Below are 55,452 nucleotides of genomic sequence, written 5' to 3' on the forward strand. Positions count from 1 at the left end.
ATCCACGGATCCAGGCTGAGGCGCGAGGAGCGATAGCGCCGAGCCCTCTGCACCCTGAGGTGCGAGGAGCGATAGCGCCGAACCCCCTGCCCCCTGAGGTGCGAGGAGCGCAAGCGACGAGCCTCGAAGGGTCCGCCCACCCGCAACCGATAATCCGTTGCGCCGCAGCGCTCGACGCTGGCATAGTTCCCGATCGGCACGAGGACCAGCAGGCCGGAGCGGGGTACCGCGATGTGTTTCTGCGCGTCGGAATCCTCGTCCGCCTTCAGATGGCAAGGGATACCACCCGAGCAGGTTCGAGTCCTGACGCGGCACCGCTCCCGGGAGCACGGGCCCGGTTGGTTCTGCGGGCGTCGTCCGGGTCGTTCGCGGCTCCGCGTCGTTCCCCACCGACCGGCCCGCCCGCGAGCGGTGTCGCCATCCGAACTCACCCGCCCCGACAAGCATTGCGACGCAACGGAAAGGAGGATCGCCATGCTGTTCCACAATCGAATGACCGTCCCACCGGGCCACACCGTGCTGGCCTACCGGGGCGCCGAGGTCCAGACGCTCCCCACCGGTCGTCATCGTGTGCGCAAGCCCGACGCGACGCTGAGCGTCGACATGCGCGAGCGCCTGGTCCAGGTCGCACCGCAGGAGGTGCTCACCGCCGACTCCATGGCGGTCCGGATCTCGATGACGTTGCGCGCCCGCGTGATCGACGCCGTCGCCTTCGTCGAGCGGTCCTCCGACCCGATCGGCACGGTGTACCTGACCGCTCAGATCGCGTTGCGTGAGTTCTGTGCCGGCGTGGCCGCGGACGACCTCATCCGCCGCGGCGACACCGTCGACGTCGCACCGATCCGCGCCTCGGCGGCCGAGGCCGCAGGCGCCGTGGGCATGGAAGTGCTCGAGGTCGTCATCCGCGACGTCATCATCCCGGCCGAGGTACGCAGCGCGGCCCTCGATGTGATCACCGCCAAGACCCGCGGTCTGGCAAAGCTGGAGGCGGCTCGGGCGGAGACCGCCGCCCTGCGCGCGCTGGCAAACGCCGGCCGGTTGCTCGACGCCCACCCGGCGCTGGCGCAGCTGCGCCTCGTCGAGGCGGTGCCCTACGGCGCGCGCGTCGTCCTCAGCGTCGGCGGTGCCGAGGTCCCGTCGGACGACTGAGTTCCCGCGGTCGCATTTCCGTCCCGCTTTTCGGATCCGATAAGCGGGACGGAAACCGCGACGCGAGAACGGAATCGGTGAGCGCAGACAGGAGCCCCGGCCGGAACGAATCCGGCCGGGGCCCTTGTTGTCTGCCGGTCACCCGGCGAAAACCCTACTTCGCAGCGAGGTTCTCGTCGGTCAGCTTGGTGACACCCTGCTCGGCCTTCTCGACCAGCGAGGCGGGCGGCTCGAAGTGCTTGCCGTACTTGCCGGCGAGGTCCTTGGCACGCGCGACGAAGCCGGGCACGCCACCCTCGTAACCGTTGATGTACTGGATGACACCACCGGTCCACGCGGGGAAGCCGATACCGAAGATCGAACCGATGTTGGCGTCCGGCACGGAGGTCAGGACACCTTCGTCGAAGCACTTGACGGTCTCGAGGGCCTCGGCGAAGAGCATGCGCTCCTTCATGTCCTCGAGCGGGATCTCCGTGGTGCCCGACTTGAAGTGGTCGCGCAGGCCCGGCCAGAGCTGAGTGCGCTTGCCGTTCTCGTCGTAGTCGTAGAAGCCCTTGCCGTCCTTGCGGGCGGTGCGGCCGTTCTCGACCATCCAGTCGACGACGGCGTTCGAGCCGTGCTGCGGAACTTCCTTGCCCTCGGCCTTGAGCGCTGCCTCGGTCTCCTTGCGGATCTTCTGCGGCAGGGTCAGGGTCAGCTCGTCCATGAGCTGCAGCGGCGCGGCCGGGTAACCGGCCTGGGTGCCCGCATGCTCGATGAACGCCGGTTCGACGCCCTCGCCGACGGCGGCGACGGCCTCGTTGATGAAGGTGCCGATGACACGGCTGGTGAAGAAGCCGCGGCTGTCGTTGACCACGATCGGCGTCTTGCGGATCTGCAGCGTGTAGTCGATGACCTTGGCCAGCACCGCATCCGAGGTCTTCTCACCCTTGATGATCTCCACCAGCGGCATCTTGTCGACCGGCGAGAAGAAGTGGATTCCGATGAAGTCCTCGGACCGCTTCACGCCCTCGGCGAGGATGGTGATCGGCAGGGTCGAGGTGTTGGAGCCCAGGACGGCGTCGGGCTCGACGATGTCCTCGATCTCCTGGAACACCTTGTGCTTGACCTCGACCGACTCGAAGGCGGCCTCGATGACGAGGTCGACGCCCTTGAAGTCGGCGGCGTCGACGGTCGGGTGGATGCGGGCGAGCAGAGCGTCGCTCTTCTCCTGCGTGGTCTTGCCCTTGGCGAGAGCCTTCTCCTCGAGCTTCTCCGAGTAGCCCTTACCGCGCTTGGCAGCATCGAGGTCGATGTCCTTGAGGACCACCTCGATGCCGGCCTTCGCCGACACGTAAGCGATTGCCGCGCCCATCATTCCGGCGCCGATGACGCCGACCTTCTTGGCGGTGAACTTGTCGTAACCCTCGGGGCGCGAGCCGCCGCCGTTGATGTGCTGCAGGTCGAAGAAGAACGCCTTGATCATGTTCTGCGCGACCTGGCCGGTGACCAGCGAGACGAAGTAGCGGGTCTCGATGATGTCGGCGGTGTCGACGTCGACGTACGCGCCCTCGACGGCAGCGGCCAGGATGGCACGCGGAGCCGGCATGTTGGCGCCCTTGATCTGCTTGCGCAGCAGCGCCGGCAGGGCCGGGAGGTTGGCGGCGAACGCCGGGTTGGTGGGGGCACCGCCCGGGATCTTGTAGCCCTTGACGTCGAACGGCTGCTGGGCCTCGGGGTTCTCCTTGATCCATGCCTTGGCGGCGGGGATCAGTTCCTCGATGGAGCCGACGACCTCGTTGACCAGGCCGGTCTCCTTGGCCTTGGTCGGGTTGAAGCGCTGACCCTGGAGCAGGACACCCATGAGGGCGTTCTGGATACCGAGCAAACGGACGGTACGGACGACGCCACCGCCACCGGGCAGCAGGCCGAGGGTGGCCTCGGGCAGACCGATCTGGACACCCTTGACGTCCGCGGCGATGCGGTAGTGGGTGTGCAGCGCGATCTCCAGGCCACCGCCGAGGGCGGCACCGTTGATGGCGGCGACGACCGGCTTGCCCAGGGTCTCGAGACGACGCAGCACCTTCTTCATGCCGTTGGTCGACTCGGTGATCTGCGTGGCGAGCTCCTCCTTGGAGACACCGCTGCGATCGCTGGTCATGTCCTTGAGGTCGCCGCCGGCGAAGAAGGTCTTCTTCGCCGAGGTGAGCACGACACCGGTGATGTCGTCCTTCTCGGCCTCCAGGCGATCGACCGTCGCCGCCATCGACTCCTGATAGAGCGCGTTCATCGTGTTGGCGCCCTGGTTGGGGTCGTCCATGGTCAGGATGACGACGCCGTCGGCGTCTTTCTCCCAGTTGATCATGTTGTCACTCATGGTGATTCGCAGAGTTCTTTCTCGTGAAGTGGCAGGGCCGGGAGAGTCAGAGACGCTCGATGATGGTCGCGACGCCCATGCCGCCACCGATACAGAGGGTGATCAGGCCGTAGCGGCCGCCGGTGCGCTCGAGCTCGTCGAGGCAGGTGCCGTAGATCATGGCGCCGGTGGCACCGAGCGGGTGACCCATGGCGATCGCGCCGCCGTTCACGTTGACCTTCTCGTGCGGGATCTTCAGATCCTTCATCCACTTCATGACGACCGAGGCGAAGGCCTCGTTCAGCTCGAACACGTCGATGTCGTCGACGGTCAGGCCGGCCTTCTTCAGGGCCAGCTCGGTGGCCGGGGTGGGGCCGGTGAGCATGATGGTGGGCTCGCTGCCGATCTCGGCGAAGGAGACGACGCGGGCACGCGGGGTGAGGCCGTTGCGCTTGCCTGCCTCTTCGCTGCCGATGAGCACGAGGCCCGAACCGTCGACGATGCCGGAGCTGTTGCCACCGGTGTGGACGTGGTTGATCTTCTCGACGCTCGGGTACTTCTGCAGGGCGACGTCGTCGAAGCCGGCCATGTCGGCGAGGGCGGCGAAGGCGGCCTTCAGCTTGCCGAGGCTCTCGACGGTCGAACCCGGGCGACGGTGCTCGTCGTGATCGAGGATCGTGACGCCGTTGATGTCCTTGACCGGAACCACGGACTTGGTGAAGTAGCCGCTGTTCCATGCCTTTTCGGCGCGAGCCTGCGACTCGGCGGCGTAGGCGTCGACGTCCTCGCGCGAGAAGCCCTCGATGGTGGCGATCAGGTCGGCACCGATGCCCTGCGGGACGATGTAGTGGTCGTATGCGGTGGCCGGGTCGGTGAAGAGTGCACCGCCGTCGCTGCCCATCGGGACGCGCGACATCGACTCGACGCCACCGGCGAGAACCAGGTCGTCGAAGCCGGACGCGACCTTGGCCGCGGCGAGGTTGGTGGCTTCCAGGCCGGAGGCGCAGAAGCGGTTGATCTGGGTGCCGGGGACGGTCTCCGGGAGGCCGCTGTTGAGGGCGGCGGTGCGCGAGATGACCGCACCCTGCTCGCCGACCGGGGAGACGACACCGAGGATGACGTCGTTGACGTCTGCCGGATCGAGGCCGCCGTGACGCGACAGGACCTCGTTGATGAGACCGGAGACCAGGTCGACCGGCTTCACGCTGTGCAGCGAGCCGCCGCGCTGCTTGCCACGAGGCGTACGGATCGCCTCGTAGATGAATGCTTGATCAGGCACGAAAGTGTTCCTTTCACACGAACCACTGGTTGGTTACCCACCGAGGCTAACGCGGAATAACTTATTTGGCTATACCCGGTGGTCAAGAGGTCTGGTGTTCTGTCGAATGTGCGCTATGGTCTGTTCACCATGCCTGACCGCAAACCCACCTCTCGCACCCGGGGCGCCGACCGCAAGCGACAACTCGTCGACTCCGCGGCCGCGCTCTTCCTGCAGCGTGGGTACGCGCAGGTGTCGCTCGCCGACATCGCGCGCTCGGCAGGCGTCACCGCGCCGTCGGTGTATCGGCACTTCGATGACAAGCAGTCCCTGCTCGCCGCCGCGGTCCTGGCCGGCGTCGACGACCTCGAGTCCTGTACGGATCGGGCCCTCACCGGCAGCGGGGACACGAGCTCGCTGATCTCGACGGTCTGCGACCTGGCCGTGCAGCGCCCGCAGGCGGCGTCGCTGTGGCGGTGGACCAGCAACTACCTGACCACCGAGCAGAACAAGCAGGTGGCGATCCGCACCCGCGAGGTGATCGGTCACTGGGCGACCGCGCTCGCCGCCCGGCGCACGGATCTTTCCGAGCGCGAGGCCGTGCAGCTGGCGTGGGCGATCCTGAGCGTCAGCGGCAGCCTCACCGTGCACCACACGCGCATGTCCGGGGCGCGTGCGCGTGACGAGATCGAGAAGCTCATCCGTCGGATCCTCGCCCTGAGCCCCGCTGCGGCTCCACCGTTCGCGACCTCGCCGACGGTCACCTCGGTGCCGGGCTCGCGTCGCGACGAGATCCTCGACGCGGCGGCCGAGCTCTTCGCCGACCGCGGGTACACCGACGTCGGCGTCGACGAGATCGGCGGCGCCGTCGGCATCGCCGGCCCCAGTGTCTACAAACACTTCCCGTCGAAGCTCGCCATCCTCGTCGCCATCGGTCAGCGCAGCGGGGCACGACTGGAGGCCGGGGTGATGGCCGTGTACGGCGCGACCTCTGATCCCGCGAAACTCCTTGCCGGTCTGGTCGATTCCTACGTCGAGACCATCACCAGCACTCCGGATCTGTCGGTGAGCTTCAACAACTCCCCCGCACTCGCCGGCCAGGCCAGCGCCACCGACCTCGTCGATGTCCAGCGACGCTACGTGGCGCGCTGGGTGGATCTGCTCATGCAGGTCGACCCGGAGATCAAGCGCGATCAGGGCGCGGTCGCCGTGCACGCCGCGCTCTCGATCGTCAACGACGCCGTGCGCATGCGGCGCGGCTCGGACAGTCCGCAGTTCGCCGCCCGAATGGCCTATCTCATGAAAGGCGTACTCGCGCTCTGATCCGCGCAGACCGGGGACTGTGCAGCGAAGGGGCACTCGAACTCAGCTCGGTCGACGTATATCCTCCGTCGAAACGAGGGGAGACGTGCCGGTGGTTGCAGAAGTACACGAGGACGGCCCCCGTTCCAAGCGCACGCGAATCCTCACCGTCGCGATCGAACGATTCGGACGCGACGGCTACGAGACCACCAAGTGGGCTTCTGTCGCAAGCGAGGTCGGCATAGGCCAGACGGCGCTGTACCACTACTTCGAGTCCAAGGCACACTGTCTGCTGACGATCATGCGCCTCGAGCTCACCGACTCGCTCGAGCGTTTCCACACGGGTGTCACCGGGATACCGAATCCCGCCGAGGCCGCCCGCTCGGCGATCGATGCCCACCTCCGCGGTGGACCGACTGACGCTTTACAACGTCGAATTCTGCAGAGTCACATGCACATCCTGAGCGCGCCGCGCCAGTCGGACAAGGAGGAGGCCGAGCGCCTCCGATCGCGAGAACTGGTCGCCGAGATCGAGAACGAGTGGACCGAACTGCTCCGACGCGGAATGGACGAGGGGTACTTCGTGCAAGGAGACCCAGGTGTCCATTCCCGTCTCCTACTCGGTGCCCTCGCGAGCGTGTGGCGTTGGTATCGCCCCGGCGGCGCGCTGACACTCGACGACCTCATCCGCCCCGTGTCCGACACGGCACTCCGGATGGTGACCGCGCCGTCACCCTGACATGTCGCCGCCCGTTGCGCTTCTCTGAGTGGCACCGACCACGTCCGGATGCCGGTATGCTGAGCCGACGCCGGTGAGGGGACGCAAGTCGAATGCACGAAGAGTCGGTTGATCGGGATCAACCTCGTCACACACGCGACGAATTGGTCGCCGAACTCGGATTGTCACCGGAGTTCGCCGAGAAAGCCTGGAATGCCTTCGGATTCGTCCGACGCCCCTCGTCGGACAAGGTCTTCTCCGACCGCGACGTCACAGCTCTGAAGGTCTTCGCCAGCTCGTCGTCGGCGATGCCGGAGACCACGCAGATCGCGATGGCACGGGCCATCGGCCAGACCATGGCGCGGTTGGCCGAGTGGCAGGCCGACCTTCTCCGCGACATCGCCGACGATCCGGCTGTCCCGTGGGACATGGAGCAGATGAGCGTCGCCCTCGGTCAGATCCAGCAGCTCATCTGGCGTCGGCACATGGCCCAGGCCATCGAGCGGCACGCCGACCACTCCGCCGACGAGGAGATCGACCTCATCGTCGGTTTCGCCGACATCGTCGGTTACACAAGCCTTTCCCGTCGTATCGACCTGAACGACCTGGAAACCCTCCTCGGCTCGTTCGAGGACGACACCTTCGATGTGGTCGTCGATCACGGTGGCCGCGTGGTGAAAACGCTCGGTGATGCCGTGATGTTCACCTTCGACGATGCGGGGGCGGCAGCAAGCGCCGCCCTCGTGATCCATCAGTTGTCCGACCACGACAACCTCCCTCCGCTACGTCTGGGCATGGCACGCGGCGCGGTGCTCACCCGACTCGGCGACGTCTTCGGGGAACCGGTCAACATCGCCTCCCGTCTCACCAGTTCGGCAAGGCCGGGAACCACCCTCGTCGACGACACGATCGCCGATGCACTGCGAGACGACGACCGATTCTTCCTCAAATCGATTCCGACGCTCCGTGTTCGCGGATACAAGCACCTCAAGGCACGCGTTCTCGAGCCGCACCGCGACGGCCCGCTCAACGACTGACCCACCGCCATCAACTCGAGCCCGGACCGACCGCGCTGATCCGCACCTCGCTCGCCTTGATGACGAGGTGCACGGCGAGACCGGCGGCGAGACCGAGGTCCGCTATCGCCGCCCAGGTGACCTCGGCGGCGACGATCTGGCCGCCGACGTCGGTACTGATGACGGCGTGATCCCCGCGGGGCACGACGTCTCGGACCGTCGCGGGCAGGACGGTGCGTGGACTGCCGTGCGGGGCGTCGAGGTAGACCGCGACAGCCCGCGGCGAGAACGTGGCCGCGACGGGTGCGCCGGGAGCGGGCACATCCGCAGGACCGTCCCCCACCGAGCCGACCACTCGGTGGCCGTCGGCGTCGACGACGGTGTCGGGACCGGCCATGCTGCCGACGAAGAGATTGAGGCCTGACAGCGACGCCGCGAACCGACTGGACGGACGGGTGAGAACGTCACGTGTGGCGCCGGTTTCGACGATGCGACCGGAGTCGAGGACGATGATCTCGTCGGCGAGCCCGAGAGCGTCCACCGGATCGTGGGTCACCATCACGGTGATCCGACCCCGGTCGGCCAGCAGGTTCCGCAACAAGGTCCGCAACCGGCTCGCGACGTCGACGTCCAAGGCGCGGAAGGGTTCGTCCAACAACAGGATTCGCGGCTCTGCGGCGAGCGCACGGGCGATCGCGACCCGCTGGGCCTGTCCGCCGGAGAGCTGGTGTGGTTCACGGTCGGCCAGATCGGCGACCTCGGCGGCACCGAGCCATCGATCCACACGCGCACCGACCTCCTCCCTCGACAACCGCTGCGCCGACGGCGCGAAGGCGACGTTCTCCGCAACGGTCAGGTGCGGGAACAGACGCGCGTCCTGCGAGAGCAGTGCGACCCCGCGACGATGCGGCGGCACCGATCGTCGACGATCACGGAACACTGTCTCGCCGAGCATGATCCGACTGGGCTCGTCCGGACGCAGCAATCCGGAGATCGTTCGCAGCATCGTCGATTTGCCGGCACCGTTGGGCCCGACGACGGCAGTCGTGCCACCGGCGGCGAACCGATGCGCGATCTGCAGGAACGGCACCGCGTTGTCGATGGACACCAGCAGATCGTCGTTCACACCGCACCCGCCCAACCACGACGCCGGCGACTGTGCACTCCCACGACGACGACCAGCGACACGGCGACGAGGATGAGCGACAACGGGATCGCCGCCTGCGGGTCGTCGATGGCCGACACGTAGATCGCCAGCGGCGCGGTCTGGGTCACCCCGGGCGCGTTCCCGGCGAACGTGATCGTCGCACCGAACTCCCCCAGCGCCCGCGCGAAAGAGAGCACCAGGCCCGCGACGAGCGAGGGCATGACCAACGGCAGCGTCACCCGCCACAGCGTGCGGGTCGGGCCGGCACCCAGGGTCGCGGCGACCTCCTCATATCGCGTGCCGACGACACGCACCGCACCTTCCACGCTGATCACGAGGAACGGCAGCGCCACGAAGCTCTGCGCGAGCACGACCGCCGTTGTCGTGAAGGCGATGTCGACACCGGCCGCGTGCAGATGGCCGCCGACGATCCCGAGCCGGCCGAAGGTGTACAGCAGTGCGAGCCCGCCGACCACCGGCGGTAACACCAAGGGCAGCAGCACGAGCGCGCGGAGCACCCGGATGAGCGGACCGTCGTGTCGCGCGAAGATCAGCGCCATCGGCACCCCGACCACCAGGCAGATGACGGTGCTGCACGTGGCGGTGATCAGCGACAGTCGCAACGCATCGAGCGACGAGGACGACGAGATCTGCTCGACGAAGGTGCCCCACGGCGCCCGGAGGACCAGCGCCACAGGAGGCAGGACGATCAGCCCGACGCCGATCAGTGCCGGACCGTACATCCAACCGGGCAGACCCGCGGGGTCTCGTCGTGACCGGAGCGACGAACGGACGGTCACGGCGCGCCGAAACCGTCATCGCGCAGAATGCGCTGACCGTCCACGCCCAGGACGAGCTCGACGAACCGCGTGCCGAGTTCGACGTCCCCGGCGCCGGTGAGAGTCGCGATCGGATACGAGTTGACCACTGCCGCGAAGGCGGGGTCGGTCACGGTGGCCACCTTGTCACCGGCGCCGCGCGCATCGGTCACGTACACCACGCCCGCGTCCGCCTGCCCGGTCGTCACCTTCGTCAGCACGGCACTCACCGACTGTTCCTCCGAGGCGGCGTCGACGGTGATCCCGGTGTTGCGTTCGACGGTCTCGGTTGCCGCCCCGCACGGCTGGGCCGACTGGCAGACGACGGTCGTCACGTCGGGTTTGTTCAGATCGGCGAAGGATCTGATGCCGCGGGGATTGCCGGGCGCCGTGACGATCACGAGTGTGTTCGTGGCGAAGACCTCGGGGGCGATGGCGAGGTCACCGAGTTTGTCCATGTTCTTCTCGTCGGCACTGGCGAACACGTCGGCGGGCGCACCTTGCCGGATCTGGTTGGCCAGGGTCGACGAGCCGTCGAACGACAGCCGCACCGTGACACCGTCGTGCTGCTCCTCGAACTCGTCGGCGATCGCGGTGAACGTCTTCTTCAGCGACGCCGCGGCCGAGACGTCGAGAGTCGTTGCAGCGGAGTCGCCGGAGCCGGCACCCACGCCGCCGGAGGCGGAACACCCAGCCGTGAGCAGCAGACAGGTGGCAGCAACCGCGACCGCGACGGCACACCTCCTCATCCGTTCTCCCGGTTGGTCTCGACGATCACGGTCGTCGCCTTGACGACGGCAGTGGCCACGACGCCCGGTCGCAGGTCGAGTTCACGGACCGCGTCCGCACTCATCAGCGACGTCACCTCGAAGGGCCCGCACTGCAGGGTCACCTGAGCCATGACCGCATCCGTGCGGACGTCGGTGACGAGACCGGTGAACCGATTGCGCGCCGAACGCCCCACCGACGCGCCGTCGTCCGGTGCCACCGCACGCTCGCGGGCGAGGGCGGCGAGTCGTGCCCCGTCGACGGAGGCGACCGGTCCGTCATCGGAGGGTTCGAGGACGCCGGTGGCGACCCACCGCCGAACCGTGTCGTCACTGACGCCGAGCAGCACGGCGGCGTCTTTGATTCGAATAGCAGTCACCGCGACACCCTACCCGCATACGCGGCGATAAACGCTCAGTATCTCCGCATCATCGGACTCTGGAAGTGCTGACCTCAAGTGAACTTGAGGTTCTACGCTCGAATGCGATCCGGCCGTCGGATTCGTCGTCGAAGAACCGATGAATTCGCTGCGGGCGGACGGTCTGACCTCTCGAAGAAGATCACCACACCCCGAAGGTGCCCTGAATTGTTCCCCGACGTCACCCGGACGCCACGAAATTCAGTCGCGGCTGTCACACCCCATAGATACCGTGGAGAATCATGAGCTCAATCACAGTTCCCGCCACCGCGCCGGGAGAAGTCGCGACGTCCGACGTCGCCATCGAGGCCATCGACCTCGTGAAACGCTTCGGCGATTTCACCGCGGTCGACGGCGTCAGTTTCACCGTGCCGCGGGGCTCGGTACTCGGACTGCTCGGCCCCAACGGCGCGGGCAAGACCACCACCGTCCGCATGATGACCACCCTCTCACCACCCACGAGCGGAACCGCGCGCATCGCCGGCTACGACGTCCGCGAGCAACCCGGGATGGTCCGCCAGAACATGGGCCTCACCGGACAGGCGGCCACGGTCGACGAGATCCTGACCGGCCGCGAGAACCTGCGAATGATCGGTGGCCTCTACGGCATCGGACGCAAGACCCTGACTCGCCGATCGGAAGAACTCCTCGAACAGTTCTCCCTCGCCGAGGCCGGTGACAAACAGGTCAAGTCGTACTCCGGCGGCATGCGTCGCCGACTCGACCTCGCGGTCAGTCTGCTGGCCACGCCCCCGGTGCTGTTCCTCGATGAGCCGACCACCGGCCTCGACCCGCGCAGCCGTTCCGAACTCTGGGAGGTCCTGCGCGAGCTCGTCGCCGACGGGACCACGTTGCTGCTCACCACGCAGTATCTCGAGGAGGCCGACCAGCTCGCCGACGACATCGTCGTCATCGACAAGGGCAGGATCATCGCGCACGGCACCTCACTGCAGCTCAAGGAACAGGCCGGTTCGGCCAGCCTGGTGCTGACCGTCTCGCACGCAGCCGACCTGCCCGCCGCGGAGGCCCTGCTCCGCAAGAACGGTGCGGAGGTGTTCGTCGACGTGGCGGCCCGCCGGCTGACGACCGCCGCCGGCGGCCTGGGCGACCTTCCGCGGGTCGCCGCCTGGTTCGACGAGAGCGGCATCGCCGTCGACGACTTCGGGCTCTCCCGTCCGAGCCTCGACGACGTCTTCCTCTCCCTCACCGGCCACCGCGCCGAGGAGTCCAGCAATGCCGAGGACACCGACAACACCACCGACGAGGAGCGTTCCTGATGACCACCACGGCACACACCCACGCGGTGGTCGCGGACAAGCCGCGGGTCCACCCGACCACGATCTGGCAACAGGCCTGGATCATGGTCAAGCGGAACATGATCCACACCAAGCGGATGCCGGAGATGCTCTCCGACGTCACCATTCAGCCGATCATGTTCGTGCTGCTGTTCGCGTACGTGTTCGGCGCGTCGATCCAGACCGACTCGGCCTCCTACAAGGAGTTCCTGCTCCCGGGCATCATGGGCCAGACGATCGTGTTCACCGCGTTCATCGTCTCCACCGGCATCACGGCCGATCTCGAGAAAGGCATCATCGACCGATTCCGGTCGCTGCCCATCCAGCGGTCGTCGGTGTTGATCGGACGCAGTATCGCCAGTCTGCTCCACAGTTCGATCGGCATCGTCGTGATGGCGGTGACCGGCCTGGCCATCGGCTGGCGGATCCGGGGTTCGTTCGGTGAGGCGGTCCTCGCCTTCGCGCTGCTCCTGCTCTTCGGCTTCGCGATGATCTGGTTCGGCATCCTGATCGGTTCGTGGCTGCGGACGGTCGAGGCCGTCAACGGCTTCATGTTCTCGGTCCTGTTCCCGATCACGTTCCTGTCCAACGCGTTCGTCCCGACCGAACCGATGCCCACCTGGCTGCAGACGATCGCCGAATGGAATCCGATGTCGTCTCTGGTGCAGGCGTTGCGTGTGCTGTGGGGCAACGGACCGGCTTTCGGATCGGATGCGGCTCTGCCCATGCAGTATCCGGTCCTCGCCACCTTGATCTGGACGGTCGCGCTGACGCTCGTCTTCGCCCCGTTCGCGCTGCGCGCCTACAACAAGCGAACCTCGGACTAGACCACCACCCGACCGAGGTTCGTCGACGCGACCCGCTCAGGCAGTCAATGTGATCGCCTGCAGCGGGTCGCTGTATATGGCGTCGAGTGAGACGGCGCCCGCTGCCTGCTGCTGCACGGTTGCACCCGAATGGGAGACGCGCACATCGCGTTTGGGCACGATCGAGGTGTCCCGCACGGCGCGAGCCACCGTGGGCAGGCCGGCCGCATAGTCGGTGAAGGCCTGACCGCCCAGGATGATGTGGTCCGGATTGAAGATGTCGGCGATGAGCCCGACCGTGCGTCCGAGCACCTCCGCCCGCTCTTCGAGCAGACGGCGGGCCGTCACGTCACCGCTGCGGGCGAGAGCATGGACATCCTCGACATCGGTCACCGAGAGGCCAAGCGCCCGAGCCGCTTCCACGACGCCGGTGTCGCTCACCGCGGGTTCGAGGCGACCGGTCCGGTTCGGGTCCAGAAGAGTGGTCGAACCCGTCGGGAAGTGCCCGATCACCGGCGGGCCCGCGGTCGGCGTGTGCACCGTCCCGCCGACACTGAACGCGATGCCGAGCATCTCGCGCGCGTAGAAGTAGAGGAAGCTCGACTGCTGGTCGTCGGGGTTGAGCACGAGTTCGGCGGCCGCCATGGCCTCGACGTGGGATGCCACCGACACCGGCAGTCCGACGGCCTCGGCGATCGTCCGGCCGACCGGCGCACCCTCCCAGCCGAGCCGGGGATGGTCGACGACACCGCCGTCGGTCACGCGCCCACCGAGCGCGACGCCCACCCACAGCACCCGCCGGCCCGTCCACCGCTCGGCGAAACGCCGTGCGCTGACACCGATCGCGGTGAGCGCTTCTTCCGGTGTGTCCGCGTGCGGAGTCGGGATCTGGATGGCGCCCACGACGCGATGCAGCAGGTCGTGCGTGGTGATCGCGGTGACCTTGTAACCGATGTGGATGCCGAGGGTCAGGAACTCGGAGATGTTGACCTCGAACGGCAGCCGCGGACGTCCGATGGCGCCCGAGGGCGCGAGGTCGGCCCGCTCACGGATCAGTCCCGCCTTCAGCAGCGCGCTGACCTGGCGGTTGACCGTGGAGATGCTGAGCCCGGTGCGCTCGGCCGCGTCGTCGCGGAACAGCGGTCCCGACAGTCGGGCAGCCCTCAGGACGAGTGCCGCGGGTTTGGTCGACAACTCCAGACGCGGCGTTGCGACGTGCACCCGCTGGTCCCCCTTCACTGGTCCGCGACGGTCGACGACCGGACCCGGGGTCCGAGTCGACGGTACGGAAGTCAACGGTACGGGCTGGCGAACGCCCTGCGGAGCACGACGCACCGTGCGGGTGACCGGTTGACGCCGGACAGGAGAGGCGGGGGCGTTGCGCAGGGTACGGGTGGAGAGTTCGGGCAGTGTGGTGGTCATGATCGTCCTCGTCGAAAGACCCCGCGGATCGCGGGGCGGAAGCCGGAAGCTGGTGCTCTGAGAAGAGACTCGAGAAACGACGCCCCGGGGAGGAGATTGACTCGGCGGGGGTCGGTCAGCGCATTCGACGACAACAACAGAGAACGCGTGCAAGCGGCAGACGACAGCCCAGCGCGGTGGTCACATAGGTGACCTCCGTGAGCTTGTGGTCGGCACTTGTCATGCGGATCAAGCTAGCAACGCGACCCCGCACCGGCAAGCCCGTGTGGCCCCCGTTCGACGGCGTCGGGGACCGGCGGCACACGCGTCCACCGGCGAGAATAGGCTCGCGGCCACCCGCAGACAGGGGTTGCACTCACCCTGATCCGAACTCGCCCGGCGGCCGGCGTCCCGACCTGCGGACCGAGGGCGAAGCGGACCGTGGTCGGCTTGGCCACTCGAGTCGAGGCTGTCGGTGCACCCCGGTAGATTGTGAGCATGACCACAACGAGCCCAGCGGCTGAGTCCAGCGCCGTGACCGACGCCGAGTTCCTCGACGTCAGCGAGCCTTTCCGCCGCGAGATCATCGCGCACTGCTACCGGATGACGGGGTCCCACCACGACGCCGAGGATCTCGCCCAGGAGACCTTCCTGCGGGCATGGCGTGGCTACGGGAAGTTCGACCACCGGGCATCCGTGCGTACCTGGCTGCACAAGATCGCGACCAACACCTGTCTGACGGCGCTGCAGAGTTCCCAGCGCAGACCCCTCCCCTCCGGTCTCGGCGGCGACGCCTTCGACCCGACCGATGACCTGTTGCAGAACCACGAGGTGCCCTGGCTCGAACCGTATTCCGGCACCGCCGACGAGATCGCGCCCGGCGACGACGCGGACCCCGCATACGTGGTCGGCGCCCGCGAATCGGTTCGGCTGGCATTCATCGCCGCTCTGCAGCATCTGCCCGAGAGGCAGCGCGCGGTCCTCATCCTGCGCGACGTGCTGCAGTGGCGCGCCGCCGAGGTCGCCGACACCATCGGTGTCACCACCGCCACTGTGAACAGTCTTCTGCAGCGGGCCCGCGAGCAGGTCAAGAACGCTCGGCCGCAACAGGACTCGGTCGGCGAGACAGCCGCGACGACGCTCGACGACGACGCGAAACGTGAGCTGCTGGCCCGCTACGTGTCGGCCTTCGAACGCTACGACGTCGACGCCATGGTCGAGTTGTTCACCGACAAAGCCATCTGGGAGATGCCGCCGTTCACCGGTTGGTACCAGGGCGCCGAGAACATCGGAACCCTCATCCGCCACAATTGCCCGGCCGAGAAGCCGGGCGATCAGATCATGCTGCCGACCACCGCAAACGGACAGCCTGCGTACGGGCTGTACATGCGCGAACCCGACGGTGTCCACCGACCGTTCCAGCTACAGGTGCTCGAGATCGACGCAACGGCCGGGAAGGTCAGCCATGTCGTCGCCTTCTTCAGCGACGACCTGGAGGCGGAGTTCGCACGCTTCGGGCTTCCGGCGACCCCGTACGACGCACCGGCGCGCTCCGCGGCGAGTCCCTGGCACTGATCCCCCGCTCTTCTCTGGTCCCGCGGTCAGTCGTCGGGGGTCTGCGGGATCTGCGACGGGTCCATCCAGACGATCTCCCAGGCATGACCATCCGGGTCGCAGAAGCTGCGGCAGTACATGAATCCCAGATCCTCCGCCGCGCGGAGTTCACTGCCGCCGCACCCGAGCGCGGCGTCGGCGAGTCGGTCCGCGTGTGCGCGGCTGCTCGCGGAGATCGCGAGCAATGATTCGCGACCCCGCGACGGATCGGCGACCGTTCCGGCCGCGTATCCCGCGAATCGTCGGTGCTGCATGAGCACGACCATCGCGGAGTCGTTGATCATCATGCAGGCACTGCCGGCGTCGCAGAAGATCTCATCGAAACGGAACCCGAGCGTGCCGAAGAACCGACGCGACCGCGCGACGTCCACAACGGGCAGGTTGACGAACAGCATCGGCGTCACGGGCGCACTCCAGACATGTCGGGGGTCAGTGGTACTGACCGGCCCGGCGCCCCGAACTCATCGAAGCCGACATAGGGTGCAGGCATGGGTGTGATCTATCTGGTTCGTCATGGTCAGGCGAACGCATTGGCCTACGGCATCGCCGACGCCACTGACGACCTGAGCAACGGGCCCGGCGGTCTCACCACCGCCGGGGCGACGCAGGCCGCCCTGTCCGGGGGCTTCCTCGCCGGGCAGGTCGACACCTTCACCGCCGCCGCCAGTGGCGACCTGCCCCGTCAGCAGCAGACGCTGGACGGAGTGCTCGGAGCGTTCGCCACCGACCGGCCCCGCCCCCACGTCGACCCGGGCTGGAACGAGTACTCGTTGCCCGCGCTCGTCGGCGAGGCGACGCCGGAGATGTACCGCGACGGCCGCAGCTATCAGGAACAACTCGACAAGGGACTCGCGGCCTGGATCGCGGCCGGCGAGCATGACGCGGCCCCCGGCCTCGACGGCGGCCCGGCCGAGAGTTACCCCCAGTTCAAGGCACGCGTCTCCGACGCGGCCGCCCGCGCGACCGAACTCGCCGGCTCGGGTCAGACCGTGCTCGTCGTCTCCTCGGCCGGCACCATCACCCAGTGGATCGCCCAGTTGTGGGGCATCCCGGACGACACCTGGCCCGCGATGGCCCGCACCATGGTCAACGCTTCGATCAGCAAGCTCATCGTCGGCCGGAGCGGCGTCTCGGTGGTCTCGTTCAACGAGCACGGTCACCTGTCGGACCGCGAAGGTGGAATCGCCACCTTCCGCTGAGGCAGGTACGAGAGCAGAGCCAGAATCCTACGCCCGGTGCAGGTTCTCCCCCGGCCGGGTGATGACGACGTTCGGGAGCACCGCGAACCGCGACAGTTGTGTGATCGAGTGAGCGACCACCGCGATGTCGTCGGCCGTGATCATCTCGTCGGCGGGAATGCGATCCTTGAGCCAGTCGGTCATGTCGGTGTTGACGTACCCGGGTGCGATCGTCGTGGCGCTGACCCCGCCGCGCGATTCTTCGAGGTTGAAGGTCTCGCACAGCGAGATGAGTGCCGCCTTGGTGGCACCGTAGGCGGACAGCTCCGACTCCGGGTACACACCCGTGATCGACGCCACGGCAATCACTTTCGCTGATCCATGCGCCTCTGCGGTCGCGCGCAGTGCCGGCAACGCCGACTGCAGCAGAACATAAGGGGCACGAACGTTGACCTGGTAGAGGCGGTCGAAGCGCTTCACCGGGAGGTCGGCGATCATGCCCTTCGAGCCCATGCCGGCGTTGATGATCAACGCGTCGAACCGTCCGAACGCCTCCGCATGTGCGGTACCGAGCGCGCTGATCGCATCGGCATCGGTCATGTCCGCGGGCACGACCTCCACCCGCCCGGCACCCCGCTCGAGAAGCTCGGCGGCCTTCTTCTCCAGCGCCTCTCGCCCGCGGGCGCTGATGGTGAGGTCCCAACCGTCGGCGGCGAACCGGTCGGCGATGGCCGCACCGATCCCCCGTGACGCGCCGGTCACCAACGCGGACCGGTTCTTGCTCGTCTCACTCATGCGATTACTCCCTCGACTGCGCGCAAACCCGCGCGATGTGTTCTGACATCACGGCTTCGATCAGCCGATGTGGCGCAATCCCTCGGCGATGAACGTCGCCGTCGCCTCGGCCGCCTTCTCGGCACCGTCGCCCGACGACGCGCCCGAGAGCGCGCGGTAGGTGATCCCCTCGGCGATCACGCCCAGTTTCAGGTTGGCCAGCCCGAGATAGAAGTCCCAGTCACCGAGATCGGAACCCGTTGCGATGGAGTACTTCTGCGCGATCTCGTCGACCGATGCGTACCGATCACTGGTCCAGGCCGCGGAGAATCCGAGGACCTGATCGAAGGCGCCGGTGCGGTACACACACATCAGTGCGACGTCGGTCAGCGGGTCACCGAGTGTGGACATCTCCCAGTCGACGACCGCGGCGATCCGCGCCGGATCGTCGGCGTCGATGATGGTGTTGTCGACACGGAAGTCACCGTGCACCACCGACTCTCGGGCCTGCTCCGGGACGCGTGCGGCCAGCGCGTCGACGAGCCGCTCGACATCGGGTAGCTCGCGCGTCTTCACGTGCCCCCACTGTCGCGCCCACAGTTTCACCTGACGCGCGGCGAAGCCGGCCGGGCGACCGAATTCGCCGAGTCCGACCTCGCGATAATCCACGGCGTGCAGGTCGGCGAGGGTCTGCACGAGGGCGTCGAGATTGCGTGCGACCTCGTCATCGGAGTACGCGTCCAGATCGGCGGCGGTCCGGACGACACGACCGTCCACGAATTCCACGACGGTGCACGGTGCGCCGATGGTCGAACCGTCGGCATCGAAGGCGACGGTCCGCGCGACCGGGACCGACGTCGACTGCAGCGCGCTGGTGACCGCCCACTCGCGGCCCATGTCGTGAGCGGACGGGGTGAGTCCACCGGTCGGCGGCCGGCGCGCCACCCAGGTGGTGACCCCGTCGGTGACGGTGTAGGTGAGATTGGACTTGCCGCCGCTGATGAGATCTATCGAGAGTTCACCGGCGGGTTCGACACCGTTGTCGATCAGCAACCGGCGCAGGCGGTCCCGGTCCAGCGCGGCATCCACGGCGGTCATCGGGCACCCGCCGAAGCCTTGGCCTCGAGCGCCTGCTGGGCCTTCTTCGCGCGCCCGACGGCGCGACGAGCGATCGCCCACCGGTGGACCTCGGACGGGCCGTCGTAGATACGGAACGGCCGGAGTTCCTGCGACAGGCGGGCCAGCGGCAGATCGGCGGACACGCCGAGGCCTCCGCACATCTGGATGCTGCGGTCGGCGATCCGCGAATATGCCTCGGCGGCAAAGGTCTTGGCGATGGACGTCTCGTCGGAGGCGTGGTTGCCGAGATCGAGCTCGTGACAGGCCTTCAGCAGCAACGCGCGAGTGGCCGCCAGGTCGATCTCGTTGTCGGCGACGAGCTGCTGGATCATGCCCAGGTCTCCGAGACGTCCGCCGAATCCCTCACGGCGCGAGACATAGTCGACGGCGACGTCCTGGCAGCGCTTTGCCGAACCGAGCCATCGCATCACATGGGTCATGCGGGCGGGTCCGAGCCGGACCTGCGCGTAGCGGTAGCCCTCGTTCACCTCGCCGAGGATGTCCTCGTCGGGAACGAATACATCGGTGAAGGTCACCTCACAGTGACCACCGATCATCGCCTTGTCGATGGTGTTGATGTGACGACCGACGGACAACCCGGGGGTGTCGGCGGGCGCGAGGAACATCGTGGCCCCGCCGCGGTCGCCGGGCGCTCCCGAGGTCCGCGCCATGATGATGAGGAACCCGGCACCGTCGGCTCCGGTGATGAAATGCTTGTCGCCGTTGATCTTCCAGCCACCGTCGACCCGAACGGCCTCCGTGCGCAGCGCGCTGGGATCCGAGCCGGCACCGGGTGCGGGTTCGGTCATCGCGAAGGCCGAACGGACATCACCCGCGGCGAGTGGAGCGAGGTACTTCTGCCGCTGCTCCTCGCTCGCGATGTGCGCGAGCATGTGCACGTTACCCTCGTCGGGAGCGCCGATGTGCAGCGCGATCGGACCGAACGTCGAGTAGCCCGCCGCCTCGAACACCGGAGCGCGGTCGCACATGTTGAGACCCAGTCCGCCGAACTCGACCGGTGCGTGGGGTCCGAAGATCCCGGCCTCCTTGGCCTTCGCATTCATCTCGCGGCGGATGTCGTCACCACCAGCGGCCGTGATGTCGCCCACCGCCTCGTCCTCGATCGGCAGGACGTAGTCGCGGACAAAGGTCTCGGTCTTCGCGACCACATCGAGCACATCGTCGTCGTGACGAAGATCTATGGGCATGGTGACTCCTTAACGCATGGGCCGGTATCGGTTCAGCCCGCTCGCTTCGCTCTCGGCGCTGGTGAGTTCCCCGATCGCCGACCGATCGCTCGCTCGGCGTCCCATACCTTGCCAGGCCACACCCGCCTGGTCAAGCTCAACCGACGATGGAGTCGGCCCAGGCCCTCAGTCCACCCGGTAGCCGACCAGCGCGCGGGCCAGCTGCAGATTGCGCGCGATGAGCTCATCCGGGCCCAGCAGGCCGTCGAGCTTGAACCAGGTGGACACCCCGACGCACATGGTGGCCACGGCCCGCGCCGCGTCTTTCGGGTACTCGGTGGTGAATTCGCCCGCCTCGACGCCGGCGAACACGATCTCGTCGACCATCCGCTGCTGCCGGTCCCGATGCCCGATGTAGGTGGGCCGGTAGGTGTCGTCGAGGCTGCGGATCTCGGTGGAACCGACGAACGCCTGTTCCCGTCGATACATGTGGAATCGGAGGAGCGACTCGACGACGGCGTCGAACTGCCGGATCGGTTCGGGTCCGGCCTCGAGGATCGCGGCTTCCGAGCGCGCCAGCAGATCGGTCATGGTCCGCTCGAGCAGACCCTGCAGCAACGACTGCTTCGACGGGTAGTGGTGGTAGAGGCCCGGCACCGACAGATTGGCGCGCGCGGCGATCTCCCGAACCGAGGTGCCGTGGTAACCCTGCTCGGCGAAAGCGGCCAGCGCCGCCGCCAACGGAACCGGGAGTTCGGGCTCGCCGTAGTCGCGCCAGCCGTCCAGTTGTTGCGTTGCCGGACGGATGTCTGCTTCGCCGGGTCCGCCACTCATGGCATCAAACATATCCCGCCGCGCAGAACTACTCCGCATCGCCGGTGCGGCGCGACAGACTCTTCTCCAGCATCTCTGCGGGTGAGACCAGCAACGAGATGCTCAGATCCACCACCTCGGCCTTGTCCAGGTCGACATCACCCTCGAGCCACGCCGCGAGCAGCCGGCTGAGTCCGCCGACCTGATAGTGCGCGACGCCGACCGCCGCCGCGGGCCCCACGTGGACGTCGAGGATGGCCGATGTGCTCTGCAGGGTGAGGCCCGCGAACAGCGCGGTCGACTCCATCCGCTTGGCGGCGATGACGGGGCTCAGCAATGCCTGCGAGAAGAGCAGCCGGCCCTTGCGGCGGTCCGCGTCGATGACGTCGACGATCGCCGTCACCGCGCCGGCGACCTTCGCTCGCATGCTCGCACCCTCGGAGAACGCGGCGAGACTGGCCTGCGCGATCTCCTCGATGACCTCGTCGTACATGACGCCGACGAGCTGATCGGCCGACTCGAAGCTCTCGTAGAAATAGCGGGCGGTGAGTCCGGCACGCCGGCATACGCCGCGCACCGTCACCGCCCCGACGTCATCGGCCCCGAGCAGATCGAGACCGGCGTCGATCAGCGCCGACCGACGCCGCGCGACCCGGGTGTCGCCGCCTTCGCCGCCGTAGGCCCGCAGCGTTCCGGTCGAGTCCGACGCCGCAGCGGATCGGCTGTCCGGAGTCGATGGTGCTCGTCCCATGATTCCTATCTTGACACCCCGGTAAGTTAGGTGTGTCATAAAACGGGAAACAGACGTTTCCAGATTCGGGAGGGGTGCTCGATGGCAACGGAGCCTATCACCAGTGGAAGTTCGGCCCTGTCACCACAGGCGTCAACGGACGTGACCGTCGAGGTCGAGGAGTTCCTCGCCGCGGAGCGACCGGACACCGAGTTCCTCCCCTCCACCGCCCGGATGTCCCGAGCGGAGCTCGACGCTCTCCCCACCAGCCATCTCGACCCGCTCGGCATCGGCGTGCTCGCCGGCGCCGCGAACGTGATCATGCAGCTCAGTCTCCCCGCGGTCGGCTATGGCGTGTACGAGAGCCGCGTGGACTCGGGGAACCTGTTCAAACACCCGATGAAGCGCGGCCGCACCACGCTTAGCTACCTCGCCGTCGCCGGGCTCGGAAGCGCCAAGGACCGCAAGGCCTATCGCAAGGCGGTCGGCAAGGCTCACGCGCAGGTCCGTTCGACCGCCGACAGCCCGGTGAAGTACAACGCCTTCGACCCTAAGCTGCAGCTGTGGGTCGCGGCCTGTCTCTACCGCGGCACCGAGGACGTCCATCGCATCTTCGGCGGGATCACCGAGGTGACCGACGAGCGCTACCAGGCCGGCGCGGTCCTCGGCACGACACTCCAGGTCCCCCGCGAGATGTGGCCCGCCACGCGCGAGGACTTCGAGACCTACTGGAACGACACGGTCGAGACCCTCGAGATCGACGACACCATCCGTGAGTACCTGATGTCGATCGCCCGCGCGGAGTTCCTCGGGCCCGTGATCTCCCGGCTGTTCGGCTGGCATTTCGAGATCATGGCCATCGGCTTCCTGCCCGAGAACTTCCGCCGCAAGATGCGCGTCCAGCTCTCGCCGTGGCAGGAGTTCTACTTCGACAAGCACAACGCGGTCCTGCGGGCGATCGTCACGCGGGCCCCGCGGCCGGTACGCGCCTTCCCGTTCAACGTCCTGCTCGCCGACGTGCGGTGGCGCATGCGTACCGGTCGCCCGCTGGTCTGACCCTTCGAGGCTCGTCGCTTGCGCTCCTCGCACCTCAGGGAGCGGCAGGAGGCTCGTCGCTTGCGCTCCTCGCACGTCAGGGAGCAGGGGGACTACAACCGCCGCAGGGCCTCGCGATCGAGGTCGGCGACGTCGGTGTGTCCGGAGAGGCCGAGGGTGAGGTCGAGTTCGGCGATGATGTCGGCGACCGCGTCTCGGGCCCCGTCGGCGCCGGCGAGCGCCAGACCATACATGTGCGGCCGGCCGATACACGCGGCGTCGGCACCCAGGGCGAGCGCCTTGAACACGTCGGAACCGGTGTAGATCCCCGAATCGATCAGAACCTTGATGCGGCCGCCGACGACCGGCGCGATGGCGTCGAGGGCGTCGATCGAACTGATCGCGCCGTCGACCTGCCGACCGCCGTGATTGGAGACGACGATGCCGTCCACCCCGGCGTCGACGGCACGACGCGCGTCGTCGGGATGCAGGACACCCTTCAGCACGATCGGGAGTGAGGTGCGTGCGCGCAGACCGGCGAGGTCGTCCCAGTTCAGCGATGGTCGCGAGTAGATGTCGAGGAACGTCTGCACCGCGGCACGCGGCTGCGGCGACCTCACGTTCTGCAAGAACCTGCCCGGTGCGTTGCGGGTGATGGAGATGAGGGTCGCGATCGCGCCGAGTGAGATCTCCGGCCGTTCGTCGGTCGCGGCGCGCAACCGTTGGGCGACGATGTCGACGAACCTGCGGTCGGACGTGTACTGGGCGATGCCCTCACCACGCGCGAACGGGAGCGAGCCGAGGTTCAGGTCCTGGGGCCGCCACCCCAGCATCGTCGTGTCCAGGGTGACGACCACCGCCTCGGCGCGGATCGCCGCCGCGCGCTCCAGAAGACTGTCGACGAGGTCGTCGTCGGTGGACCAGTACAGCTGGAACCAGCGCGGCGCACCGCTGTCCACCTCGTCCATCGCCGCGGCGACGTCCTCCATGGAGACGCTGGCCTGATTCGAGAAGATGTAGGGGACACCGAGTTCGGCGGCGGCGCGCCCGATGAGCGCGTCGGCTCCGGGTGCGGCGAGCGAACCGGCCCCGATCGGCGCGAACAGCACCGGCGCAGGCAGCCTCCTGCCGAACAGGTCGGTGCTCAGGTTCCGCTGGGAGACATCCCGCAGGATCCGCGGCACGATCGCCCAGCGGTCGAGTGCCGCTCGGTTGGCCGCCATCGTGCGGCCCTCCCCGGCGCCGCCCGCGATGTACGCCCAGGCGCGGGCGGACATCGCGCGCTTGGCGCGGCGCTCCAGTTCGGCGAAATCCGTTGGTACGCGCGGCTTTCGCCGATGAACCCCGGCGGTGTAGATGTCGTTCTGCCGTGCACGCCCGTATCCCGCGGTCATGGGTGGTGATGGTAACGCCGGCGTCGGGTGTCCGGCCGGTATTGCCGGAGCGCGCCGCTCAGCGGGTGGCGACGGCGGTGGCGCCCGCCACGGCGACGGTCACGACCGCCACCGACGGCCACGCACCGATCTTCTTCGCCAGGGGATGCGAACCGCCGAACGCCGCCAGGTAACCGGCGAGCAGACCGCCCGCGACCGCAGGGCCCTGCGTCAGCGCCCACCGGCGGGTGCACCAGGCGCCGGCCGAGCCGAGCACCACACCTCCGAGTTCGCGGCGACCGCTGTACCGGGCGACAGCGAAACCACCGACGAGACCGACCGCCACCACGGGCACCGTTGCATCCACAGCCATGCGACCCACGCTACCGCGACCGCGCCGACACCCATCCGTCGACGGTTACTGCTCCGAAGACGGGGTAACCGAGCCTCACCCCCGGACTCCGAAGGGCCCCGTCATGACACCGACCGCCGAGATGACCGACTCGTCAGCACCGCCTGCACAGTCGGTCTCCCCGGCCTGCGACCTGCACACCATCGACTCCTCGACGACCGATCTCGAGCTCGTCGAGGAAGTGCTGGCCGCTCACTTCCGCAGCCACGCCTCGACCCTGCGGCAGGTCGGTACGGAACTGACGCCCGCGATCGACGTCGTGTCGGCCCGGATCGGCGGTGGCAAGCGCCTGCGCGCGTCGTTCTGCCTGTGGGGCGCGCGTGGCGCGGCCGAGGGTCGGACCGTTCCCGGCATCGTCGAGATGGCCGCCGCGATCGAGTTGTTCCATCTCGCCGCTCTGGTGCACGACGACGTGATGGACGACAGCGACGTCCGTCGTGGCCTGCCCACGGTGCACCGGCACTTCGCCGACGATCATCGCCGCGCGCGGCGTCGGGGGGACGCCGAGCGACACGGCACCGCCGTCGCGATCCTCGTCGGTGACATGTGCCTGTCCTGGTCCGACGACCTCGCCGCCGCTGCGGCCGACGACGCGACCGCCGACGTCCGCCGGGCCGTTCGAGACACGTGGTCGGCGATGCGCGACGAGGCGTACGCCGGCCAGTACCTGGACATGCTGAGTCAGACCGAGGACACCACCGACGCAGACCGCACGGCGCGCATCCTGCGCTACAAGAGCGCGCGCTACACGATCGGCCAACCGTTGCGACTCGGCGGCACGCTCGCCGGCGCTCCCGCGGCGCTCCTCGACGCCTACGATCGAATCGGCCTCACCGCAGGCGAGGCCTTCCAGCTCCGCGACGACATCCTGGGTGTCTTCGGCGATGAGAAGATCACCGGTAAGCCCGCCATCGACGATCTACGGGAGGGCAAGCGCACGATGCTCATCGCGGTGGCCGAGGCATCGGCGGGCCGGATGGAGCGCCGCGTGATGGCCGATTGCCTCGGCAACCCGGATCTCGATGCGGAGGGCGCCGCACGGATGCGCGAGGTCCTGCACTCCACCGGCGCCGTCGAACACGTGGAACAACGCATCGTCGATCTCGCGGAGGACGCGCTCGGCATCGTCGAAGATGCCCCGATGGATTCGCAGAGCCGACGGGCCCTGACCTCCCTGATCGAACGCTGCGTGTGGCGGCGCGCATGACCGCTCCTTCCGGACCGACGGTCGAACTCCGCGTCTGGGGTGTCGATCGGGTCCTACCAGCGCTCGGACGGATGTCGTCGAGTCGCCGGGCGTTTCGCCGCGCACCCGGTCTGCGTTTCGTCAAACTCCTCGGCACCGGCACCGCCCGCACATTCACCCTGGAGAGCGCCGACCTGAAGCACTGGGCCGCCCTCACGGTCTGGCGCGACGACGAAGCCGCCTCGGCGGCACGAGATTCCCCGATCTTCGACCGCTGGCAGGATTCCAGCACCGAGGAGCTCCGGGTCACGATGCGACCGCTCCGGTCGAAAGGACGATGGTCGCGCGTCGACCCCTTCGAGACGGCACAGTCGTCCGACGCCCACCGTGCACCCGGGCAGGGGTGGACAGGCCCCGTCGCCGCGTTGACGCGGGCGCGGTTGAGGCCGACCAAAATGGCATCGTTCTGGCGCGCCGTCCCGCCGGTGGCAGCCGAACTCGCCGGGGCACAGGGCAGTCGGCTGGCGCTCGGCGTCGGCGAGCTCCCGGTCGGGGTGCAGGGCACCTTCTCGATCTGGGACTCCGCACAGGACCTGACCGACTTCGCCTATCGCTCCCCCGCACATCTGTCGGCGGTCCGGCGGACCGCACCGTCACGGTGGTACGCCGAGGAACTGTTCGCCCGTCTCGCCGTCACCGAGGTGGTCGGCACATATGAGGGGAGGTCGGCGTGAGTCTGCTGCACGGCAGCGCTTCTCACCGAACCCCACCGTCCCGATCGCGGCGGGTGGTCGGCGTCGTGTCCTGGAATCGGGGTCTGGTCACCCTGGCATGGATCTTGCTGGCCGCGACGATCGGCGTCCAGATCGCGTTTCCGCTGACCGGTGGCGGAACCCTTCCGCTGACCGTCGCAAGCGTGCTGCTGCTGGCGTCGGCGTCGCTCGTCCATGTCGCCGCGACCCGGGGCGCCGCCGCCGCGGTCGCCCTCGCTGTGGTGGCAGGCGGTGGCGGGCTGATCGCCGAATCCGTCGGTGTGAGCACCGGATTCCCGTTCGGCACCTACGAGTACACCGACGGCCTGGGACTGAAGGTCCTCGGCGTGCCGGTCCTGGTCCCGCTGGCCTGGATCATGATGTCGTGGCCCGCGCTCATCGTGACCCGACGTCTGGTCCGGGCGTCGGGTGTGGCCCGGCGATGGGTACGGCCGGCCACCGCCGTGGTGGGTGCATACGCACTCACGGCCTGGGACGTGTTCCTCGATCCGCAGATGGTCGATCAGGGAAACTGGGTGTGGCGGTACCCGACACCCTCCCTACCCGGGGTCGCCGACATCCCCTTGACGAACTTCGCCGGCTGGCTGCTGGTCTCGTTCCTCATCGTCGCGACGCTGGATCTCCTGATCCGTCGCGACGAGAATGCCGAGACCGACCGCGCCGGAATGGATGCCGTGCCCGTCACGGCGTACCTGTGGACCTACTTCTCGTCGGCGATGGCCCACGCGGTCTTCTTCGGGCGCCCGACGGTCGCCCTCACCGGCGGACTCCTCATGGGTGTCATCGCGATCCCGCTGCTGGTCGTCGAGATCAGGGGGCGCCGTGCGGGCGTCTGACCTGGTGCGGCCGCTGGTCGCGGCGGGCACCGCGCTGTCGCTGGCGTCGTTGGCCCTGACCCTCGACAACGCGCGCCGGGTACGCCGACCCGTCCCCACTGATATCCTTGTGCCGGAACCACTCTCGGTGCTCGTCCCGATGCGCGACGAGGTGGAATCCGCCGAACGTTGTCTGCTGGCCGTCGTCGAGGCGGCGGACCGATGGCCCGGACCGATCCGGATTCTCGTACTCGACGACGGGTCCGTGGACGGGACCGATGCCGTGCTCGCCCGCCTCGCCGCATCGGACGACCGGATTCACGTCCACCGCGGCACTGCACCACCTCCCGGCTGGCTCGGGAAGAACTGGGCCTGCGCCCAACTCGCGGACAAGGCGTTTCCCGACGGGATCCACGTGTTCCTCGATGCGGACGTCGTTGTCGAGCCCCACGCCTTCACCGCGTCGTCGGCCCTTCTCCGCAACGCCGGGCTCGACCTGGTGAGCCCGTATCCACGACAGGTCGCCGTCCGGGCGGGCGAGCGACTGGTGCAACCACTCCTGCAATGGTCGTGGCTGAGCACCCTGCCACTCGGGCTCGCCGAGCGGTCGCCGCGCGAATCCCTCTCGGCCGCAAACGGACAGTTCCTGGTGGTCGATGCCGCGACGTATCGGCGCGCCGGCGGTCACGCGGCAGTGCACGACGTCGTCCTCGAGGACATCGCACTGCTGCGGGCAATCAAGGCGGCCGGGGGCCGCGGCGTTGTCGCGGAAGGAAGCGACGTCGCCACCTGCCGGATGTACCACGGCTGGCGAGAGGTCCGCGCGGGCTATCGCAAATCGCTGTGGTCCGCGTTCGGGTCACCGGGCGGGACACTGGGTGTCACGGGTCTACTCTGCCTGATGTACGTGTTTCCCGCGGCCGCAGCATTGTTCGGCTCACGGGTGGGGTTGGTCGGGTACGCGGCCGGCGTGGCGTCCCGGGCGGTGTCGGCGCAGCGCACCGGCGGCCGTGCGTGGCCCGACGCCTTCGGTCACCCGCTGTCGATACTCGTGTTCACCGGCCTGGCAGTCGATTCGACGCTGGCCCGACAACGCGGAGTCCTGGAATGGAAGGGACGCCCCATCGAGGTCCGTCGATGACCCGGGTTCTCGTGATCGGTGCGGGCGTCGGCGGGCTCGCCGTCGCCATGCGTCTCGCCGCGACCGGTCACGACGTCGCCGTCCTCGAACAGTTCGACGATGTGGGCGGCAAGCTCGGGGTCATCGAGCACGACGGTTTCGTCTTCGACACCGGCCCCTCGCTCGTCACCATGCCGCACGTGTTCGAAGAACTCTTCGCGGCGACGGGCTCGTCGATCCATGACCACCTGACCCTCGAAAGACTCCCGGTCGCCGCCCGCTACCGATTCCCCGACGGCACCAGCCTGGACATGCCGGGACACCTCGACGACATCCCGGCCGCCCTCGACGCCGCGCTCGGACCCGGGCGGGGCGCCGAATGGTCGACGTTTCTCCAACGCGCTGAACGCGTCTGGGACGTCACGCATGAGCCCTTCCTCGAATCGCCGATGAGCATCCGCACGATGATCGGCGGGATCGCCACCCCGTCGGACGTGCGCACCGTCGCGCCGTGGCAAACATTGCGCGGTCTCGGCGAGCGTTACCTCGACGACCCGCGCCTGCGTATGCTGTTGGACCGCTACGCGACCTACACCGGCTCCGACCCGCGTCGCGCACCAGCGGCACTGGCCTCCGTGCCATGGTCCGAGCAGGCGTTCGGATCATGGTACGTCCGAGGCGGATTGGGCCGCATCGCGAGCGCCATGCGCGACCGGCTCACCGAACTCGGCGGGCGGGTCGAACTGGGCGTCGAGGTCGACCGGATCTCGGTGGGCCTCAACGGCCGAGCCGATGGTGTGGTGCTGACCGACGGAAGCCGACGCTCCGCCGATCTGGTCGTCGCGAACGCCGATGCGCGGCAGGTCTACGACCGCCTCCTGCCGCGTCGCGCCGCCCGCCGACCTGCAGCGCTGTTGCGACGGACCACGCCGTCACTGTCCGGGTTCGTGCTGCTCCTCGCCCTCGACGACCCTCCCCCTCAGCCACACCATCAGGTGCTGTTCGCCGAGGACTACGACGAGGAATTCGACGCGGTCTTCGGCTTCCGCGGCCCACCACGCCCCGTCGCGCGACCTACGGTCTACATCTCGGCGCCAGCCGATCCCGCGATCGTCCCCGGCCCGCGAACCGGTGCGTGGTTCGTGCTGGTGAACGCACCCCGACACGATCCCGACCACGGCGTCGACTGGGACACAGAGGGTTTGGCTAACTCCTACGCCGACCAGATCCTCGAGGTGATGGCCGACCGCGGACTCGACCTGGCCGGCCACGTGCGACACCGTCTGATCGTCTCGCCCGCCGACCTCGAGCGCCGGACCAGGACACCGGGCGGCTCGATCTACGGTTCGTCGTCGAACGGACCCCGCTCGGCGTTCCTGCGGCCGTCGAACACCTCACCGGTACCGGGTCTCTACCTCGTCGGCGGATCGTCGCATCCCGGTGGCGGTCTGCCGCTCGTGGTCATGTCGGCGAAGATCGTCGCCGACCTGATCGGACCCGCGCCCGAGCGTCATTGACCGACGGTGCCGGACAGCCATTTCGGGAACGTGATCGCCCGGCGCCGCCGGTTCAGTCGCCACCACCGGCGAGTTCTGGCTTTGCTTCTGCGCACACGGCGATGAAGGTGAGTCCGCGGGGGCCGGCGCGTAGGTGCCGGCGGTGGTGCATGTCGACCGAGATGTAGTGCCCTGGCGCAACTGGTTCCGCGGTTCCGTCGATCACAATCCATCCGGTGCCGGCGAGGATTGCGTAGACGTCGTCGGTGTGGTCGTCGAGGTGGTCATGCGGAACCGTCTCGGCATCGGCCGGCAGGTCGACCTGATAGATCTCGAAAGCCGTGACGTTGAGTGCTTCGCTGATGCGGCGGTCGTAGGGGCTTGTGGCTGGATGTGGGCCGTGGCCCGGCTGAATCGACTCGGCGGTGACGATGACATGTGGCATGTCTGCGACCGTAGTCGTCGTGTCGGGCGACGGTCGGACATGAGGTCGTCTTGTGGACACCGGCGATGAAATCTGATGGCAACTGATCTGAGAGCCGGTGCGGCTTTTGCAGCTATCTCTCACGGCCATTGCCGGCCTGGTGTCCCGTTTGACGTCGTCGGCGCACAATCACCTTTACGTTGGAGTGCGTCCGGGGCGGTCGCCTCGGATGCTCGTCCGCGGTTCGGGGCGTGGCTCGACAATCACCTGTTGCCCTCGGTGGCTCGGCGTGGAAGGCCACCCCGGGCCGTGACGGGTCGTTTCGGCCGCTGATTGAGATGTGTTCGCGAACTTGTCGCTGTGTAAAGGTGCGCCGGCGAAAACAAACCTGACGAGGTGAACAGGTCCGAGCAGAGAGGTTTATATGGACGAAACGGTTTGGGTAGGAATCGATGTCGGTCGTCATGCACACCATGCCGCCGCGGTCGACGACGCGGGGACGGTGCTGTGGGTCACGACGGTTACACAACGATCAGGGGGCCATTGAGGCGATCATCGAAGGAGTGTCCGGGATCGAATCGGTGGTGTGGGCGATCGACATGACCGCACCGGAATCGGCCCTGCTCCGAGGGGTGTTGTCCCGCCGCGGCCAGCACGTTCGCTATGTGCCAGGTCGCGTTGTGCACAGCATGGCCGGCGCTTTCGCCGGCGAAGGCGAAACCGATGCTCGCGACGCGGTGGTGATCGCCCAGACCGCTCGTCTCCGGGGCGATCTCGCAACAGTTGCGGTCCCTGATGATGTCGCGGTCGAACTCGACTTGTTGACCGGTCACCGCTGCGACTTGGTCACCGAACGAACGTGAGGTATCAATCGTCTGCGCGGCCTGCTGACCCGCATCTTCCCCGGTCTGGAGCGGTGATTCGACTACTCGACGCTGACCGGTCTGGCATTCGTCACCCGCTTTGCCACGCCGTCGGCGATCGCTGCGGTCTCCGACGAGCAGATTTACGACCACCTCCGCGGTCATGGTGTCCGCCGACCGACCATTCCGGAGATGATCAGCAAGGCGCGTGCGGCCGCGCAGGCGCAGACCGTGACGCTTCCTGGCGAGCCGACTAAAGCGCTGCTGGGTGCAGCAGTCGACGGCCTCCCTGATGGCACTCACTCGCCAAATCGCTGAGCTGGATAACAGATCACCGAGGTATTCCGCCGACACCGGCACGCACGGATTCTTGAATCCGTGCCCGGCATCGGCGCCCGAAGTGGAGCTGAGCTCGTCGCGATCACCGCTGGTGACCTCACCTCGTTCGGCTCGGCCGTCAAGCTCGCCGCTTACGCCGGTCTTGCTCCGGTGCCACACGATTCAGGCAACCGCCACGGCAGCTTGCGCAGACCCCAGCGCTACCACCGCGGATTACGCAAGGTGTTCTATATGGCAGCACTCAACAGCTCGCAACGCGCCGGGCCATCCCGGGAGTTCTATCAGCGCAAGCGAAACGAGAAACGCTCGCACGTCCACGCACTTATCGCGCTGGCGAGGCGTCTGTAGACGTCGTGTGGGCACTCGTTCGCGACGGCCTCGAGTGGGTACCTGCAAGTCCCCCTCCGGGTACGGCAGCGCCTAGGTCGGTGGCTGCGTGAAGTCGGCCGGGCGACTAGTTCGCCGAGCCCGGTGATGAACTGGTCAACAGCTCCGTCTGTGTCCGCCGCAGTCGCCTATTCCACCAGGCAGGTCGGTGTCGCGCTTGACGCTCAAGTCGATGGAACTCAATGTCTTGGACGACGAGTAATACAGGGACGACCAGGAATGGAACCGTCGTACCCCACCGTCGGCCTCGGCCGTTTTCGACCAGACCGGCAATCGCGGCCACGCCCGAGGTGTACAGGATGGCGTTGTACGGCACCATCACCGGCCCTCGTAGGCCCTCGCATTCGGTGAGCCACGGGACACCGACGGTTCTGCGTGTGGGCCAGTAGATGAAGTGCGCCACCACTGCTGAGAGGAACAGGCCGTTCATCATGCCCATCGCGGGATCGTATGTCCGAGGAGCTCGAGATGCCACGGTGTAACTCGCCGTCGTTCCGGCCAGCCAGCCGGCAGCGGCGACAGCCGGCCCGCGGATCGACGAGAACGGCATAGCCACCCCGCACGCCAGCTCGTAGAACACATGGGCACCGATGGAGGCCGCTCCGACGCGGGTCCACGGGCGCGAGCGAGAGGCCCCGCCCTGGGACGCGTGCGCCATCATCGCTGCCCGTTCTCGTTCGCCGCACCGGATGTCCACGCCGGCGAGGGTGGAGTGAGGGGTTCAGGTCCCGGTGCGCGGAAGGCCTGCAGCATGTAGCCGGCCAGGCGTCGCCACGGCTGCGATGAGGACCGGTCGGTGGTGCGCAGCAGACCACTGTTGGCGCGGGTCAGCAGGTAGAGGTCGCTGTGGTCGAAGTCCGGCCGGACCGCGCCGGCGGCCCGGGCGCGGTCGACGAGTGCCACCGAGGCGTGAAACGCGCGGTCCATCTCCGTGCGGAACAGTTCGGTTCCCGAATCCGGTGCCATCAGAACATCATTGAACCCCAGGTCTTCGGCTTGTTGTTCCAGGATGTACAGCACGTAGTCGCGAAACGCCTCCCACGGATGGGTCAACGCCTGGTCGGCCGCGACCTCACTGCGGTCGGCGTAGCGACTCATCTTCGCCTCGAGGACCACCCCGACGAGGTCCTGCACCGACGAGAACCGACGGTAGATCGTGCCCACACCCACACCGGCTTCCTCGGCGATGCGCTCGAGTGTGACGCCGGTCCCGTGCTCGGCGAACACCCTCCCGGCGGTGCAGATGATCGCCTGCCGATTGCGTTCGGCGTCGGCGCGCAGAGGTCTGTTCTCGCTGCTCATAGACACCACAGTAGCAAGTGGAATAGTTCTTCCGCATGTGTGGTTCAATGATGTGGAGAAACTGCTCCACTTACTTCGATGGCAAAGGACACCACGATGAAGGCATTTGTACTGACCGCATTCGACGCAGCACCGACGGTGGCCGAGGTCGATGAGCCGACGCCGGGACCCGGTGAGGTTCGTGTGCGTGTGGCCGCGGCGTCGGTCAACGGGTTCGATCTGTCGGTGGCCAAGGGCATGCTCAACGGCGCGATGGAGCACCGCTTCCCGGTAGTGCTCGGCAAAGACTTCGCCGGCACCGTCGACGCGGTCGGCGATGGTGTCGACGACTACGCAGTCGGCGATCGGGTCTTCGGTGTGGTCACCAAGGACTTCCTCGGTGACGGCTCGCTGGCCGAGTTCGTCACGGTGCCGACATCGGTCGGCATCGCGAAGCTGCCGTCCTCGGTGGACTTCACCGAGGCCGCCGGCCTCGGACTTGCCGGGACCGCGGCACTGATGGCCGTGGATGCCGCGAACATCAGCGACGGCGCCACGGTGCTGGTCGTCGGCGCGACGGGCGGAGTCGGACAGCAGGCAGTGCAGCTGGCCGCGCGGGCCGGAGCCCGGGTGATCGCGACCGCGGCATCCGACGCCGAGATCGCCAAGGTCACCGCGCTGGGATCGTCGGAGACCGTCGATTACACCGCCGATGTCGTCGATCAGGTTCGGGCACTGGCCCCGGGCGGTGTCGAGGTGGTGCTGCACTTCGCCGGTGACCCGCAGGCGGCGATCGACGCCGCCGCAGTCGGTGGGGTGTTCGTCTCGACGATGCTGCGTGGTCCCGATGATGTTGCCGCAGAGGATGTTCGAGTCGAATCGATCTACGCTCACCCGTCGCCGGAAACGCTGCAGCGGTTGGCGCGCAACCAGGCCGAACAGCACACCACCGTCAGTGTGCAGAGCGTGCATCCTCTCGATGACGCTGCCGCCGCTTTCGCCGAGTTCGGCCAGGGAACCCTCGGCAAGATCGTCATCTCCCTCAGCTGACCCACCCACTTGCGCCACCGGTCGACAGGCACGCACGCCGCGTCCTCGACCGGTGGCCACCACAAGGAGTGATCCCATCATGGAGCTCGGAGTCTTCTCCCTGAGTGACATCTACCCCGGCGGTGCCGACACCGCAGCCAGTCGGACCCGCGACATCATCGAGTTCGGGCTCCTCACCGAGCACCACGGCCTCGACGTCTTCGGCATCGGGGAGCATCACACCCGAGGCTTCGCCGTCTCCTCGCCCGCAGTCGTGCACGCGGCGATCGCCCAGGCGACTGAACGTATCACCCTGACCACTACCGCCACCGTGCTCAGCGTCCTCGACCCCGTGCGGGTCTACCAGGACTTCGCCACTCTCGACCTCGTCAGCGGGGGCCGCGCTGAGATCATCGCCGGCCGTAGCGCATTCGCCGAACCGTTCGCTCTGTTCGGCGAGAACATCGCCGACCTCGACGAGCTGTTCGCCGAGAAACTCGACCTGCTGCTACGTCTGCGCGATGAGGAGACGGTCACCTGGCGCGGACGGCATCGGCATCCCTTGCGCGATGCAGCACCCAACCCGCAACCGCAAGGGCCGCTGCCGGTGTGGGTGGCAGTAGGCGGCACCCCGACCAGCGCCCACCGGGCCGGCACCCTCGGACTCCCGATGGCGCTCGGACTGATCGGCGGCACCATCGACCACGCACGGCGACTCGTCGAGATCTATCGGGCCGCCGGCCGCGCCGCCGGACACCCCGACGATCAGCTCACCGTCGGCGTCACCAGCCACTTCTACATCGGCGACACCGACCAGCAAGCCCTCGACGACTTCTACCCCTACTACGCGAGGTACCTGTCACCGGAGACCAACGGCGGGCGTGGCTGGCACGTCGATCGGCCCACCATGGCCGCACTCGCCGGCCGCGGTGGCGCGCTGATGGTCGGCGGCCCCGACCATGTCGCCGCCAAGATCGCCGAGTTGCGCGACGAACTCGGTGTCGATCGCTTCCTGGGGCAAGTCGACCTCGGCGGCATGCCCGCACAGATGGTCCGCGATTCGATCCGACGCTTCGGTGACCTCGTCGCACCCGCACTCACCAATCACAACGCAACCACCACGAAAGGCCAGATCTCATGAATGTCACCGTCTTCGGCGCCACCGGAGCCATCGGCTCCCTCACCATCGATGAGCTCCTCGACCGCGGTCACAGCGTGACCGCTTACGCGCGTAACCCCGCAAAAGTCCCCGAACGGTGGGGCGATCGGGTCCGCGTGGTGATCGGAGAGATGTCCGATACCGCCGCCATCGACACCGCCGTGGCCGGGACCGACGCGGTCATCAGCGCCCTGGGCCCAAGCATGGACCGCAAGGCCACCGGCCTTCCCCTGGTCGAGGGCACCGAACACATCCTCGCCGCGATGAAACACCACGGGGTCAACCGCTACATCGGCCACGGCACACCCAGCATTCTCGACCCGCGCGAAAAGCCCACCCTGCAGACCCGAGTCATCAGCTTCATGGGCCGCACGTTTCTCTCCCGCGCCTACCAGGAACTACTCGGAATGACCGACCGTGTCCTCACATCAGGTGTCGCCTGGACCATCGTCCGGTTCTCCGCACCCAAGGACACCCCCAAGACCGGGAAACTGCGCGTCGGGTTCTACGGCACCGACCGCATCGGCTTTGCTGTCAGCCGCGCCGACATCGCCGCGTTCACCGCCGCCCAAGTCGACGACACCACCTATATCAACGCAGCACCCGCGATCAGCAACTAACCCACACACACACGAAAGGCCCTCTCTTCCATGACCATCGCCATCATCGGTGCCACCGGCCAACTCGGCGGCCACGCCATCAACGCCCTCCTCGCTCGTGACGTCGCACCCGCCGACATCCTCGCTCTGGGCCGCAACTCCGACCGTCTGGCCGAACTCGCCGGCCGAGGCCTGCGCACCGCGACCGTCGACCTCGACGACATCGCCGCCACCGCGGCCACACTCACCGGGATCGAATCACTGTTGCTGATCTCCGTCGGCGGCCCGGGACAAGGTCTCGAACCCCGCCGCAACACCGTGACCGCCGCCCAGACAGCCGGCGTGCAGCATCTCGTCTACACCTCTGCTCTGCGCGCATCGACCACCACCTTGGTTCTCGCCGCCGAGCACAAAGCAACCGAAGAAGTCATCACCGCCTCAGGGATCCCGGCCACCTTCCTACGCAACGGGTGGTACACCGAGAACCACGAAGCCGACTTCCGCGCCGCCCAACAACGCGGGGTCATCGCCAACAGCATCGGCGCCGGACGCATCGCCACCGCGACCCGCGCCGACTACGCCGAGGCCGCCGCGGTCGTGCTCACCACGCCCGGCCACCAGGGCAAGGCCTACGAACTGTCCGGCGACACCGCCTGGAACTTCACCGAGTTCGCCGCCACTGCCTCCGACATCCTCGGCAGCCCCGTGCGCTACGACGCCCTCAGCTCCGCCGACGAGCAAGAACAACTGCGCGCCGCCGGACTCGACGACGCCACCATCGGGTTCATGAGCCTCCTCAACGCCAACATCGCCGACGGCACCCTCGCCGACACCACCGGCGACCTCGCCACCCTCATCGGCCACCCCACCCAGCCACTCGCAGACACCATGCGCACCTGGCTCTGACCCGTACTGCCATCTCGCGAGACGTCGGAACTGCACGCCGACCCCAACCACCCCGCACAAACTGATAGGACTCTCACACATCATGTTCATCGCAACGCTGATCGTCTCGATCCTCCTGGCCCTGGCCTTGCTGTCCTCCGCCTCAGGAAAACTGACGAGGAAGCCCGCGGTCATCGAGCAGATCACCGCCGTGGGCGTACCCGCCGACAAGATTCCCCTCCTTGGCTACCTCGAGATCGCGGGAGCGCTCGGCCTGGTCGCCGGTCTGTTCTGGTGGCCCATCGGAGTCGCGGCAGCCATCGGCGTGATCTTGTACTTCCTGGGCGCGGTCATCTCCCACCTACGCGTCAAGGATGTCAAAGGCAGTGCACCGGCGGCCGCCCTTGCGCTCGTCGCCGTCGCAGCCCTTGTGCTCCTCCTCCTCACCATCTGAGCCGTGCAATCGAAAATCGGGTTCGCCAGTGTCCGAGAATGAACACCTCAGCGGCCAAGTAGACAGGTCGCGAGCGCCAGCCACTCGCCCGTTGTGGGCCTCGGTCGTCGCCTGCTGCGGCGACCGAGGCCCGCGAGTCGTTTTTTGAACAATCCAATGGCAGATAGGTGGCCTAGTGCTGGACTACAGCGTCCGCTATCTGATCGGCAATCTCGTTCGTACTGAACTCGCCAGTGCTTAACGCCCGTTTGTCGGCCAGCGAGGGACTGTACTGGCGCACCTCGTCTGCGGTCACGTCGTGCCAGATCAGTAACATGGTCTGCTCGCCAGCAACGGTGCGAGTGACAAGGCCGTCCAGCTCGTGATTTGTCCACCCCTTGGCAAAGAATGCCGGTGACAGGACAACGACGCCGAAGCGGCTCGATCGGATGCCTTCGTCGATCTTGCGGCGCAGGCTATCTCCGATCTTAATCTCAGTCTTGTCCAGCCATACCGCAACACCGCGTTGGGTCAGTGCGTCGCGCAACGGAACCGCCACATCGGCTTTGTCTTCGGTTGCGTGCGAAAGGAAGACGTCCCATGTTTGCCCGCCGAGGGCGTCTCCCTTTGGTTCCAGCGGTTCTCGGACCTGAACGTTGCTGACCGGACTGTCTGGTTGTCGTAGGGTGGGCAGATTTCCCCGTGGCGGAGGCTCGACGTGAACGCCCGCGCGGACTTTCCCAGGGTTACCGCCCAAGTCCACGACAACGACCCATCTCCCGCTGCGCGGGATGCTGATTCGCGCCGGAGACTTCTTTGCCAGGCCACCAATGTACCGGTAGCGACGGTTGGCCTTGTACGAGCGGTAGTCCGAGGACGTCATCAGTTGAACGTTCGCTTGCTTGTCCAACGTGACGACGGCAGTCGCGCCCTTGTCCTGTTGACCTAAGTCGTAGTACAGGTGCTGCACGCCTGAACCTACTTCTTGTCCCGCGGGGGAACGGGATCGTTGCCCGGCGCTACGGTATCTGAGTTGCGTATTCGACCGTCACGTCCATGGATTCGGACCTCGGCGCCACCTGCGTTGCCCACGATCTCCTTGGCCCGCGTGATGGCGGCCTTCTGCGTATCTGCGTGCACGCTGGAGCGTTCGCTGCCCGGCTTCTTTACGTCCCAGCCGCCTTTGTCGTTCGGAACGACGGGGCGACGGTTATCGTTGCCCATTCTGATGCCACCCCTATGGTCGAAGGTCTAGCCAGGAACTGAGGGTCCAACCAAAACTGTAGGCGAGGCACCCGACAAACGACGCAAGTCATCCGCTCCAGTTGCAGGTATCGGCGTCAACTCTGAGACGACTTGCGTCCCCGCATTGAGATCCACGCCCGCCATAGAACCATGGTGAGGACGACGCCCGCGATGGCCATCAGCGGCAACGGCACGACAGCCGTGGTCCTGGTCCACCAACTGATCTCGCTGGCCGGTCCGGCGCTGCGCGGAGGATGCGGCGGCCCGTACTTTCGCTCGAGTGCCGACCGTACATCAACCGCCGAGGGGGTGGACGGTCCGTGGCACAAGCTGCTTTTCCATGAGTGGCCGGCCCCACCGCCTTCGGATGCGAAAAGTAAATACTCAACGCCCGCGGCGTAGCTGATGCCGCAGGACGGCCCCTGCGAAGGTGTTTCGACGGTGGTGACGGTTCCGACGTTCCCTTTGAAGACCTCGAGCACTTCGAACTCGTAGATGTCATGCGAACCGGCCGACACCTTGTCGGTGACTCGCGCGACGAAGACACCGTCAGCCCGTGAAGCAGCTTCCTCGGTTGTGTAGCCAACACAACTGCACGCACACGCAGTGCCGGCGGCGCCCATCGACGCTGCTGCGGCGACCACAAGCCCGCACACTGCGAGACCAACGACTCGCGGAAAGAGCCGGCGGAGGAGGCCGTTCGAAGACGGGCGGCTTGGTCGCGCCGTTGATGTGTTGATCACGGTGTCCCGCCGAGCCGGCCCCGGCGACGCATCAGTCAGCATCGGAGTTCACGATCCGAGGCTCTCGTCCCGAGAGAACACCGATGTCGCGGTGTCGTCGAAGATCCGCATGGTGGCGGTGACAAACTCTCGGCGCGAGACCCCGCACACGCGTAGGGCCCGACCGTGGTCGAGCGCGACGACAACGATCACCACCGCCGCGATGGCCCGCCAGGTCTGCTTGATCGCGATCCGAGCCGCCGCGGGGGTGTCACGGAAGCCGAGCCGCAGACGCCGGATCTGGAACGGGACGTGATGATCTTCGTCGGCGAGGATGCGTTCGGACACCTCGACCAGAAGCCGATCGCTCCCGCCTTCGGCCAGCGCACGGTAGTAGCGCAACGCGACGACCTCGGCGATGGTCAGGATCATCAATTCCAGCCGCAGCCCCAGCAGTCGCCGAAGATGGACGAAGACGCTGTCGGACCAGTGCCAGCGTTTGGTCTGTGCCCCACCCGCGTGTAGCAACAGCGCCAGCATTCGCGCGTGGTTTTGTTCCTCGGCGACGAAGAGCCGCACGGCGGCCTCGTAGTCGCGGTCGCCCGTAGCGGCGGCATTGGCGATCAGATGAGCCCCGTCGCCGCTCTCACCCACCTGGAACTTCTGCAGACTCCGAACGATCGCCGGGTCGAGCCGACTCCGGACTTCCCAAGGCGGATCGGCACCCTCGGACCGTTGCACAGCCCGCACGCGGAACCCCTCGGACCAACTGCCTGATTCCACCTGTGAACTCATCTGCGCTGCTCCTTGTGTCACCTCGACTGACCCGGGTCCTGACTCACAGTGTCCACGTGAGTCAGCGTGTTCGGGGCGGGAGAGGAATGTCAGAGAGGACGAGCCGAATTCGCGGATGCTCTGCCCTGCACGATTGATCCGGGGACGTGCGTCACCACGATCACCGTGCTTCTGTGGGCACCTGATCACCGTTCACACGCTTATGCGCCAACCATGTAGACAGTGTCCGTCCCAACGTCCCTACCAACTCTGTACCGAAGACGCACAGAGTCTGCTCCCATGGGTGCCCGAACGTACCGGTGCTGAAGTCAGGGCGGGCGAAGATGTAGTAGTCGCCGTTCGGGTAGACCGTGACCGGCCATTCGGTGTCAAATGTTTCAGCGTGCACCGCTGCATTGAACCGATATCCGGGATGCTGCCAATCGAGCACGATCCAGTCGGGATCGTCGAACGAGCTCACGAAACACCGTTGGGCCTCAGCGTTGATTGCGTCAAACTGGGCGCTCCACATTCCGGGCGAGCCCTTAGGGACAGATAGATCGAAGGTCACCGATGGAGTCGGATCGACAACGGCGGGCCAGGCTGTGGGGTGGGTGCTCGGCCGGAATGACTCGAACCTCTCGATGAACAGCTCCCACGCCCTATCCTCCTCGTCTCGCGGCAGATAGCTCCATCCTGGCGGCAACGAGTTCCCGTGGTCGAGGGTCCAACGCATCATAGGACCATCCTCGCAAGGCAGGACGGGACGATCGACATGTGTAGGAGTGGTCGACTCTGACCGTGCAGCAATGTAATTCGTGAAGTCTGACGCGAATGTCCAGGGGCCATGGACACAATCGCTACTACCTGCTCCTCGTGAGACGCCACCCTGTCGAGGTCCTACTCAAACTTCAGCGCAGCGTTGCGCTCGCCGGATCAACCGGTACCGCGGCCCCCACGACGGCGGCGACCACGTGCTGCGGGTCCCCGCAGGCGTCGGACGACCGCCACGCGACGACATGATCGGGACGGACGAGAGCGATTCTGGTGTTCGGGTCGAGCCGGTCCACACGCACGGCGGTTGTCGGGATGCCCCGGTCGCGCGCGGCGGTCAGCAGGGTCGCCACGGCCCCGGCTGCGTCGTCGACGTAGACGCTGGTGAAACCCGGTCCGAGCACGTCGAACAGACACCGGCCGTCCGCGAGCCAGCTGTGCGGCAGGCGGCTCCGTCCGCCGGAACATCGCATTCCCCGCGCGAGTGTCGCGTCGGCGAAAGGCCGGCCTCGCCACCACCCTGGGTGTTAGTTCCTGGCCACCCGGCTCGGTGTACCCGTCTCGGCACCGCGGCCCTAGGTGCGCCGGACCATTCCCGCCGTCTCGACCGGTCAGACCCGGTCGCGGTAGTTGTACGCGTGCCCGCCCAGGGACGCGGTCACAACCGCCACCGGGACGCGCGAGGCCTGCAGGTTCCGGCGCTCCTCGGGGGTGAGGTCCCGGTCCCGGCGGGTCCGCATCCATCGCGGGGCGCGCAATCGTGAGCTCCAACTGGTTCCCTGCATGTCACCCGCACCTCTCACTGTGAGCACTGTCACGCGCCCGTACCCGGGTGACACGGATTCCAAACCTCGACCGGCGATTCCTTGTGCGCAGGTCAGCGGTTCGCGACCGGCATCGGGCCCACCGACCGGTCACCCCGCAGCTTCTTCCGGATGAGTTCGGCGCTGATCAGGCACATCGGCAAGCCGATACCCGGCCGTGTGCTCGATCCCGCGTAGTACAGGCCGTCGACCTTGCGCGACCTGTTCGTCGAGCGCAGAAACGCGCTCTGACGCAGGGTGTGCGCCGGGCCGAGGGCTCCGCCGCACCAGGAGTTGACCGAGTCGACGAAGTCGGCGGGGCCGATGGTGCGCCGGACGACCACGCGATCGGCGAGGTCGGGTACACCCGCCCACTGTCCGATCATTGCGATGGCGCGGTCGGTCACCTTCTCGATGTCGGGGTCACCGCTGCCGTCCACACCGCCGTGACCGAGACCCGGATCGGGCGGAACCGGCACCAGGATGAAGAGGTTCTCCGAATCCGACGGCGCCACCGAGGCGTCGGTGGCCGACGGTTTGCACACGTAGAGGGAGGCCGGGTCCGGCACCCGCGTGGGGCTTTCGAAGATGGCGTCGAAGTTTGTCTTCCAGTCCTCGGTGAAGAACAGCGAGTGGTGCGCCAGTTCGGGGACCTCACCGCGCACTCCGAGGAGGGCGAGCACCGCGCCGGGACCGGAAGTGGCGCGGTCCCAGTAGCGCTCAGGGAAAGTCTGGAGTTCCCGGGGCAGCAGACGCGTCTCGAGGTGATGAAGATCGGTGGCACCGATCACGATGTCCGCCAGCAGGTCTCGCGAGGTACCGTCGGGCCCTTCGACGCGTACCCCGGCCACCTCGGCACGACGGCGCCACGGTACCCGCCTCGTGCCCGCACGCTCCCGCGTGAGGACGGTCGTCGCTGCGGTCCCCGTGTGGATCCGCACACCCCGCTCGCGGGCCACCCGTTCCAGCGCATCGACGAACGTGGTGAAGCCGCCGTTGGGATATCGCACCCCGTCGGCGAGGTCGAGCCAGCTCATCAGGTGATACATCGCGGGGGTGCGCTCGGGCGAAGAACCCAGGAACACCGCCGGATACCCGAGGACCTGCCGGAGTCTGCGGTCGGTGAAACGGGCCGCCACATAGGACTGCAACGACGTCGTCAGCAGGGTGACAAGGGTCTTCGCGTGCCGCAACACCGGTAGACCCAGGAAAGCGCGCGGCGAGTCGAAACTGGTGTACAGAAAGCGTTCCACCGCAAGGTCATAGGCCTGTCGACCGGAGCGCAGATAGTCGTCGAGCGCAGCTCCGGCGCCCGGTTCGATCTGCTCGAAGAGGGCGCGATTGCGCTCGCGGTCGCCGAAGACGTCGATCGGTTTCTCATCGGCGTCCTCGCTGTCGCCGAAGAACACCCGATACCCGGGATCGAGTCGGACGAGATCGAGCTGTTCGGCGGTCGACGTCCCGAGCATCTCGAAGAAGTGGTCGAAGACCTCGGGCATCAACCACCACGACGGGCCGGTGTCGAAGCGGAAACCGTCGCGGTCCCAGGAACCGGCACGACCGCCGAGATCATCGTTCTTCTCGACGAGTTCGACGTCATGCCCGTCGTGGGCGAGGAGGGCGGCGGTGGCCAGTCCGGCGACACCGCCACCGATGACGACAACACGTCTGGGGTCGCTCATGCGTTGATCTTCCTTCTGCGGACGTCGACGGCCTCGGCGCGGGAAGCGGTTCGCGGCATGCCGCGCCGGGCGACGGCGGCCGCCGCGATCCGGGCCTTCCCGGGGTTCGGGATGCGGACGCGGCTGCGGCGGGCCTCCGCGGCCGACGACTCGCGCAGACGAGCGGTCAGTTCGGCGAACAGATCGTGCGCGGTGCACACCGCGACCCGGCTTCCGACCGGGAGGTGCGGGATGGCGGCCGCGGCGGCGCTGAGGTCGAGATCGATGTCGTCCAGCCAGAGCGCCCAGGCGGACTCCGCCGGATCGTCGGGATCGAGGCCGACCAGATAGCGTCGCCCCAGCCCGTCGCTGTCCTCGCCGAAGTCGCGCAGGAAGTTGATCTTCTGGAACGCTGCGCCCAGCCGCTGGGCACCCGGTGCGAGGTGGTCGTACCGGGCCGCCGATTTGGCTTCGTCGGCGACAAACGCGCGCAGGCACATCAGACCGATCACCTCGGCCGAGCCGTAGATGTAGGTGGCCAGTGAGTCGAAGTCGTGCTGGACCTGGGTCAGGTCGCTGCGCATCGAATCGAAGAACGGCCCCACCAGATCGAGGTCGATGCCGACCCGGCGGGCGGTCTGGGCAAAAGCGTGCACGACGAGGTTGCTGCTCGAGCCGGTGACCAGCGCGACGCTGGTCTGCTCTTCGAGCTGGTCGAGCTCGTTGCTGCGGTCGACGAGTCCCTGTTCGGGGCGCGGGGCGTCGACGATCTCGTCGGCGACCCGGACGAGTGCGTAGATGTTCTGGATGTCGCGACGGATCCGCGGGGGCAGCAGCCGCGAGGCGAGCCCGAACGAACTCGAATACGACTTGATGACGAGCGCCGCGCTGGCCTCGGCGACCTCGTCGTACCGCCGGTGAGGTGGGACCACCTCAGTGTGACCGGGAATGTGCATCATCCGACCGCTCCTCGACCTGGTGACTTCGCGGGTTGCCTGACGTCATGCATTCGATGCCCGGGACATCGCCGGATGGGTCTCGTGGACCGAACCGTCGTGACCATTCGGCAGCTGGCGCACCTGTTCGACGAACCACGGGCTGACCGACCACGGGGTGCGTTCGACGAGCGACCACACGTCGGCGACATCGGCCCAGACGTGTTCGGCGACCTCGTCGGGCGCGGGTCGGGGCGTTGCCAGCGGGCGCGCGACGAACACCGGGCAGATCTCGTTCTCCACGATCCCGCTCGCGTCGACCGCCCGGTACCGGAAGTCGGGCAGGACGCAGCGGACGTCGGCGACCTCGATACCGAGCTCGCGCACGGCGTACCGGTGCACGGCGTCGACAACGTCCTCACCCGGACGCGGGTGCCCGCAGAACGAGTTGGTCCACACACCGGGCCAGCTCCGCTTGGACAACGCCCGACGCGTCATGAGGATGCGGCCGTCGGCGACGAGGTGGCACGAGAAGGCGAAGTGCAGCGGGGTGTCGAACCCGTGCACCGCCTCGCGGTCGGCGGTGCCGCATGGGCGGCCGTCGGCGTCGGCGAGAACCACCGAGTCGTTGGTCATCGAAGATTTCCTCATCGCGTCGAGATCGTGGAAGCGGGCACCCGCCGTTCCCCATTGTTCGTCACGGGGCATTGTCGTTCAGGGGGCACTTCGTCGCCGACGCCCGATCCGGATGGGGAGCTGTCCGTCACCCGGGGTCATCCGAGCCGTCGGGTCTGCTTCCGCACCGCGACCCCGAGCTGGACCGTGCCCACCACCGCGAGTACGGCTCCGATCACGGCGATCGCGGCGGCCAGAACCGTGACGGTGCCGGAGGCCAGGCCGGTAGCCCACCACCAGGTCGAACACAGCGCCGCGATGATCGCCAGTATCACCCGCGACGGTCGTTCCCACACGGTGACCGCGCCCGGCCCGGTCATCCCGACCGCCTGCGCCGTGGCACGGGTCGTCTCGAGGATGAGGGTCAGCACCACGATCGAGACGCCCAGCCACGACGGCGCTCCCACGACCACGACGATGCCGATCAGCATGACGTCGGAGCACCGGTCGGCGACGGCGTCGTTGAGCCGGCCCCACCGCGACGCCGTTCGCGTCTGGGCCGCGATCGCGCCGTCGACGCCGTCGAGCAGCGCCGCCACCAGGATGACCAGTGCGGCGAGCAACGGCCACCAGCCCCCGAGGATCGTCAGACACAGTGCCGTCGCGGTGGCGACCACGCCGAGCACCGTGACGGTGTTGGCGGACACACCGAGCCGTGCGAGCGGGCGCGCGCACCAATGACTGATCAGCACCCAGCCGCGCACCCACGGGTTCTGCCGCGGATCGATACCGCCGTGGAGTTCCGACCAGGCGTCGAGTGCCTCGTCCCGGGCGGGCTTCATCCGGCCGGCCGCGACGTCTCGGCCCGCTCGCTTCGCTCCCGGCGCCGTGTTTTCTCGGCCCGCTCGCTTCGCTCCCGGCGCCGTGTTTTCTCGGCCCGCTCGCTTCGCTCCCGGCGCCAGGTGCTCAGGTTCCGCGGACACGGTCCCTCCTCTGCTTCGAGATCGCCTGCCCAACCGCCCATCCGACGATCACGATGACATGCGCGACGTAGAGCCACAGCCCGACCGCCACCACGCCGCCGATCACCCGGAGCCCCCCGTACGGGATACCGACGTCGATCGGCAGGGACAGGAACAGCAGGAAGCCCTGGAAGAACCCGGCGATGAACGACGCGGTCCCGAGAGCCGTGACCGCCGCGACTCCCAGCGTCGGCTCGCCGGGCGTCACCCGCCAGTACACCCACGTCAGCGCGATGGCCACCGTCAGCCAGACGACGATGAACTCGACCACGATCCGCACCACGAGATCCCCGAGACCGCCCGTCCCGCCGCCGTCGGGCGCGAGCGTGGTGAGTGTGCCCGCGACGCCGACGACGACGAAGGCCAGCGGCGGCACGACGACGACCAGCCCCAGCACCCAGATCCGCGACCGCCAGCCGGTGAACCGGTCGTCCCGCGGATACAGCGTCATGCACGCACGGCGAAGTCCCTCGCCGTAGAACGACGCCGGGAACAGCAGCACGACAGCGCTCATCAGCGACAGCCCGGTGCCGATCACGACTGCCTCGTCGAAGACACCGCGGCCGCCCATCGCCGGCGGGATGAGCACGCGAAGCTCCGACAGGGACTCGGCGGCCGACGGGCCGCGCAGCCACGTCGTCGACCAGATCCCGAGGAGCGCCCACGGGACGACGGCGATCGCGGCGAAGTAGGTCAGCGTGGCGGCGGCAGCCGCGAGGTCCCCGCGGCCGAGGGTGGTGCGGACATCCGCCACCAGCGCACGGACGTCGAGCGTCTTCGCGTGCTCGCGGAACGAGGTCTCGCGAGTCACCGTGGGGGCCGATCGGCGCGGTGTCACCCCTCCGGGATACCCGAAAACTCCACGCCTACGCCGCAGTGGCTTGCCGCTGGTCGTGTCGGGCGATCTCCGGACGACTCCGATCCGGCGTCAGATCGAGGCGAACAGAGCCACCGCCACACCCAGCATGATGAGGGCGACGACCGCGTCGAGCACCTTCCACGCACGCGGACTGGCGAAGAACCCGGACAGCCTGCGCGCCCCGCCACCGAGGGCGGTGAACCACAGAACGCTCGCGATGCACGCACCGAAAGCGAACGCCCACTTGCCGTTTCCGTGTCCGTTCGCGATGGCGCCCATGGTGATGACGGTGTCGAGGTAGACGTGGGGGTTCAGCCAGGTCAGGGCCAGCGCCGTGCCCACCGCGATCCAGCGTCCGGTGGACTCGGCTCCCCTGTCGTCGACCCCGGTGGCCTCGGCCTCGATCACCTCGTTGCTGCGCAGGCAGCGTCTGACGGCCAGCACCCCCAGCGCCCCCACGTAGAGTCCGCCGGCCACCTTGGCGAACGTCACCACCTCCGGATGCGCGCCGACGAGGGCGCCGAGTCCGGCGACACCCGCCACGATGAGGACGATGTCGGAGACCGCACAGACCGCCACGATCGACGCGGTGTGTCGGCGCGCGACACCCTGGCGCAGCACGAAGACGTTCTGGGGTCCGATGGCGATGATCAGGCCGGCTCCGGTCAGGAGTCCGGCGAGCGCGGGAACGAGATAGACGGTCACCGGGACGACGTTAGGAGCGCCCACCTGCCTCAGTACAGCGAAAGTTTCTCACGAATCATCAGCTGAGCTTCAGATTAGGCCGCGTCGTCGCCCAGTCCCGCGACGCGCAGGACCGCGCAGAACGCGTCGATGTAGTCGTCGATCTCCACGTCGCCGACCAGTCCCTGCTGCACGACCGCTCCCTGCATGACCGACACCATCACCTGGGCGAGGATCGTGGGTTCCGCGGGCAATTCGTGACCCGCCGCCCGCCAGTCCGTCAGGACGCGCTCGAAGACCCCGCGCAATCCACGGACGATGTCGCCCACGGTCTCCCGAAGGGCGGGATTGTTCGAGGCCTCACCCCACACCGTCAGAACCATCCGGAAACCGTCGGTCAACGGGGCGATCTCGAGCAGGATCCGTTCCGCGAGCGAACGCACCGCGGCCTCGGGTGAGGCGGGTCGGGCCCCCGGGTCGTCGAAGCCATTGATGCCCGTCTCGTATGCGACGAAGATCGACCGCGCGACCGCGGCGATCAGCTCCTCCTTCGAGGAGTAGTACGAGTAGACGGCTCCCGCACTGAGCCCGGATTCCCGGATCACGTCGGACATCGACGCGCGGTGGAACCCCTTGTCGATGAAGCAGCGGCGAGCGGCGTCGAGAATCTGCTGACTTCGTTCGAGCTTGCGTTCGTCGCTGATCTTCGGCATGCGGACAGTCTAAAACGAATATTCGTTCTTGATTCCAGCCTACGGTCGGCGCATACTCTCCAAAACGAAGGCTCGTTCTTTTTAGGAGATGCCATGACCACCGAGCTGCACCCGACGGATACCCGACCAGATGGCCCCGGCGCGACCGCGGGACCCGCGTCAGGCCATGTACCGAGCTGGCGGCAGGTGGCGGCGATGATCGTCGGAATCCCGACGCTCGTGGTCGCGATCGCCGCGATGTTCGTGTCGCTGGCCGTCGATCCCGAACCACACGAGGCCCCACTGGGTCTCGTCGCACCTCCGGCCGCTGCGCAGACGATCGAGTCGGCCCTCGCCGAGCGGGCGGGCCCCGACGCCTTCGTCGTCGAACGATTCACCGACGTCGACGACGCCCGCGCCGCGATCGAACGGCGCGATCTGGTGGGCGCGATCGCGGTCGGACCCGGCGGGGTCACGGTCCTGACCGCCGAGGCGGGATCCCCCGTGCTGGCGCAGGTCGTCTCCGGGGTGGGCAGTGGCATCGCCACCGCTCAACGCGTACCCGTCGCCATCGAAGCAGTCGTCCCCACCCCCGAAACCGACGCCCGCGGAACCGGTTTCGCCGCCGGATTGTTGCCGTTGCTGATCGCCGGCATGGCACTGGGCGGAGCAGCGGCGGTCGCGCTGCGCGGGCGCGTCGCGATGCAGGTGACGTTGGCGGTCCTGGGTCCGCTGATGGCCGGCTTCGGCTTCGCGGCGACATGGTCATGGCTGGGCGTCATCGACGGTGGAGTCGGCGCCGTCGGTCTCGCCTCGGCCCTGATGATCGGTGCGATCACCTGGTTCACGGTCGGCGCGGGAAGTCTGCTTGGTACCGCGGGTGTCGGGGTGTCCGCGCTGGTGATGGTGCTGATCTCCAACCCGTTGTCGGGTCTGGCGTCGTCCCCGTACCTGCTCCCCGCCCCGTGGGGAGCGATCGGACAGTGGCTGGCACCCGGCGCAGGCGGCACGCTGCTCCGCTCGGTCGCGTACTTCCCGGCCGCGAGCATCACCGGAGAAGCAGCCGTGCTCGTCGGCTGGGTGGCGATCGGCGCCGGACTGCTCGCACTCGGGGTGATGCGCGGGCGCCGGGCCGCCCAGCCGAGTTCCGTCCCGGCCTGATCCGGGTCGTCTAGCCTCGGCTCGTGGACATCAGCCAGGAAGGCCTGCGCACGCTGGCCGCGGTGCTGCGCGAGGGAACGTTCGACGCCGCGGCCACCGCCCTGCACATCACCCCGTCGGCGGTGAGCCAGCGGATCAAGGCGCTCGAGTCCGCTGCCGGCCGGGTCCTGTTGCGGCGGACCAAGCCCGCGACCGCCACCCCTGACGGCGAGGTGCTGGTCCGCCTGGCCAAACAATGGGAACTCTTGCTCGCCGAGACACGAGCCGAGTTCGTCGGCGCCCCCGACGACGACGGGCTGCCACTGGTCGAGCGTCCACGCATCCACCTCCCGATCGCCACCAACGCCGATTCCCTCGCGACCTGGTTGCTGCCGGTACTGGCACAGTTCCACCGGGAACACGCGGTGGCCGTCGAGATCTTCCGCGACGACGAGACACGCAGCAGCACCCTGCTCCGCACCGGCGACGTGCTCGCCGCGGTGACCTCGGAGCCTCTGGCGATTCGCGGGTGTACACTCCAGTCGCTCGGCACGATGCGCTATCTGCCCGTTGCCACAACGGAATTCATCGAGACCTGGCTGCCCGACGGACCCGACGCCGATTCCCTGACCCGCGCCCCGATGGTGCAGTTCGACCGCAACGATCACATCCAGCGGAACATCTCGGCGGCCCTCGCGGGCCGGCCCGTCGACCCGCCGGCGGTCTACATCCCGGCGTCGACCGAATACCACCGCGCCGTCACGCTCGGGATCGGCTGGGGCGCGGTTCCCGTCGTCCAGATCGCCGAGGCTCTCGACGCGGGTCGCGTCCGCCTCATCGCCGACCACCACATCGACGTCCCGCTGTACTGGCAGTACTGGAAGCTGAGTTCACCTCTGCTACAAGCACTCACGGCAAGTGTCGTCGAAGGCGCCGCCCGTGTTCTCTAGAGCCGATTCCATAGCCCGAAGCCGCGGTTCGCGCGATTTCGGACTATAGGACGGCGGGATCGACCAGCTTCGGGTGCGCGTCGTCGACGAGGGGGTTCTCGATCTCGTCGCGCCACATGCGCGCGGCGACGTAGAAGGCCCACGCGATCGGCACCGGTAACAACCCGCCCAGCACGAACGTGGCGGTCAGTCCGATGGCCGAGGAGACGGGGGCGGCGATCGCCATCGACACCGGCATCAGCGCGACCGACACGAAGAAGTCGAGGCTGGCGATGCGACCCAGCAGCGCGGGCGGGACCCGACGCTGTAACAGCGTCCCCCACAGGACCATCGGGCCGTCGAACAAGATGCCCATGGTCACCCCGGCGGCGATGAACATCCAGGTCGAATCGGCGAGACCCATCAACACCAGCGGCAGGCTCGAGAACGCCCACAGCGAGAACATGACGGTCAGGTACCGGCGCGGCATCGGGATCGAGGCGAAGACCAGCGACGCCGCGGCCGCACCGAGCCCGAATCCGGCCAGAACCCAGGCGTGCTGGGTCGCACCTCCGTCGATGCGCTCGCGCAGCGCGAACGGGACGAGGACCTCGATCGGACCGAGCGTCGCCAGCACCAGCACGCACGCGAAGAGCAGCGTCCCCCACAGCCACGGAGTCCACGCCATGTAGACGAATCCCTCGGCCAGGTCGGTCACGATCCGGCGGACGCCGGCGCCCTCGACCGCCACTTCCGGCTGGTCCTGCGCCGCCTCTCCGAAGCGCCGTGCGGTGACCGGCGACATCGCGAGATAACAAGCACCGGAGGCGATCGCCGCGATCGCCGCCATCAGCACCGCGGGTCCCGGCGCCCAGGCACCGATGACGGCACCGGCGACCATCGGGCCGACCGCCTGGAAGACGACGGGACGGAAGAATCCCTCGATCCCGTTGGCCGCCTGCAGTTCCGAAGGCGCGACGATGCCGGGCAGGAGCGCCGAGTAGGCGGGGTAGTACATCCCGGTGGTGATACCGCCCAGCAGCGACGCCAGCACCACATGCCAGAGTTGCAGCACACCCGTGATCGACGCCAGACCGATCGCACCGAACGCGACCATCTTCGCGGCCTCGAGCCCGATCATGATGTGGCGCTGCGAGATACGGTCGGCAAGCACACCGCCGGCCAGTGTGGAGAACAGCATCCCCACCGCGGCCACGCCGGTGGCCAGCGACACCTGGCCCGGGCCGCCACCGAGCGCGATGACCTGCCAGATCACCGCGATCGTCCACACACCGTCGGCGAACATCGCGAGGATCAGTCCGGACGCGAGCAGCCGGTACTGCCGGCGCGCGAACGGCAACAGCGCGCGGGGCAGACGGGAGTCGACGGCGGATTTCACCCTTCGAGCTTGCCCGAACCGCCGGGCGGAGTGCCAGCCGATTTTCGCAAACGCCGGTTCTCCGGTGGAGCGGTCAGCTCGCCTTCCGCGAGGACTTCTTGGCCGGGGACTTCTTGGCCGTCGTCTTGCCTGCCGAACCGCCCGAGGACGTCTTCTTCGCGGTCGACTTGGCGGCCGCCTTCTTGGCCGGGGCCTTCTTCGCGGCGGTCTTCGCCGCAGCCTTCTTGGCCGGCGCCTTCTCGGCCCCGGTGCCCTCCGTGCCGGTGTCCTTCGAGTCGGTGTCCTTCGAGTCGGCGTCCGAACCCCCGCGGTCCTTCACCGAGGCACGCAGTGCGGCGAGGAGATCGGCGACGTCGGAGTCGTCGGTGTCCTTGTCCTCGTCGTCGGATTCGGGGAACGCCTCGCCCCCCTCGGACTTCGCCTCGATGAGCTTGGTCAACTCGTTCTGATAGGTGTCCTCGAACTCCGAGGGGTCGTAGTCCGACGCCATCGACTCGATCAGGGACGCCGCCATCTGTAGTTCCTGATCGCGGATCTCGGTGTCGTCGTCGAGGAAGCCGAAGTCGGGTTTACGGACCTCGTCGGGCCACAACAGGGTTTGGAGCGTCATCACGCCGTCGACGACACGCAGCGCGGCCACGCGGGTGCGGTTGCGCAGGGTGAACGAGGCGATCGCCAGCCGGTCCGTCTCCTCCAGCGCTTTCGCCAGCAGGACGTAGGCCTTCGGCGACTTCGACGACGGCTCGAGATAGTAGGGCTTGTCGAAGTAGATCGGGTCCACCTGCTCGGCGGGCACGAACTCCAGGATCGAGATCTCGGGGCTCTTCTGCACCGGCAGCGACGCGAGGTCTTCCTTGGTGAGGATCACCGTCTCGCCGGACTCGGCTTCGTAGGCGTTGGCGATGTCGCCGTAGTCGACCTCGGTGTCGGTGCCCTCGCGCACGCGGCGATAGCGGATGCGGGTGCCGTCCGACGAGTCGACCTGGTAGGACTTGCGGTCGTGGCTCTCGGTCGCCGAATAGACCTTGACCGGCACATTGACCAGACCAAAGCTGAGGTCGCCCTTCCAGATCGAGCGCATGGATGCCATTCTGCCAGGACTTGGGCTCCGATGGCGGTAGGGAACGGCAATCCGGTGGGTGAGCACCGCTTCGGAGTGGATTTCCGGGTGTAGGCTTGGCGATACACCGGATCTCATATCTGGCGGCATTCTGCCAGCGCCCCGGTGCCGTACGGCCGCTCGACGTTGGCGGTCAGGCAGGGCGGTCGCCCAATGATCACCACCTCGCGAATTCTCGACACCGCCCCACGCAGCCGTCTGTACGGACACACAGGGGACTATCACCGGGCGCGTCCCGGGCATTCTCACCATCCGGACATCGTCGTCTCCGGTATCCAGGAGGAGGATTCTCGGCGCGTACCCGGTGACACGCTGGCCGAATGGGACGTCTGGTTCGCCCCCGCCACCGCCGCGACCCCGGGACGACCCGTCGGTGATGTGCTCGCCCGGCGCAACGTGAGACGCTCCCGCCATTCACGCACAGCGACTGTCGACGACGACTCCCACCCGGTCATCCTCTTGGCGACCGACGTCCACCGGTCGTTCGCCGAAGAGATCTGGCAGCACGTGATCCTGGCGGCAGAACGCGGCGGGACTCTCTCGGATGTGCTGATCGAAGCGGACTCGGCACGCCGATGACGACACGAACCGATCTCCCGCCCATCACCCGCAAGCTCAACTCCCAGCTCCTCGGCCTCGCCGCCGGCAGCTCGCTCGACCCCGAGACTGCGGCTGTGATCAAGGACCTCGGCGCCCACATACTCAGCGCCGTGGCGGAATTGGAGAACGACCTCATCATCGCCAAGGCCGCAACTTCCTCCCCCTCCCCCGCCGCCCCCTCCGCCTCCGCGATCCCGGCGAATGGCCGGAACGGACATCAACCCCAGGAAAGCACCTCATGACTCCAGATGCCTCACCCTCGTCACGGATACAGTTCAAACCCGCCGGATCAGACCGCGGCTCGGTCGACGGAGCGTGGTGGCCCCACACCCGAGACCTCGCCGACGAGACGCGCGCAATCGCACCCGCGATCGAAGAACACCTGAAGCGACTCGAACGCGTCGGCTACGCCGTCCGCGATTGGGAATCCTCCGACACCACCAAGATCGCGATCGACGGAAAACGGATCAGTCTGGAAGGGTTCACGGTCTGGACACCGGCAACCGTCAGATTCACGGGCGCCGCGAATACGCTCACACTCGCGGTGATCCCCCCGGACACCGATGCACGGACCGCGCGCGAGATCATGACGCGAGCCACCGACAAGCACAGCACCGGAAGCGCTTCGACGCTCCTCAACCCGCCGACATAATCGGCGGGTCCGCCGGCGCCGCTTGTGGCGAGACAGCTGAATCCGCCGGCCGGTGACCCATCCAGCCGACATTGTGGACAATGGGGGACATGGCAGGCGGCGAGATTCTGGAGGTCGACGGCCGCCGGATCTCGATCACCAACCTCTCGAAGGTGCTCTATCCGGCGACCGGGACCCGCAAGTTCGAGGTCATCGACTACTACTCGCGCATCGCCGACGTCCTCCTCCCCCATGTACGCAATCGCCTGATCACCCGCAAGCGGTGGCCCAACGGCGTCGAATCGACCCCGTTCTTCGAGAAGAACGTCCCCGAGAGCGCGCCCGAATGGATTCGACGCCACGGCATCCAGCACAGTGAACGGGTCATCTCCTATGCGATGGCCGACGACCGTGCCACGCTGGTCTGGCTCGCCCAGATGGCCGTGCTCGAGATCCACACACCGCAGTGGCGGCTCCCCATGGGGCCCGACGGAGCGCCCATGGCCAACCGCATCGTCTTCGACCTCGATCCCGGTCCACGGGTGCCGCTGCACCGGACCGCGGAGGTCGCGTGCGAGATACGCAACTGGCTCGGCGGGGCGACCACCTACCCGGTGACCAGCGGCGGCAAGGGCATCCACCTATACGCACGGCTTCCCAAACCCGTGACGTCCGACGCGGCGCGCAAGGTGGCACAAGAGGTCGCCAACGAGTTCGCGCGCCAGCACAGCGATTTCATCACCGCCAAGATGTCCAAGTCGCTGCGCGACGACAAGGTCTTCATCGACTGGAGCCAGAACAACGCCGCCAAGACCACCCTCGCCCCCTACTCGCTGCGTGGTCGCGAGCAACCGTGGGTGGCGGCGCCTCGCACCTGGGAGGAGATGGAGGACCCGAAGCTCTCCCAGCTGCTCTACACCGAGGTGCTCGACCGGGTCGACGAGTTCGGCGATCTCCTCGACGGTCTCGACGACCCCTACCGCGACGCCGATGACGGCGGGCCGGAACCCGTTGTCGAGCCCGCGGCGGGCCAGGTCATCAATCTGAAAGAGTACCGGCGCAAGCGCGACCAGTCGAAGACGCCCGAGCCTTTCGGCGACGAGGCGTACCGGCAGCGCGTGGAGTCCGAGAGTCCCTCCGATGAGCCCGATTCCACGGACTCCCCGACGGACCGGGCACCGATCTTCGTGATCCAGGAACACCACGCCCGACGCCTGCACTACGACTTCCGCCTCGAGCACGACGGCGTCCTGGTGTCGTGGGCGGTGCCGAAGAACCTGCCCACCGATCCCGATCAGAACCGGCTCGCGGTGCAGACCGAGGACCACCCCATGGACTACGCCGACTTCGAAGGCGACATCCCGGCGGGCGAATACGGCGGCGGGCACGTGT

58 protein-coding genes and 1 pseudogene (1 of these 59 only partly in view) are annotated in these 55,452 nt (G+C 67.5%); 26 read left to right on the forward strand and 33 right to left on the reverse strand.

Going from position 1 to position 55,452, the window contains the following annotated elements; all coding sequences use genetic code 11:
• The first annotated feature begins 474 nt into the window (after positions 1-474).
• Positions 475-1,149 carry a slipin family protein gene (locus AMD30_RS16565; protein ID WP_055476386.1) on the forward strand — a complete coding sequence of 225 codons (675 nt, stop codon included), beginning with the start codon at positions 475-477 and terminating at the stop codon, positions 1,147-1,149.
• A gap of 154 nt (positions 1,150-1,303) precedes the next feature.
• Here AMD30_RS16565 and AMD30_RS16570 read toward each other — a convergent pair whose 3' ends face one another.
• Complete coding sequence (locus tag AMD30_RS16570; RefSeq protein WP_055476387.1) at positions 1,304-3,505, reverse strand: 3-hydroxyacyl-CoA dehydrogenase NAD-binding domain-containing protein; 2,202 nt, start codon at positions 3,503-3,505, stop codon at positions 1,304-1,306.
• Between the two features lie 46 nt (positions 3,506-3,551).
• A complete protein-coding gene (locus tag AMD30_RS16575) occupies positions 3,552-4,763 on the reverse strand; it encodes an acetyl-CoA C-acetyltransferase (protein WP_004018964.1) in 1,212 nt (403 codons plus the stop codon).
• Between the two features lie 129 nt (positions 4,764-4,892).
• On the opposite strand from AMD30_RS16575, the gene AMD30_RS16580 reads away from it, so the two are divergent.
• From AMD30_RS16580 to AMD30_RS16590, 3 genes are all read left to right on the forward strand, one after another.
• A complete protein-coding gene (locus tag AMD30_RS16580; protein WP_055476428.1) occupies positions 4,893-6,065 on the forward strand; it encodes a TetR/AcrR family transcriptional regulator in 1,173 nt (390 codons plus the stop codon).
• Between the two features lie 85 nt (positions 6,066-6,150).
• On the forward strand, positions 6,151-6,783 hold the full coding sequence (locus AMD30_RS16585; protein ID WP_055476388.1) for a TetR/AcrR family transcriptional regulator: 633 nt from the start codon (positions 6,151-6,153) through the stop codon (positions 6,781-6,783).
• 92 nt (positions 6,784-6,875) lie between these two features.
• Positions 6,876-7,799 (forward strand): adenylate/guanylate cyclase domain-containing protein, encoded by a 924-nt coding sequence (locus AMD30_RS16590; RefSeq protein ID WP_055476389.1) that lies wholly within the window; start codon positions 6,876-6,878, stop codon positions 7,797-7,799.
• A gap of 10 nt (positions 7,800-7,809) precedes the next feature.
• Here the strand turns inward: AMD30_RS16590 and AMD30_RS16595 are convergent, their stop codons facing one another.
• The 4 genes from AMD30_RS16595 to AMD30_RS16610 are packed head-to-tail and all read right to left on the reverse strand — an operon-like array spanning position 7,810 to position 10,890.
• The gene (locus AMD30_RS16595) at positions 7,810-8,904 is read right to left on the reverse strand and encodes a sulfate/molybdate ABC transporter ATP-binding protein (protein ID WP_055476390.1); all 1,095 of its coding nucleotides are present in this window, start codon (positions 8,902-8,904) and stop codon (positions 7,810-7,812) included.
• The gene (locus tag AMD30_RS16600) at positions 8,901-9,668 is read right to left on the reverse strand and encodes an ABC transporter permease (RefSeq protein WP_055476429.1); all 768 of its coding nucleotides are present in this window, start codon (positions 9,666-9,668) and stop codon (positions 8,901-8,903) included. Before AMD30_RS16600 ends, AMD30_RS16595 begins: the two co-directional genes overlap by 4 nt.
• A gap of 53 nt (positions 9,669-9,721) precedes the next feature.
• On the reverse strand, positions 9,722-10,492 hold the full coding sequence (modA, locus tag AMD30_RS16605) for a molybdate ABC transporter substrate-binding protein (protein ID WP_055476391.1): 771 nt from the start codon (positions 10,490-10,492) through the stop codon (positions 9,722-9,724).
• Complete coding sequence (locus AMD30_RS16610; protein ID WP_055476392.1) at positions 10,489-10,890, reverse strand: TOBE domain-containing protein; 402 nt, start codon at positions 10,888-10,890, stop codon at positions 10,489-10,491. Before AMD30_RS16610 ends, modA begins: the two co-directional genes overlap by 4 nt.
• A 281-nt stretch (positions 10,891-11,171) precedes the next feature.
• Between AMD30_RS16610 and AMD30_RS16615 the strand changes: the two genes are divergently transcribed.
• Positions 11,172-12,206, forward strand: a complete 1,035-nt coding sequence (locus AMD30_RS16615) for an ATP-binding cassette domain-containing protein (protein WP_010843106.1) — start codon at positions 11,172-11,174, stop codon at positions 12,204-12,206.
• On the forward strand, positions 12,206-13,051 hold the full coding sequence (locus AMD30_RS16620) for an ABC transporter permease (RefSeq protein WP_055476393.1): 846 nt from the start codon (positions 12,206-12,208) through the stop codon (positions 13,049-13,051). The genes AMD30_RS16615 and AMD30_RS16620 overlap by 1 nt, the downstream gene beginning before the upstream one ends.
• Before the next feature lie 36 nt (positions 13,052-13,087).
• Here the strand turns inward: AMD30_RS16620 and AMD30_RS16625 are convergent, their stop codons facing one another.
• Positions 13,088-14,251, reverse strand: coding sequence for an ROK family transcriptional regulator (locus AMD30_RS16625; RefSeq protein WP_035717576.1), 1,164 nt, complete (start codon positions 14,249-14,251; stop codon positions 13,088-13,090).
• Positions 14,252-14,929: 678 nt separating this feature from the next.
• Between AMD30_RS16625 and AMD30_RS16630 the strand changes: the two genes are divergently transcribed.
• On the forward strand, positions 14,930-16,006 hold the full coding sequence (locus AMD30_RS16630) for a sigma-70 family RNA polymerase sigma factor (RefSeq protein ID WP_035717553.1): 1,077 nt from the start codon (positions 14,930-14,932) through the stop codon (positions 16,004-16,006).
• Positions 16,007-16,032: 26 nt separating this feature from the next.
• Here the strand turns inward: AMD30_RS16630 and AMD30_RS16635 are convergent, their stop codons facing one another.
• Positions 16,033-16,449, reverse strand: a complete 417-nt coding sequence (locus tag AMD30_RS16635; RefSeq protein WP_010843110.1) for a VOC family protein — start codon at positions 16,447-16,449, stop codon at positions 16,033-16,035.
• 84 nt (positions 16,450-16,533) lie between these two features.
• Here AMD30_RS16635 and AMD30_RS16640 point away from each other — a divergent pair, with 84 nt between their 5' ends.
• A complete protein-coding gene (locus AMD30_RS16640; RefSeq protein ID WP_010843111.1) occupies positions 16,534-17,244 on the forward strand; it encodes a histidine phosphatase family protein in 711 nt (236 codons plus the stop codon).
• A gap of 27 nt (positions 17,245-17,271) precedes the next feature.
• Here AMD30_RS16640 and AMD30_RS16645 read toward each other — a convergent pair whose 3' ends face one another.
• The 5 genes from AMD30_RS16645 to AMD30_RS16665 all read right to left on the reverse strand — a co-directional run bounded on the left by AMD30_RS16645 (position 17,272) and on the right by AMD30_RS16665 (position 21,867).
• On the reverse strand, positions 17,272-18,018 hold the full coding sequence (locus AMD30_RS16645; RefSeq protein WP_010843112.1) for an SDR family NAD(P)-dependent oxidoreductase: 747 nt from the start codon (positions 18,016-18,018) through the stop codon (positions 17,272-17,274).
• Between the two features lie 60 nt (positions 18,019-18,078).
• Positions 18,079-19,095 carry a phosphotransferase family protein gene (locus AMD30_RS16650; protein ID WP_035717555.1) on the reverse strand — a complete coding sequence of 339 codons (1,017 nt, stop codon included), beginning with the start codon at positions 19,093-19,095 and terminating at the stop codon, positions 18,079-18,081.
• Complete coding sequence (locus tag AMD30_RS16655; protein WP_035717556.1) at positions 19,092-20,324, reverse strand: acyl-CoA dehydrogenase family protein; 1,233 nt, start codon at positions 20,322-20,324, stop codon at positions 19,092-19,094. The genes AMD30_RS16650 and AMD30_RS16655 overlap by 4 nt, the downstream gene beginning before the upstream one ends.
• A gap of 165 nt (positions 20,325-20,489) precedes the next feature.
• A complete protein-coding gene (locus AMD30_RS16660) occupies positions 20,490-21,137 on the reverse strand; it encodes a TetR/AcrR family transcriptional regulator (protein WP_010843115.1) in 648 nt (215 codons plus the stop codon).
• 28 nt (positions 21,138-21,165) lie between these two features.
• A complete protein-coding gene (locus AMD30_RS16665; protein ID WP_010843116.1) occupies positions 21,166-21,867 on the reverse strand; it encodes a TetR/AcrR family transcriptional regulator in 702 nt (233 codons plus the stop codon).
• Between the two features lie 81 nt (positions 21,868-21,948).
• Here AMD30_RS16665 and AMD30_RS16670 point away from each other — a divergent pair, with 81 nt between their 5' ends.
• On the forward strand, positions 21,949-22,902 hold the full coding sequence (locus AMD30_RS16670) for an oxygenase MpaB family protein (protein ID WP_055476394.1): 954 nt from the start codon (positions 21,949-21,951) through the stop codon (positions 22,900-22,902).
• A 92-nt stretch (positions 22,903-22,994) separates the two neighbouring features.
• Here the strand turns inward: AMD30_RS16670 and AMD30_RS16675 are convergent, their stop codons facing one another.
• Together AMD30_RS16675 and AMD30_RS16680 are read right to left on the reverse strand one after the other, a co-directional pair.
• The gene (locus AMD30_RS16675; RefSeq protein WP_055476395.1) at positions 22,995-24,275 is read right to left on the reverse strand and encodes an alpha-hydroxy-acid oxidizing protein; all 1,281 of its coding nucleotides are present in this window, start codon (positions 24,273-24,275) and stop codon (positions 22,995-22,997) included.
• 58 nt (positions 24,276-24,333) lie between these two features.
• Positions 24,334-24,627, reverse strand: coding sequence for a hypothetical protein (locus tag AMD30_RS16680; protein WP_197282799.1), 294 nt, complete (start codon positions 24,625-24,627; stop codon positions 24,334-24,336).
• A gap of 103 nt (positions 24,628-24,730) precedes the next feature.
• Here AMD30_RS16680 and AMD30_RS16685 point away from each other — a divergent pair, with 103 nt between their 5' ends.
• From AMD30_RS16685 to AMD30_RS16705, 5 genes are read left to right on the forward strand one after another with little or no spacing between them, the layout of a single operon-like run.
• Positions 24,731-25,873 (forward strand): polyprenyl synthetase family protein, encoded by a 1,143-nt coding sequence (locus tag AMD30_RS16685; RefSeq protein ID WP_055476396.1) that lies wholly within the window; start codon positions 24,731-24,733, stop codon positions 25,871-25,873.
• Positions 25,870-26,586, forward strand: a complete 717-nt coding sequence (locus tag AMD30_RS16690; RefSeq protein WP_055476431.1) for a hypothetical protein — start codon at positions 25,870-25,872, stop codon at positions 26,584-26,586. The genes AMD30_RS16685 and AMD30_RS16690 overlap by 4 nt, the downstream gene beginning before the upstream one ends.
• Positions 26,583-27,461: a carotenoid biosynthesis protein gene (locus AMD30_RS16695; RefSeq protein WP_055476397.1), complete on the forward strand. Its 879-nt coding sequence runs from the start codon at positions 26,583-26,585 to the stop codon at positions 27,459-27,461. The genes AMD30_RS16690 and AMD30_RS16695 overlap by 4 nt, the downstream gene beginning before the upstream one ends.
• Complete coding sequence (locus AMD30_RS16700; protein WP_055476398.1) at positions 27,448-28,581, forward strand: glycosyltransferase; 1,134 nt, start codon at positions 27,448-27,450, stop codon at positions 28,579-28,581. The genes AMD30_RS16695 and AMD30_RS16700 overlap by 14 nt, the downstream gene beginning before the upstream one ends.
• On the forward strand, positions 28,578-30,077 hold the full coding sequence (locus AMD30_RS16705) for a phytoene desaturase family protein (RefSeq protein ID WP_055476399.1): 1,500 nt from the start codon (positions 28,578-28,580) through the stop codon (positions 30,075-30,077). The genes AMD30_RS16700 and AMD30_RS16705 overlap by 4 nt, the downstream gene beginning before the upstream one ends.
• A 52-nt stretch (positions 30,078-30,129) precedes the next feature.
• Here the strand turns inward: AMD30_RS16705 and AMD30_RS16710 are convergent, their stop codons facing one another.
• Positions 30,130-30,501, reverse strand: a complete 372-nt coding sequence (locus tag AMD30_RS16710; protein WP_055476400.1) for a hypothetical protein — start codon at positions 30,499-30,501, stop codon at positions 30,130-30,132.
• 403 nt (positions 30,502-30,904) lie between these two features.
• Here AMD30_RS16710 and AMD30_RS24670 point away from each other — a divergent pair.
• Positions 30,905-32,122, forward strand: a pseudogene (locus AMD30_RS24670) (IS110 family transposase).
• A 604-nt stretch (positions 32,123-32,726) separates the two neighbouring features.
• Here the strand turns inward: AMD30_RS24670 and AMD30_RS16720 are convergent.
• Positions 32,727-33,371 (reverse strand): TetR/AcrR family transcriptional regulator, encoded by a 645-nt coding sequence (locus tag AMD30_RS16720; protein ID WP_055476402.1) that lies wholly within the window; start codon positions 33,369-33,371, stop codon positions 32,727-32,729.
• A gap of 78 nt (positions 33,372-33,449) precedes the next feature.
• Here AMD30_RS16720 and AMD30_RS16725 point away from each other — a divergent pair, with 78 nt between their 5' ends.
• The 5 genes from AMD30_RS16725 to AMD30_RS16745 all read left to right on the forward strand — a co-directional run bounded on the left by AMD30_RS16725 (position 33,450) and on the right by AMD30_RS16745 (position 37,476).
• A complete protein-coding gene (locus AMD30_RS16725) occupies positions 33,450-34,400 on the forward strand; it encodes an NADP-dependent oxidoreductase (RefSeq protein WP_055476403.1) in 951 nt (316 codons plus the stop codon).
• A 79-nt stretch (positions 34,401-34,479) separates the two neighbouring features.
• Positions 34,480-35,520 carry an LLM class flavin-dependent oxidoreductase gene (locus tag AMD30_RS16730; protein WP_055476404.1) on the forward strand — a complete coding sequence of 347 codons (1,041 nt, stop codon included), beginning with the start codon at positions 34,480-34,482 and terminating at the stop codon, positions 35,518-35,520.
• Positions 35,517-36,158: an NAD(P)-dependent oxidoreductase gene (locus tag AMD30_RS16735; RefSeq protein ID WP_055476405.1), complete on the forward strand. Its 642-nt coding sequence runs from the start codon at positions 35,517-35,519 to the stop codon at positions 36,156-36,158. The genes AMD30_RS16730 and AMD30_RS16735 overlap by 4 nt, the downstream gene beginning before the upstream one ends.
• A 30-nt stretch (positions 36,159-36,188) precedes the next feature.
• Positions 36,189-37,043 carry an NAD(P)H-binding protein gene (locus AMD30_RS16740; protein WP_055476406.1) on the forward strand — a complete coding sequence of 285 codons (855 nt, stop codon included), beginning with the start codon at positions 36,189-36,191 and terminating at the stop codon, positions 37,041-37,043.
• Positions 37,044-37,125: 82 nt separating this feature from the next.
• Positions 37,126-37,476 (forward strand): DoxX family protein, encoded by a 351-nt coding sequence (locus tag AMD30_RS16745; protein ID WP_055476407.1) that lies wholly within the window; start codon positions 37,126-37,128, stop codon positions 37,474-37,476.
• A gap of 172 nt (positions 37,477-37,648) precedes the next feature.
• Here the strand turns inward: AMD30_RS16745 and AMD30_RS16750 are convergent, their stop codons facing one another.
• The 14 genes from AMD30_RS16750 to AMD30_RS16805 all read right to left on the reverse strand — a co-directional run bounded on the left by AMD30_RS16750 (position 37,649) and on the right by AMD30_RS16805 (position 48,262).
• On the reverse strand, positions 37,649-38,425 hold the full coding sequence (locus AMD30_RS16750) for a DUF1883 domain-containing protein (protein ID WP_055476408.1): 777 nt from the start codon (positions 38,423-38,425) through the stop codon (positions 37,649-37,651).
• Between the two features lie 8 nt (positions 38,426-38,433).
• The gene (locus AMD30_RS24675) at positions 38,434-38,679 is read right to left on the reverse strand and encodes a DUF2188 domain-containing protein (RefSeq protein ID WP_084817302.1); all 246 of its coding nucleotides are present in this window, start codon (positions 38,677-38,679) and stop codon (positions 38,434-38,436) included.
• A 116-nt stretch (positions 38,680-38,795) separates the two neighbouring features.
• Positions 38,796-39,323: a hypothetical protein gene (locus AMD30_RS16755; RefSeq protein ID WP_156354304.1), complete on the reverse strand. Its 528-nt coding sequence runs from the start codon at positions 39,321-39,323 to the stop codon at positions 38,796-38,798.
• 168 nt (positions 39,324-39,491) lie between these two features.
• Positions 39,492-40,217, reverse strand: coding sequence for a ferritin-like domain-containing protein (locus AMD30_RS16760; protein WP_055476410.1), 726 nt, complete (start codon positions 40,215-40,217; stop codon positions 39,492-39,494).
• 160 nt (positions 40,218-40,377) lie between these two features.
• A complete protein-coding gene (locus AMD30_RS16765) occupies positions 40,378-40,935 on the reverse strand; it encodes a DUF2716 domain-containing protein (protein ID WP_055476411.1) in 558 nt (185 codons plus the stop codon).
• Between the two features lie 172 nt (positions 40,936-41,107).
• A complete protein-coding gene (locus tag AMD30_RS16770) occupies positions 41,108-41,443 on the reverse strand; it encodes an aromatic-ring hydroxylase C-terminal domain-containing protein (protein ID WP_055476412.1) in 336 nt (111 codons plus the stop codon).
• A 138-nt stretch (positions 41,444-41,581) separates the two neighbouring features.
• Positions 41,582-41,755, reverse strand: a complete 174-nt coding sequence (locus AMD30_RS25070; RefSeq protein WP_156354306.1) for a hypothetical protein — start codon at positions 41,753-41,755, stop codon at positions 41,582-41,584.
• 92 nt (positions 41,756-41,847) lie between these two features.
• On the reverse strand, positions 41,848-43,455 hold the full coding sequence (crtI, locus tag AMD30_RS16775) for a phytoene desaturase family protein (RefSeq protein ID WP_055476413.1): 1,608 nt from the start codon (positions 43,453-43,455) through the stop codon (positions 41,848-41,850).
• Entirely contained in the window at positions 43,452-44,393 is a 942-nt protein-coding gene (locus tag AMD30_RS16780; protein ID WP_014928501.1) for a phytoene/squalene synthase family protein, read from the reverse strand. The genes crtI and AMD30_RS16780 overlap by 4 nt, the downstream gene beginning before the upstream one ends.
• Before the next feature lie 42 nt (positions 44,394-44,435).
• Positions 44,436-45,005, reverse strand: a complete 570-nt coding sequence (gene idi, locus AMD30_RS16785; RefSeq protein WP_055476432.1) for an isopentenyl-diphosphate Delta-isomerase — start codon at positions 45,003-45,005, stop codon at positions 44,436-44,438.
• 137 nt (positions 45,006-45,142) lie between these two features.
• Positions 45,143-45,826 carry a CDP-alcohol phosphatidyltransferase family protein gene (locus tag AMD30_RS16790; protein ID WP_055476414.1) on the reverse strand — a complete coding sequence of 228 codons (684 nt, stop codon included), beginning with the start codon at positions 45,824-45,826 and terminating at the stop codon, positions 45,143-45,145.
• 124 nt (positions 45,827-45,950) lie between these two features.
• Positions 45,951-46,817, reverse strand: coding sequence for a YhjD/YihY/BrkB family envelope integrity protein (locus AMD30_RS16795; RefSeq protein ID WP_055476415.1), 867 nt, complete (start codon positions 46,815-46,817; stop codon positions 45,951-45,953).
• Between the two features lie 117 nt (positions 46,818-46,934).
• The gene (locus tag AMD30_RS16800) at positions 46,935-47,570 is read right to left on the reverse strand and encodes a LysE/ArgO family amino acid transporter (RefSeq protein ID WP_055476416.1); all 636 of its coding nucleotides are present in this window, start codon (positions 47,568-47,570) and stop codon (positions 46,935-46,937) included.
• Between the two features lie 74 nt (positions 47,571-47,644).
• Positions 47,645-48,262, reverse strand: a complete 618-nt coding sequence (locus tag AMD30_RS16805; protein ID WP_055476417.1) for a TetR/AcrR family transcriptional regulator — start codon at positions 48,260-48,262, stop codon at positions 47,645-47,647.
• A gap of 93 nt (positions 48,263-48,355) precedes the next feature.
• Between AMD30_RS16805 and AMD30_RS16810 the strand changes: the two genes are divergently transcribed.
• On the forward strand, positions 48,356-49,402 hold the full coding sequence (locus tag AMD30_RS16810; protein WP_055476418.1) for a hypothetical protein: 1,047 nt from the start codon (positions 48,356-48,358) through the stop codon (positions 49,400-49,402).
• A gap of 23 nt (positions 49,403-49,425) precedes the next feature.
• Complete coding sequence (locus AMD30_RS16815; protein WP_055476419.1) at positions 49,426-50,331, forward strand: LysR family transcriptional regulator ArgP; 906 nt, start codon at positions 49,426-49,428, stop codon at positions 50,329-50,331.
• Between the two features lie 43 nt (positions 50,332-50,374).
• Here AMD30_RS16815 and AMD30_RS16820 read toward each other — a convergent pair whose 3' ends face one another.
• Together AMD30_RS16820 and ku are read right to left on the reverse strand one after the other, a co-directional pair.
• The gene (locus tag AMD30_RS16820; protein ID WP_055476420.1) at positions 50,375-51,709 is read right to left on the reverse strand and encodes an MFS transporter; all 1,335 of its coding nucleotides are present in this window, start codon (positions 51,707-51,709) and stop codon (positions 50,375-50,377) included.
• 73 nt (positions 51,710-51,782) lie between these two features.
• Positions 51,783-52,790, reverse strand: a complete 1,008-nt coding sequence (gene ku / locus AMD30_RS16825) for a non-homologous end joining protein Ku (RefSeq protein ID WP_010843141.1) — start codon at positions 52,788-52,790, stop codon at positions 51,783-51,785.
• Between the two features lie 192 nt (positions 52,791-52,982).
• Between ku and AMD30_RS16830 the strand changes: the two genes are divergently transcribed.
• The 4 genes from AMD30_RS16830 to AMD30_RS16845 all read left to right on the forward strand — a co-directional run.
• A complete protein-coding gene (locus tag AMD30_RS16830) occupies positions 52,983-53,408 on the forward strand; it encodes a hypothetical protein (RefSeq protein ID WP_055476421.1) in 426 nt (141 codons plus the stop codon).
• Positions 53,405-53,671 carry a hypothetical protein gene (locus AMD30_RS16835; RefSeq protein WP_055476422.1) on the forward strand — a complete coding sequence of 89 codons (267 nt, stop codon included), beginning with the start codon at positions 53,405-53,407 and terminating at the stop codon, positions 53,669-53,671. Before AMD30_RS16830 ends, AMD30_RS16835 begins: the two co-directional genes overlap by 4 nt.
• On the forward strand, positions 53,668-54,081 hold the full coding sequence (locus tag AMD30_RS16840) for a DUF5994 family protein (RefSeq protein ID WP_010843144.1): 414 nt from the start codon (positions 53,668-53,670) through the stop codon (positions 54,079-54,081). Before AMD30_RS16835 ends, AMD30_RS16840 begins: the two co-directional genes overlap by 4 nt.
• A gap of 89 nt (positions 54,082-54,170) precedes the next feature.
• Positions 54,171-55,452, forward strand: partial view of an ATP-dependent DNA ligase gene (locus AMD30_RS16845; protein WP_055476423.1) — the 5' portion only. 1,100 nt of this gene lie beyond the right edge of the window; the window shows 1,282 of its 2,382 coding nt (coding positions 1-1,282); it begins with the start codon at positions 54,171-54,173; its stop codon lies off the right edge, out of view.

Origin of the sequence: Gordonia sp. HS-NH1 (assembly GCF_001418765.1) — a bacterium.
Classification (GTDB): Bacteria; Actinomycetota; Actinomycetes; order Mycobacteriales; family Mycobacteriaceae; genus Gordonia.

Excerpts from the sequence above, each read along its gene's own strand:
- AMD30_RS16565 (WP_055476386.1), top strand. The coding sequence starts at position 475 with ATGCTGTTCCACAATCGAATGACCGTCCCACCGGGCCACACCGTGCTG.
- AMD30_RS16570 (WP_055476387.1), bottom strand. The coding sequence starts at position 3,505 with ATGAGTGACAACATGATCAACTGGGAGAAAGACGCCGACGGCGTCGTC.
- AMD30_RS16580 (WP_055476428.1), top strand. The coding sequence starts at position 4,893 with ATGCCTGACCGCAAACCCACCTCTCGCACCCGGGGCGCCGACCGCAAG.
- AMD30_RS16590 (WP_055476389.1), top strand. The coding sequence starts at position 6,876 with ATGCACGAAGAGTCGGTTGATCGGGATCAACCTCGTCACACACGCGAC.
- AMD30_RS16600 (WP_055476429.1), bottom strand. The coding sequence starts at position 9,668 with ATGTACGGTCCGGCACTGATCGGCGTCGGGCTGATCGTCCTGCCTCCT.
- modA (WP_055476391.1), bottom strand. The coding sequence starts at position 10,492 with ATGAGGAGGTGTGCCGTCGCGGTCGCGGTTGCTGCCACCTGTCTGCTG.
- AMD30_RS16615 (WP_010843106.1), top strand. The coding sequence starts at position 11,172 with ATGAGCTCAATCACAGTTCCCGCCACCGCGCCGGGAGAAGTCGCGACG.
- AMD30_RS16620 (WP_055476393.1), top strand. The coding sequence starts at position 12,206 with ATGACCACCACGGCACACACCCACGCGGTGGTCGCGGACAAGCCGCGG.
- AMD30_RS16630 (WP_035717553.1), top strand. The coding sequence starts at position 14,930 with ATGACCACAACGAGCCCAGCGGCTGAGTCCAGCGCCGTGACCGACGCC.
- AMD30_RS16640 (WP_010843111.1), top strand. The coding sequence starts at position 16,534 with ATGGGTGTGATCTATCTGGTTCGTCATGGTCAGGCGAACGCATTGGCC.
- AMD30_RS16645 (WP_010843112.1), bottom strand. The coding sequence starts at position 18,018 with ATGAGTGAGACGAGCAAGAACCGGTCCGCGTTGGTGACCGGCGCGTCA.
- AMD30_RS16650 (WP_035717555.1), bottom strand. The coding sequence starts at position 19,095 with ATGACCGCCGTGGATGCCGCGCTGGACCGGGACCGCCTGCGCCGGTTG.
- AMD30_RS16655 (WP_035717556.1), bottom strand. The coding sequence starts at position 20,324 with ATGCCCATAGATCTTCGTCACGACGACGATGTGCTCGATGTGGTCGCG.
- AMD30_RS16660 (WP_010843115.1), bottom strand. The coding sequence starts at position 21,137 with ATGAGTGGCGGACCCGGCGAAGCAGACATCCGTCCGGCAACGCAACAA.
- AMD30_RS16665 (WP_010843116.1), bottom strand. The coding sequence starts at position 21,867 with ATGGGACGAGCACCATCGACTCCGGACAGCCGATCCGCTGCGGCGTCG.
- AMD30_RS16670 (WP_055476394.1), top strand. The coding sequence starts at position 21,949 with ATGGCAACGGAGCCTATCACCAGTGGAAGTTCGGCCCTGTCACCACAG.
- AMD30_RS16675 (WP_055476395.1), bottom strand. The coding sequence starts at position 24,275 with ATGACCGCGGGATACGGGCGTGCACGGCAGAACGACATCTACACCGCC.
- AMD30_RS16680 (WP_197282799.1), bottom strand. The coding sequence starts at position 24,627 with ATGGCTGTGGATGCAACGGTGCCCGTGGTGGCGGTCGGTCTCGTCGGT.
- AMD30_RS16685 (WP_055476396.1), top strand. The coding sequence starts at position 24,731 with ATGACACCGACCGCCGAGATGACCGACTCGTCAGCACCGCCTGCACAG.
- AMD30_RS16690 (WP_055476431.1), top strand. The coding sequence starts at position 25,870 with ATGACCGCTCCTTCCGGACCGACGGTCGAACTCCGCGTCTGGGGTGTC.
- AMD30_RS16705 (WP_055476399.1), top strand. The coding sequence starts at position 28,578 with ATGACCCGGGTTCTCGTGATCGGTGCGGGCGTCGGCGGGCTCGCCGTC.
- AMD30_RS16710 (WP_055476400.1), bottom strand. The coding sequence starts at position 30,501 with ATGCCACATGTCATCGTCACCGCCGAGTCGATTCAGCCGGGCCACGGC.
- AMD30_RS16720 (WP_055476402.1), bottom strand. The coding sequence starts at position 33,371 with ATGAGCAGCGAGAACAGACCTCTGCGCGCCGACGCCGAACGCAATCGG.
- AMD30_RS16725 (WP_055476403.1), top strand. The coding sequence starts at position 33,450 with ATGGCAAAGGACACCACGATGAAGGCATTTGTACTGACCGCATTCGAC.
- AMD30_RS16730 (WP_055476404.1), top strand. The coding sequence starts at position 34,480 with ATGGAGCTCGGAGTCTTCTCCCTGAGTGACATCTACCCCGGCGGTGCC.
- AMD30_RS16735 (WP_055476405.1), top strand. The coding sequence starts at position 35,517 with ATGAATGTCACCGTCTTCGGCGCCACCGGAGCCATCGGCTCCCTCACC.
- AMD30_RS16740 (WP_055476406.1), top strand. The coding sequence starts at position 36,189 with ATGACCATCGCCATCATCGGTGCCACCGGCCAACTCGGCGGCCACGCC.
- AMD30_RS16745 (WP_055476407.1), top strand. The coding sequence starts at position 37,126 with ATGTTCATCGCAACGCTGATCGTCTCGATCCTCCTGGCCCTGGCCTTG.
- AMD30_RS24675 (WP_084817302.1), bottom strand. The coding sequence starts at position 38,679 with ATGGGCAACGATAACCGTCGCCCCGTCGTTCCGAACGACAAAGGCGGC.
- AMD30_RS16755 (WP_156354304.1), bottom strand. The coding sequence starts at position 39,323 with ATGGGCGCCGCCGGCACTGCGTGTGCGTGCAGTTGTGTTGGCTACACA.
- AMD30_RS16760 (WP_055476410.1), bottom strand. The coding sequence starts at position 40,217 with ATGAGTTCACAGGTGGAATCAGGCAGTTGGTCCGAGGGGTTCCGCGTG.
- AMD30_RS16765 (WP_055476411.1), bottom strand. The coding sequence starts at position 40,935 with ATGATGCGTTGGACCCTCGACCACGGGAACTCGTTGCCGCCAGGATGG.
- AMD30_RS16770 (WP_055476412.1), bottom strand. The coding sequence starts at position 41,443 with ATGCGATGTTCCGGCGGACGGAGCCGCCTGCCGCACAGCTGGCTCGCG.
- AMD30_RS25070 (WP_156354306.1), bottom strand. The coding sequence starts at position 41,755 with ATGCAGGGAACCAGTTGGAGCTCACGATTGCGCGCCCCGCGATGGATG.
- crtI (WP_055476413.1), bottom strand. The coding sequence starts at position 43,455 with ATGAGCGACCCCAGACGTGTTGTCGTCATCGGTGGCGGTGTCGCCGGA.
- AMD30_RS16780 (WP_014928501.1), bottom strand. The coding sequence starts at position 44,393 with ATGATGCACATTCCCGGTCACACTGAGGTGGTCCCACCTCACCGGCGG.
- idi (WP_055476432.1), bottom strand. The coding sequence starts at position 45,005 with ATGACCAACGACTCGGTGGTTCTCGCCGACGCCGACGGCCGCCCATGC.
- AMD30_RS16790 (WP_055476414.1), bottom strand. The coding sequence starts at position 45,826 with ATGAAGCCCGCCCGGGACGAGGCACTCGACGCCTGGTCGGAACTCCAC.
- AMD30_RS16805 (WP_055476417.1), bottom strand. The coding sequence starts at position 48,262 with ATGCCGAAGATCAGCGACGAACGCAAGCTCGAACGAAGTCAGCAGATT.
- AMD30_RS16810 (WP_055476418.1), top strand. The coding sequence starts at position 48,356 with ATGACCACCGAGCTGCACCCGACGGATACCCGACCAGATGGCCCCGGC.
- ku (WP_010843141.1), bottom strand. The coding sequence starts at position 52,790 with ATGCGCTCGATCTGGAAGGGCGACCTCAGCTTTGGTCTGGTCAATGTG.
- AMD30_RS16830 (WP_055476421.1), top strand. The coding sequence starts at position 52,983 with ATGATCACCACCTCGCGAATTCTCGACACCGCCCCACGCAGCCGTCTG.
- AMD30_RS16835 (WP_055476422.1), top strand. The coding sequence starts at position 53,405 with ATGACGACACGAACCGATCTCCCGCCCATCACCCGCAAGCTCAACTCC.
- AMD30_RS16840 (WP_010843144.1), top strand. The coding sequence starts at position 53,668 with ATGACTCCAGATGCCTCACCCTCGTCACGGATACAGTTCAAACCCGCC.